At 72.1% G+C, this 56,277-nt stretch carries 55 protein-coding genes, 1 tRNA gene, 1 pseudogene and 1 riboswitch (1 of these 58 only partly in view); of the genes and pseudogenes, 14 read left to right on the top strand and 43 right to left on the bottom strand.

Annotated features, from left to right (window positions below):
- From folE to dacB, 9 genes are all read right to left on the bottom strand, one after another.
- Positions 1-428, bottom strand: partial view of a GTP cyclohydrolase I FolE gene (gene folE / locus D6B71_RS06150; protein WP_121253119.1) — the 5' portion only. It extends 226 nt beyond the left edge of the window; only the first 428 of its 654 coding nucleotides appear in the window; the start codon lies at positions 426-428; its stop codon lies off the left edge, out of view.
- A gap of 14 nt (positions 429-442) precedes the next feature.
- On the bottom strand, positions 443-2,524 hold the full coding sequence (gene ftsH / locus D6B71_RS06145; RefSeq protein WP_240641173.1) for an ATP-dependent zinc metalloprotease FtsH: 2,082 nt from the start codon (positions 2,522-2,524) through the stop codon (positions 443-445).
- Positions 2,525-2,796: 272 nt separating this feature from the next.
- Positions 2,797-3,348 carry a hypoxanthine phosphoribosyltransferase gene (gene hpt / locus D6B71_RS06140; RefSeq protein WP_121253115.1) on the bottom strand — a complete coding sequence of 184 codons (552 nt, stop codon included), beginning with the start codon at positions 3,346-3,348 and terminating at the stop codon, positions 2,797-2,799.
- Between the two features lie 56 nt (positions 3,349-3,404).
- A complete protein-coding gene (locus tag D6B71_RS06135; protein WP_121253113.1) occupies positions 3,405-4,184 on the bottom strand; it encodes an Ig-like domain-containing protein in 780 nt (259 codons plus the stop codon).
- Between the two features lie 187 nt (positions 4,185-4,371).
- The gene (locus tag D6B71_RS06130; protein WP_126688196.1) at positions 4,372-7,113 is read right to left on the bottom strand and encodes a hypothetical protein; all 2,742 of its coding nucleotides are present in this window, start codon (positions 7,111-7,113) and stop codon (positions 4,372-4,374) included.
- A gap of 386 nt (positions 7,114-7,499) precedes the next feature.
- Positions 7,500-8,504 carry a tRNA lysidine(34) synthetase TilS gene (gene tilS, locus D6B71_RS06120; protein ID WP_121253108.1) on the bottom strand — a complete coding sequence of 335 codons (1,005 nt, stop codon included), beginning with the start codon at positions 8,502-8,504 and terminating at the stop codon, positions 7,500-7,502.
- 57 nt (positions 8,505-8,561) lie between these two features.
- The gene (locus tag D6B71_RS06115; protein WP_240641172.1) at positions 8,562-9,608 is read right to left on the bottom strand and encodes a zinc-dependent metalloprotease; all 1,047 of its coding nucleotides are present in this window, start codon (positions 9,606-9,608) and stop codon (positions 8,562-8,564) included.
- 51 nt (positions 9,609-9,659) lie between these two features.
- The gene (locus tag D6B71_RS06110) at positions 9,660-10,196 is read right to left on the bottom strand and encodes a hypothetical protein (protein WP_121253106.1); all 537 of its coding nucleotides are present in this window, start codon (positions 10,194-10,196) and stop codon (positions 9,660-9,662) included.
- Positions 10,193-11,671 (bottom strand): D-alanyl-D-alanine carboxypeptidase/D-alanyl-D-alanine endopeptidase, encoded by a 1,479-nt coding sequence (gene dacB, locus D6B71_RS06105; RefSeq protein WP_164519558.1) that lies wholly within the window; start codon positions 11,669-11,671, stop codon positions 10,193-10,195. Before dacB ends, D6B71_RS06110 begins: the two co-directional genes overlap by 4 nt.
- 159 nt (positions 11,672-11,830) lie before the next feature.
- On the opposite strand from dacB, the gene D6B71_RS06100 reads away from it, so the two are divergent.
- The gene (locus D6B71_RS06100; RefSeq protein ID WP_121253102.1) at positions 11,831-12,322 is read left to right on the top strand and encodes an inorganic diphosphatase; all 492 of its coding nucleotides are present in this window, start codon (positions 11,831-11,833) and stop codon (positions 12,320-12,322) included.
- 468 nt (positions 12,323-12,790) lie between these two features.
- On the opposite strand, the gene D6B71_RS06095 is transcribed toward D6B71_RS06100, so the two are convergent.
- From D6B71_RS06095 to D6B71_RS06065, 7 genes are all read right to left on the bottom strand, one after another.
- Positions 12,791-13,969, bottom strand: coding sequence for a cysteine--tRNA ligase (locus D6B71_RS06095; protein WP_121253100.1), 1,179 nt, complete (start codon positions 13,967-13,969; stop codon positions 12,791-12,793).
- Between the two features lie 7 nt (positions 13,970-13,976).
- Positions 13,977-16,067 carry an acyl-CoA dehydrogenase family protein gene (locus D6B71_RS06090; protein ID WP_121253098.1) on the bottom strand — a complete coding sequence of 697 codons (2,091 nt, stop codon included), beginning with the start codon at positions 16,065-16,067 and terminating at the stop codon, positions 13,977-13,979.
- A 68-nt stretch (positions 16,068-16,135) separates the two neighbouring features.
- On the bottom strand, positions 16,136-17,470 hold the full coding sequence (locus tag D6B71_RS06085; protein ID WP_126688195.1) for a C40 family peptidase: 1,335 nt from the start codon (positions 17,468-17,470) through the stop codon (positions 16,136-16,138).
- 361 nt (positions 17,471-17,831) lie between these two features.
- The gene (locus D6B71_RS06080; protein ID WP_240641171.1) at positions 17,832-18,872 is read right to left on the bottom strand and encodes a phosphatase PAP2 family protein; all 1,041 of its coding nucleotides are present in this window, start codon (positions 18,870-18,872) and stop codon (positions 17,832-17,834) included.
- Between the two features lie 45 nt (positions 18,873-18,917).
- Positions 18,918-19,937: an ABC transporter ATP-binding protein gene (locus D6B71_RS06075; protein ID WP_121253094.1), complete on the bottom strand. Its 1,020-nt coding sequence runs from the start codon at positions 19,935-19,937 to the stop codon at positions 18,918-18,920.
- Between the two features lie 43 nt (positions 19,938-19,980).
- Positions 19,981-21,621, bottom strand: coding sequence for an ABC transporter permease (locus D6B71_RS06070; RefSeq protein ID WP_121253173.1), 1,641 nt, complete (start codon positions 21,619-21,621; stop codon positions 19,981-19,983).
- A 51-nt stretch (positions 21,622-21,672) separates the two neighbouring features.
- Entirely contained in the window at positions 21,673-22,776 is a 1,104-nt protein-coding gene (locus D6B71_RS06065; RefSeq protein WP_240641170.1) for a thiamine ABC transporter substrate-binding protein, read from the bottom strand.
- Positions 22,767-22,884, bottom strand: a riboswitch (TPP riboswitch). Its footprint overlaps the gene before it by 10 nt.
- 114 nt (positions 22,885-22,998) lie before the next feature.
- On the opposite strand from D6B71_RS06065, the gene D6B71_RS06060 reads away from it, so the two are divergent.
- The gene (locus D6B71_RS06060) at positions 22,999-23,493 is read left to right on the top strand and encodes a GNAT family N-acetyltransferase (RefSeq protein ID WP_121253092.1); all 495 of its coding nucleotides are present in this window, start codon (positions 22,999-23,001) and stop codon (positions 23,491-23,493) included.
- Here D6B71_RS06060 and D6B71_RS06055 read toward each other — a convergent pair.
- Genes D6B71_RS06055 through D6B71_RS06040 form a run of 4 tightly spaced genes read right to left on the bottom strand, consistent with a single transcriptional unit; the run spans position 23,483 to position 27,690 of the window.
- Positions 23,483-24,559, bottom strand: a complete 1,077-nt coding sequence (locus D6B71_RS06055; protein WP_121253090.1) for an MBL fold metallo-hydrolase — start codon at positions 24,557-24,559, stop codon at positions 23,483-23,485. The genes D6B71_RS06060 and D6B71_RS06055 overlap by 11 nt on opposite strands.
- A gap of 9 nt (positions 24,560-24,568) precedes the next feature.
- A complete protein-coding gene (locus tag D6B71_RS06050; RefSeq protein ID WP_121253088.1) occupies positions 24,569-25,384 on the bottom strand; it encodes an SDR family oxidoreductase in 816 nt (271 codons plus the stop codon).
- Positions 25,381-26,484: an NAD(P)H-dependent amine dehydrogenase family protein gene (locus tag D6B71_RS06045; RefSeq protein ID WP_121253086.1), complete on the bottom strand. Its 1,104-nt coding sequence runs from the start codon at positions 26,482-26,484 to the stop codon at positions 25,381-25,383. Before D6B71_RS06045 ends, D6B71_RS06050 begins: the two co-directional genes overlap by 4 nt.
- A 21-nt stretch (positions 26,485-26,505) precedes the next feature.
- Positions 26,506-27,690 carry an oxidoreductase gene (locus tag D6B71_RS06040; protein WP_121253084.1) on the bottom strand — a complete coding sequence of 395 codons (1,185 nt, stop codon included), beginning with the start codon at positions 27,688-27,690 and terminating at the stop codon, positions 26,506-26,508.
- A 77-nt stretch (positions 27,691-27,767) separates the two neighbouring features.
- Here D6B71_RS06040 and D6B71_RS06035 point away from each other — a divergent pair, with 77 nt between their 5' ends.
- Positions 27,768-28,571, top strand: a complete 804-nt coding sequence (locus tag D6B71_RS06035; RefSeq protein WP_121253082.1) for a putative protein N(5)-glutamine methyltransferase — start codon at positions 27,768-27,770, stop codon at positions 28,569-28,571.
- 9 nt (positions 28,572-28,580) lie between these two features.
- Positions 28,581-28,952, top strand: a complete 372-nt coding sequence (locus D6B71_RS06030) for a carboxymuconolactone decarboxylase family protein (RefSeq protein WP_121253080.1) — start codon at positions 28,581-28,583, stop codon at positions 28,950-28,952.
- A 69-nt stretch (positions 28,953-29,021) separates the two neighbouring features.
- Here the strand turns inward: D6B71_RS06030 and D6B71_RS06025 are convergent, their stop codons facing one another.
- The 12 genes from D6B71_RS06025 to D6B71_RS05970 form a co-directional block, all read right to left on the bottom strand.
- Positions 29,022-29,285 carry a metal-sensitive transcriptional regulator gene (locus tag D6B71_RS06025; protein WP_121253078.1) on the bottom strand — a complete coding sequence of 88 codons (264 nt, stop codon included), beginning with the start codon at positions 29,283-29,285 and terminating at the stop codon, positions 29,022-29,024.
- Positions 29,285-29,719 (bottom strand): DUF302 domain-containing protein, encoded by a 435-nt coding sequence (locus D6B71_RS06020; protein ID WP_121253076.1) that lies wholly within the window; start codon positions 29,717-29,719, stop codon positions 29,285-29,287. Before D6B71_RS06020 ends, D6B71_RS06025 begins: the two co-directional genes overlap by 1 nt.
- Positions 29,716-30,093: a thioredoxin gene (gene trxA / locus D6B71_RS06015; protein WP_121253075.1), complete on the bottom strand. Its 378-nt coding sequence runs from the start codon at positions 30,091-30,093 to the stop codon at positions 29,716-29,718. The genes D6B71_RS06020 and trxA overlap by 4 nt, the downstream gene beginning before the upstream one ends.
- Positions 30,094-30,266: 173 nt before the next feature.
- A complete protein-coding gene (locus D6B71_RS06010; RefSeq protein ID WP_121253073.1) occupies positions 30,267-31,052 on the bottom strand; it encodes a glucosamine-6-phosphate deaminase in 786 nt (261 codons plus the stop codon).
- Positions 31,052-32,185 (bottom strand): N-acetylglucosamine-6-phosphate deacetylase, encoded by a 1,134-nt coding sequence (gene nagA / locus D6B71_RS06005; RefSeq protein ID WP_121253072.1) that lies wholly within the window; start codon positions 32,183-32,185, stop codon positions 31,052-31,054. The genes D6B71_RS06010 and nagA overlap by 1 nt, the downstream gene beginning before the upstream one ends.
- Entirely contained in the window at positions 32,182-33,105 is a 924-nt protein-coding gene (locus tag D6B71_RS06000) for an ROK family protein (protein WP_206051596.1), read from the bottom strand. Before D6B71_RS06000 ends, nagA begins: the two co-directional genes overlap by 4 nt.
- 53 nt (positions 33,106-33,158) lie before the next feature.
- Complete coding sequence (locus D6B71_RS05995; protein ID WP_121253070.1) at positions 33,159-34,586, bottom strand: glycoside hydrolase family 3 protein; 1,428 nt, start codon at positions 34,584-34,586, stop codon at positions 33,159-33,161.
- Positions 34,583-35,428: a carbohydrate ABC transporter permease gene (locus D6B71_RS05990; protein ID WP_121253068.1), complete on the bottom strand. Its 846-nt coding sequence runs from the start codon at positions 35,426-35,428 to the stop codon at positions 34,583-34,585. Before D6B71_RS05990 ends, D6B71_RS05995 begins: the two co-directional genes overlap by 4 nt.
- Positions 35,425-36,336, bottom strand: a complete 912-nt coding sequence (locus tag D6B71_RS05985; RefSeq protein WP_206051595.1) for a carbohydrate ABC transporter permease — start codon at positions 36,334-36,336, stop codon at positions 35,425-35,427. The genes D6B71_RS05990 and D6B71_RS05985 overlap by 4 nt, the downstream gene beginning before the upstream one ends.
- A 159-nt stretch (positions 36,337-36,495) precedes the next feature.
- On the bottom strand, positions 36,496-37,776 hold the full coding sequence (locus D6B71_RS05980) for an extracellular solute-binding protein (protein ID WP_206051594.1): 1,281 nt from the start codon (positions 37,774-37,776) through the stop codon (positions 36,496-36,498).
- Positions 37,777-37,853: 77 nt separating this feature from the next.
- Positions 37,854-38,981 (bottom strand): ROK family transcriptional regulator, encoded by a 1,128-nt coding sequence (locus D6B71_RS05975; protein ID WP_121253066.1) that lies wholly within the window; start codon positions 38,979-38,981, stop codon positions 37,854-37,856.
- 128 nt (positions 38,982-39,109) lie between these two features.
- A complete protein-coding gene (locus D6B71_RS05970) occupies positions 39,110-39,868 on the bottom strand; it encodes an acyltransferase (RefSeq protein WP_240641169.1) in 759 nt (252 codons plus the stop codon).
- Between the two features lie 126 nt (positions 39,869-39,994).
- On the opposite strand from D6B71_RS05970, the gene D6B71_RS05965 reads away from it, so the two are divergent.
- Positions 39,995-40,960, top strand: coding sequence for an alpha/beta hydrolase (locus tag D6B71_RS05965; protein ID WP_206051593.1), 966 nt, complete (start codon positions 39,995-39,997; stop codon positions 40,958-40,960).
- A 1-nt stretch (position 40,961) separates the two neighbouring features.
- Entirely contained in the window at positions 40,962-42,200 is a 1,239-nt protein-coding gene (locus D6B71_RS05960; RefSeq protein ID WP_121253063.1) for an MFS transporter, read from the top strand.
- A gap of 6 nt (positions 42,201-42,206) precedes the next feature.
- Here the strand turns inward: D6B71_RS05960 and D6B71_RS05955 are convergent, their stop codons facing one another.
- On the bottom strand, positions 42,207-42,782 hold the full coding sequence (locus D6B71_RS05955) for a hypothetical protein (protein ID WP_121253061.1): 576 nt from the start codon (positions 42,780-42,782) through the stop codon (positions 42,207-42,209).
- Between the two features lie 259 nt (positions 42,783-43,041).
- On the opposite strand from D6B71_RS05955, the gene D6B71_RS05950 reads away from it, so the two are divergent.
- Entirely contained in the window at positions 43,042-43,257 is a 216-nt protein-coding gene (locus tag D6B71_RS05950) for a hypothetical protein (RefSeq protein ID WP_126688194.1), read from the top strand.
- 69 nt (positions 43,258-43,326) lie between these two features.
- Here D6B71_RS05950 and D6B71_RS22650 read toward each other — a convergent pair.
- A tRNA-OTHER gene (locus D6B71_RS22650) sits at positions 43,327-43,425 on the bottom strand.
- 179 nt (positions 43,426-43,604) lie between these two features.
- Here D6B71_RS22650 and D6B71_RS23745 point away from each other — a divergent pair.
- Positions 43,605-43,727 carry a hypothetical protein gene (locus D6B71_RS23745; RefSeq protein WP_276310988.1) on the top strand — a complete coding sequence of 41 codons (123 nt, stop codon included), beginning with the start codon at positions 43,605-43,607 and terminating at the stop codon, positions 43,725-43,727.
- 18 nt (positions 43,728-43,745) lie between these two features.
- Positions 43,746-44,330: a hypothetical protein gene (locus D6B71_RS05945; protein WP_121253057.1), complete on the top strand. Its 585-nt coding sequence runs from the start codon at positions 43,746-43,748 to the stop codon at positions 44,328-44,330.
- On the opposite strand, the pseudogene D6B71_RS05940 reads toward D6B71_RS05945, so the two are convergent.
- Positions 44,318-44,542 (bottom strand): annotated as a pseudogene (locus D6B71_RS05940) (integrase core domain-containing protein); the annotation flags it as partial. The gene D6B71_RS05945 and the pseudogene D6B71_RS05940 sit on opposite strands and share 13 nt — an antisense overlap.
- Before the next feature lie 158 nt (positions 44,543-44,700).
- Here D6B71_RS05940 and D6B71_RS05935 point away from each other — a divergent pair.
- From D6B71_RS05935 to D6B71_RS05925, 3 genes are all read left to right on the top strand, one after another.
- Entirely contained in the window at positions 44,701-45,873 is a 1,173-nt protein-coding gene (locus tag D6B71_RS05935; RefSeq protein ID WP_126688193.1) for a hypothetical protein, read from the top strand.
- Positions 45,874-45,977: 104 nt separating this feature from the next.
- The gene (locus D6B71_RS05930) at positions 45,978-46,499 is read left to right on the top strand and encodes a hypothetical protein (protein ID WP_121253053.1); all 522 of its coding nucleotides are present in this window, start codon (positions 45,978-45,980) and stop codon (positions 46,497-46,499) included.
- Between the two features lie 270 nt (positions 46,500-46,769).
- Positions 46,770-47,552 carry a collagen-like protein gene (locus D6B71_RS05925; RefSeq protein WP_121253051.1) on the top strand — a complete coding sequence of 261 codons (783 nt, stop codon included), beginning with the start codon at positions 46,770-46,772 and terminating at the stop codon, positions 47,550-47,552.
- A gap of 179 nt (positions 47,553-47,731) precedes the next feature.
- Here D6B71_RS05925 and D6B71_RS05920 read toward each other — a convergent pair whose 3' ends face one another.
- The 4 genes from D6B71_RS05920 to D6B71_RS05905 all read right to left on the bottom strand — a co-directional run bounded on the left by D6B71_RS05920 (position 47,732) and on the right by D6B71_RS05905 (position 50,736).
- Positions 47,732-48,382, bottom strand: a complete 651-nt coding sequence (locus tag D6B71_RS05920) for a Fic/DOC family protein (RefSeq protein WP_121253049.1) — start codon at positions 48,380-48,382, stop codon at positions 47,732-47,734.
- Complete coding sequence (locus tag D6B71_RS05915; RefSeq protein WP_121253047.1) at positions 48,369-48,554, bottom strand: antitoxin VbhA family protein; 186 nt, start codon at positions 48,552-48,554, stop codon at positions 48,369-48,371. Before D6B71_RS05915 ends, D6B71_RS05920 begins: the two co-directional genes overlap by 14 nt.
- A 269-nt stretch (positions 48,555-48,823) precedes the next feature.
- Positions 48,824-49,363: a hypothetical protein gene (locus tag D6B71_RS05910; RefSeq protein ID WP_121253045.1), complete on the bottom strand. Its 540-nt coding sequence runs from the start codon at positions 49,361-49,363 to the stop codon at positions 48,824-48,826.
- Between the two features lie 119 nt (positions 49,364-49,482).
- The gene (locus D6B71_RS05905) at positions 49,483-50,736 is read right to left on the bottom strand and encodes a hypothetical protein (protein ID WP_121253043.1); all 1,254 of its coding nucleotides are present in this window, start codon (positions 50,734-50,736) and stop codon (positions 49,483-49,485) included.
- Between the two features lie 1,012 nt (positions 50,737-51,748).
- On the opposite strand from D6B71_RS05905, the gene D6B71_RS05900 reads away from it, so the two are divergent.
- Together D6B71_RS05900 and D6B71_RS05895 are read left to right on the top strand one after the other, a co-directional pair.
- Positions 51,749-53,200, top strand: coding sequence for a hypothetical protein (locus tag D6B71_RS05900; RefSeq protein ID WP_121253041.1), 1,452 nt, complete (start codon positions 51,749-51,751; stop codon positions 53,198-53,200).
- A 548-nt stretch (positions 53,201-53,748) separates the two neighbouring features.
- Positions 53,749-54,066 carry a hypothetical protein gene (locus tag D6B71_RS05895; RefSeq protein WP_126688192.1) on the top strand — a complete coding sequence of 106 codons (318 nt, stop codon included), beginning with the start codon at positions 53,749-53,751 and terminating at the stop codon, positions 54,064-54,066.
- A gap of 574 nt (positions 54,067-54,640) precedes the next feature.
- Here D6B71_RS05895 and D6B71_RS05885 read toward each other — a convergent pair.
- From D6B71_RS05885 to D6B71_RS05875, 4 genes are all read right to left on the bottom strand, one after another.
- The gene (locus tag D6B71_RS05885) at positions 54,641-54,979 is read right to left on the bottom strand and encodes a hypothetical protein (protein ID WP_126688191.1); all 339 of its coding nucleotides are present in this window, start codon (positions 54,977-54,979) and stop codon (positions 54,641-54,643) included.
- A 19-nt stretch (positions 54,980-54,998) separates the two neighbouring features.
- Positions 54,999-55,121, bottom strand: coding sequence for a hypothetical protein (locus tag D6B71_RS23740; RefSeq protein WP_276310987.1), 123 nt, complete (start codon positions 55,119-55,121; stop codon positions 54,999-55,001).
- A 13-nt stretch (positions 55,122-55,134) separates the two neighbouring features.
- Positions 55,135-55,386, bottom strand: a complete 252-nt coding sequence (locus D6B71_RS05880) for a hypothetical protein (protein WP_126688190.1) — start codon at positions 55,384-55,386, stop codon at positions 55,135-55,137.
- A gap of 86 nt (positions 55,387-55,472) precedes the next feature.
- Positions 55,473-56,129, bottom strand: a complete 657-nt coding sequence (locus tag D6B71_RS05875; RefSeq protein ID WP_121253031.1) for a hypothetical protein — start codon at positions 56,127-56,129, stop codon at positions 55,473-55,475.
- Positions 56,130-56,277: the final 148 nt, after the last annotated feature.

Raw genomic sequence — 56,277 nt, 5'->3', positions numbered from 1 at the left:
TTGGCGTAGACGTCGACCAGCCGGGCCAGCTTGGACAGCCCGGTGATCTTGCCGCTCTCGGCCGGGATGTAGCCGACGTGCGCGACGCCGGTGAACGGCACCAGGTGGTGCTCGCACATCGACCACAGCTCGATGTCGCGGACCAGCACCATCTCGTCGTGGCCGATGTCGAAGGTGGTGGTCAGCACGTCCTCGGGGCGCATCCGCAGCCCCGCGGTGAGCTCGGCGTACGCCCTGGCCACCCGGGCCGGGGTGTCCTGCAGGCCCTCGCGGTCGGGGTCCTCGCCGATCGCGATCAACAGCTCGCGCACCGCGGCCTCGGCCCGGTCGTGGTCGTAGACCGGGGCCGGGTCGTCGTCGAGGCCGGGAAGCGGCTCGTGGACCCGGCCGGTGTCGGCGGGCACGGGCTGGTGCGGAGGCTGGCTCATCGGCTGGCTGGTCCTCAGTGCGGCGGGAGGCCGGTGCCGCCGGTGGAAGGGCCGCCCGGGGTCGGCGGTGTGCTGCCGCCACCCAGACCCGGGTCGTGGACGTCGCCGCCCGAGCCGGGCGGGGTGAGGATCGCGCCGGCCTCGCTGCCGGGCTCGTGGCCGTTGACCGCCGCCCGGTCGCGGATCTCCTGGGGGATCTCGACCGGGGGGATTTGTGAGGGGTGCCGCGTCGGGGAGCCGGTCCAGGCGGGCCGCTCGGGGCGCCGACGCAGCGGCTCGAAGATCTCGGCGACCTCGGCCTTGTCGAGGGTCTCCTTCTCGATCAGCTCGAGCACGAGGGAGTCCAGGACGTCGCGGTTCTCCTCGAGGATGTCGAAGGCCTCCTGGTGGGCCGCGGTGAGGAGCTTCTTGGTCTCCTCGTCGACCATCGCTGCGACGTCCTCGGAGTAGTTGCGCTGGTGGCCGATGTCGCGGCCCAGGAACGGCTCGGAGTTGGACTCGCCGAGCTTGATCGCGCCCAGCCGCTCGGTCATGCCGTACTGGGTGACCATGGCCCGGGCCAGGTTCGTGGCCTTCTCGATGTCGTTGCCGGCGCCGGTGGTCGGGTCGTGGAAGACCATCTCCTCGGCCGCGCGGCCGCCCAGCATGTAGGCGAGCTTGTCGAGCATCTCCGCCCGGGTCTGGGAGTACTTGTCCTCGTCGGGCAGCACCATCGTGTAGCCCAGGGCCCGGCCGCGCGGCAGGATCGTGATCTTGTGCACCGGGTCGGTGCCGGGCAGCGCCGCCGCGACCAGGGCGTGGCCGCCCTCGTGGTAGGCGGTGATCAGCTTCTCCTTCTCGCTCATCAGGCGGGTCCGCCGCTGCGGCCCGGCGATGACGCGGTCGATGGCCTCGTCGAGGCTCTCGTTGGAGATCAGCTTGCTGTTGCTCCGCGCGGTGAGCAGCGCCGCCTCGTTGAGCACGTTGGCCAGGTCGGCGCCGGTGAAGCCGGGGGTGCGCCGGGCGACCGAGAGCAGGTCGATGTCGGGGGCCATCGGCTTGCCGCGGGCGTGCACCTGGAGGATCTGCTGGCGGCCGGTGAGGTCGGGGGCGTCGACCTGGATCTGGCGGTCGAAGCGGCCCGGGCGCAGCAGCGCCGGGTCGAGCACGTCGGGCCGGTTGGTCGCGGCGATGAGGATCACGCCACCGCGGACGTCGAAGCCGTCCATCTCCACCAGCAACTGGTTGAGGGTCTGCTCGCGCTCGTCGTGGCCGCCGCCCATGCCGGCGCCGCGGTGCCGGCCGACGGCGTCGATCTCGTCGATGAACACGATCGCGGGCGCGTTCTCCTTGGCCTGCTCGAACAGGTCGCGCACCCGGGAGGCGCCGACGCCGACGAACATCTCGACGAAGTCGGAGCCGGAGATGGAGTAGAACGGGACGCCGGCCTCACCCGCGACGGCACGCGCGAGCAGCGTCTTGCCGGTGCCGGGCGGGCCGTAGAGCAGCACGCCCTTGGGGATCTTGGCGCCGACGGCCTGGAACTTCGCGGGCTCCTGCAGGAACTCCTTGATCTCGCCGAGCTCCTCGATGGCCTCCTCGCAGCCGGCCACGTCGGTGAACGTGGTCTTCGGCATGTCCTTGGAGATCAGCTTGGCCTTCGACTTGGCGAACTGCATGACGCCACGGCCGCCACCGCCCTGCACCTGGTTCATCAAGAACAGGAACAGCAAGATGATGAGCGCGAACGGGATCAGCGTGGAGAGGATCGAGCCGAGCAGCGAGGGCTGGGGGTTCTCGGAGTTCGACTCCTCGATCTCGCCCGCGGCGACCTGGTCGTCGACGGCGTTGATGATGTCTTCCTGCTGACCCTGCACGTAGTGGGTCATCACCTTGTCGCCGGCGTCGCGGACGTCCTCGTCGAGAGTCGCCTCGATCTGCTGGTCGCCGTCGATGAAGGTGATCTCCTTGACCTCGCCGTCGGCGATGTAGGACTCCATCTCCGAGGTCGCGATCTCGTCGTAGCCGCCCCCGGGGGCGAGGTACTGCAGGGCGAGGAGCACGCCGATCACCGCGACGACGATCCACAGCCAGGGACCCTTGAATATCCGCTTCACAGACTTCTCTCGCACTCGCCTGACGCGCCGGCGGCGGGGGCTCCGGCCGAGACGCGCATGTTGGAACTGCCGACGGTACCTTCCGGCGGCAACGACCATTGTGGCAGCCGGGACCCAGGCGGCGTACCTGCCGGGGTGGGGTGGGATGACCGGGGCTCGGCGGCGGGAGGATCGCCGGAGATCCGGCGATTCCCGCGCTTCACACGGGGTGCACCTCGTGAGAAGCACCAAGAGCGCGTGGGAAGTACGCCGTGCGGTCCGGGCGACAGGCGTCAGGAGTACACGTGCGGCGCCAGCGTGCCGATGTCGCGCAGGTTGCGGTAGCGCTCCTTGTAGTCCAGGCCGTAACCGACCACGAACTCGTTGGGGATGTCCCACCCGACGTACTTGACGTCGACGGGCATCTGGAGCGCCTCGGGCTTGCGCAGCAGCGTGCAGATCTCGACGCTCGCGGGATTGCGCGAGGAGAGGTTCGAGGTCAGCCAGGACAGCGTCAGCCCGGTGTCGATGATCTCGTCGACGACCACGACGTGCCGGCCGGAGATGTCGGTGTCGAGATCCTTGAGGATGCGCACGACGCCGCTGGACTTGGTGCCGGAGCCGTAGGACGACACCGCCATCCAGTCCATCTCGACGTGCCGGCTCAGCGAACGGGCGATGTCGGCCATCACCATGACCGCGCCGCGCAGCACGCCCACGATGAGCAGGTCCTCACCCTCGTAGTCACGCTCGATGTCGCGCGCGAGCTCCTTGAGCCGGGCCTGGATCTGCTCCTCGGTGAAGAGGACGTTGACGAGGTCGTTCTCCACGTGGGACGAGTCCATGGCGCACAGGGTAGGCGGTCACCGTCCGGCCGCGCGACGGAGGCTGCTGCTACGGGTCAGCGCTTACGCGGCGGAGCCTTGACGGTCAGCTTCAGCACCTCGGACTGACCGGCCGAGGTGTAGTCGTTGCCGGCGTAGGCGACGACCATCTTGTAGATGCCGGGGCGGAGCTTGGGCAGCTCGATCTCGGCCGATCCGCGGTCGGAGCGGACCAGCTCGGCCTCGCCGAAGACCTTGCGGCCCTTGGTGACCTCGACGTCGCCGGTGACCGGGTCGACGTCCGGGCTGGTGACCTGCAGGGTGACGGTGGCGCGCTTGTTGCTGCGCACCTGCTTGCTGGACAGCTCGGCGGCGACGGTGACCTTCGCCTTGCGCACGAGCGTCATGGTCTGAGTGTCCACCCGCCGCACGTCACGTCCGCCGACCTTGACCGTGCCGGCGGAGCGCACGGTGCGGAAGGGGTCGGGAGTCCCGGCCGGGCTGGAGTACTTCAGGACGTACTCGCCGGCGGGCACGACCAGGAAGAAGAAGCCGTCGACCTCGTTGCCGTGCCGGGTGGGGCCGGCGTAGGTGAGCGAGCTGGCGACCACGGCGGAGCTGCCGGGCTCGAACGCCTCGACCAACACGCCGAGCGGCGCGCGGCCCGCTCGGTCCTGCACGGTGCCCTGGATCCAGGCCTTGCCCTTCGCCGGCTCCGGCGCCTTCAGCACCACGCCCGCGGCGTCGGGGACGGCCGTCGTGGCGCCACTGGGCGACAGCGTCGCGACCGCGAGACCGCCGGCCAGGACGGTGGAGGCGGCAACCAGCAGGCGGCGGCTGCGGCGGGTGGTGGTCATGGCGGTACTCCTCGGCTCCCGGATGGTCATCAACAGAGTCGGCGCTGGGCCGGTTTCCCGGAGCGAACGTGACGAAAACCACCCGGATGGGTCAGGTGAACGAGGCGAAGACCACCCGGTCGACCCGTTGCCGAGAACGGGAGCGGGGCGGCCACCTCTCGGTGACCGCCCCGCCCTTTGGTGTGGGTCAGCCCCACAGCATCGCGAGCAACTCCTTGCTCGTGGGGATGTCGACGAGCTGGCCGCCGCCCTTGGGCCCGCCGTGCCGCTTCGCGGGACGCACCTTGAGCAGCACCCGGTCGGAGGTCGAGGACTCGACGCCCTCGCCGCCGGTGAACACCACCCGCACCTTGTGCACGCCGCGCTTGAGCTTCGGCAGCTTGACCCTCACCTGGCCGTCGGCGGCCTCGCGCACCTTGCGCTCGGCCACGACCTTGCCGTTCACCTTGACCGCGATCCGGCCGACAGCCGCTTCGCCGTCCTCCCGCACGACGCGCACCTTGACGACGCCGCGCTGCGGGAGCCGGACGACGCGGTCGACCAGGCTGACGGTCGTCGTGGTGGCCACGGGCTCCGGGTCGACCGGCGGCTCCTCGCCCTCGGGCACGTCGACCCCGTCGGAGGTCGCGGTGCCGTCGGCGTAGCCCGGCTTGCTGGCGGTGACGACCACCGTCAGCTCGCTGCCCCGGTCGGCCTCGACGACCTGGTACGTCGACGAGGTGGCACCGGCGATCGGCTCACCGTCGCGCTCCCACTGGAAGCCGAAGGTCAGCCCGGTCAGGTCCCAGGTGCCCTCGCTCGCGGTCAGCGTCTCCCCGACCTCCGGGTCGCCGGTGATCGCCGGCGGCGCCGACGCCACGGGGGCGTCGCCGGCCGCCACGGTCACTGCCGTCGAGTCGGCGGTGCCGTTCGGCAGACCGGTCTTGGAGGCGGTCACCCGCACCGACAGGCCGTGCGTGCTGTCCTCGGCCGTGGCGACGTACGTCGTCCCGGTGGCGCCGGCGATGGCCTCGCCGTCGCGCAGCCACTGGTAGCCGAAGGTCAGGCCCTCGGTGTTCCAGGTGCCCGGTGTCGCGGTCAGCGTCTCCCCGACCTTGGCGGTGCCGGTGATCGTCGGCTTCGCGGTGTTGACCGGGGCCGTGGCGGGTGTGCCGCCACCTCCGCCTCCGCCGCCCGGAGTCGGCGGCGGAATGACCGGGACAGGGACCAGAGCCAGGTCCAGATCGGTGACCGCGGAGGGCACGCCGACAACCGGGCTGACGAGATCGAGGTAACCGTCAGCACGGACGGTGACGTACCAGCAGCCTTTGGCCACGTCCCAGCCGTAGTAGCCCGAGGCGTTGGTCAGCTGAGGATTGACGTTTGGGTCGATCTCCGGGCTGGCCGCGCTAACGGGAACGCCGAGGTGGACCGGCGCGGGCTGGCCCCAGGGTGCGCCGGCGGCCTTCGACTCGTTGGTCTCACACGTGCCGGGCTCGAGCGTGCCCTCCTCGTTCGGGGTCCAGCCCGGCACCTTGTGCAACAGGACCTCCGCGCCCTTGACCGGCTCACCGGTCGCCGCGTCGGTGACGAACCCGCTGGGGTCGTAGAGCACGATCTGCCCCAAGGTGGTGACCAGGGTGGTCTGACCCACGCACTCGACCTGCGTCGAGATCACGCCGCCCGTAACGCTCGCGGCGATGGCCGTCTTCGGGATCGTGGCCTGGAACAAGCCGTCTCCGTCACCCAGGGCGGGGTATGGCACACCGTCGTAGAGGACCGTCACCTCGGGCTGGATGCTCTCGTCGGTGCAGACTGCCGGGAACGTCAGGGTGAGGTCGGAGGGTTCGGCGGTCGGGAAGGTGACGGTGAACTGGCCGGTCACCGGGTCTTGGTTGACACTGCCGGTGGCGGTGTCAGCCGAGACGTCGAGGTTCACAGGCGGGGCGGCGTCCTCAGCGGAGTCGAGGTAGGTCCAGAACCCGTACAGGTCGTCCTCTGTGCCGCCGGAGCGGACGACGAACCGCAGCGTCTCCCCGATGTGGGCAGAGGTGTCCACCGTCGCGGTCCGCCAACCGGAGGTCTTCAGATCGGTGCCCTCCGCCCACGCCCCCTGCGTGTAGGAGGCCAGCACCTCCCCGGAATCCGGCTCGATCACCGCGACGTCGAAGTGGAACTCGTCGAATCCGGTGTAGTCGTAGGTGAAGATGTTGAAGGAGAACGCCTCGTTGTCGCGGCTGGCCACGAAGTCCTGGCACAGCAGATTCGGACCCTCCGGCTGGTTCGTCGCATCAGAGTCGTAGGTGTGGCCAAGGCGAGCCATGTGGTCGCCTTCCCACGGCTGGGTGAACTCGTCGGCGCCGACGACCTCAACACCTTCACGAGCGAAACCTTGAGTCCAGCCCACGAGCTCATCCTCGAAGCCCATGTTCGTCAACGAGTCGTTCACCGTGGTCGGCGTGCAGGTCAGGTCGGGCTCCAGTCCGAGAGACAGTTCGAGGAAGCTGCCGCTGTAGGTCACGGTCTCTTCGGCCGCTATGTAGCCATCCTTGGACGCGACGACTGTGTACTCGCCCGCCCCAGCGAGTTCGTCAAAGTAGACGCGGCCATCTGAATCGAGGACGGCGGACTTGGAGAACCCTTCAGGACCTGCGAGGGCAACCTCCACTCCCTCCATCGAACCGGCGAACACAGAATCGAACACGCGGATCAGGATGCCCTGCCTGGCTGCTAGCTTCACCGCGCCCACGTCGTGCACCTGGTCCGCGACCACGATGACGGACGCGATCTCCGCATCGTGCATGTCGAAGCGACTGAACGTAAGGCGGTAGCTTCCCGGCGGAACGTGGAGTGCGAACCAGCCATGCTCCTGCTCCGGGCCGGCATAGGTGAACGCCGACGCCACCGGCTCCTCGTCCTCACCCTCGAGGAGCCATGCCTCGACCAACACGTCGTCGAGGAAACTGGAGTCGAGTTCACTCTGAACCACTCCATGCAGAAGGGCCTGACCCTCCGCGGGCGTCGGAAAGTCCGGAGGCTCGACCGGTTCATCGAGCGAGTTCGCCGCGAGCGAGACAGGCGCCCGGGCCGGCCCCAGTTGTGCCGCGGGTGAAGCAGCAGTCACCGGGGCCAAAGATCCGAGAGTGAGACCCAGGCTGGTGATGCCTAGAAGCAGGAAATGTCGAAGCGTCGACGACGGCATGGTTCCCCCCAATTGATGTCGTTGGGTGGAACCTAAGGTCAGGCGCCGTCCGGGATTGCCAAAACGCCTCGAGAAACCCGCCAGAATGCGAAGAAATGGTCCAGAAATTGCACCTGACTAGTCCGTCCTAACTATCACCCCAGCCTTGGAAACTCCCGCAGAACGATCGCGCCGTCCCGCCGCTCGCCCCGCACATGCCCAGGCAGGTCCACCCACTTCTGCCCCCGCCAGTCGGTGACCAGCGCATCGAGGGCGAGCACATGGGTGTGGAACAGCTCCGAGGCCGGCGACCTGGCGGCGAGCGCGGCCAGCCGCAGCACCCGGCGGCGCAGGGCGTCGGGCTGGGCGCCGAGCCCGGCGACCGGGAGGGAGCCGTCGGCCGCCACCAGCTCGGCGTACGCCGTGTCGGCAAGGTCGTCGAGGAGGTCCATGTCGGCGCGCAGCTGGTCGGCGGTGCGGGCCAGCGTGGCCGCGACGCCGGGGCCGAGCTCCTCCTCGAGCACCGGCAGCACCCGGCGCCGTGCCCGCACCCGGGCGAAGCCGTGGTCGTCGTTGTGCGGGTCGTCCCAGAACTCGATGCCCTGCACCTGGCAGGCGGTCACGGTGTCGTCACGCGAGACGTCGAGCAGCGGGCGGGCGAAGCAGTCGAAGGCCCGGCGCATGCCGGCCAGCGACCTGCCGCCCGACCCGCGGGCGAGCCCCAGCAGCACGGTCTCCGCCTGGTCGTCGCGAGTGTGGCCCAGCAGGACCGGCGCCGGACCCGCCTCGCCGCCGACGTGCGCGGAGACCTGCTCCAGCACGGCGTACCGCGCCCGCCGGGCGGCCGCCTCCGGTCCGAGCCCGCCGGCGTCCACCGACACCCGCGCCGACAGCGTCTCGTCGGCCCCGAGCTCGGCCATCTGCGCCACCACCCGGGCGGCCTGCTCGGCCGAGCCTTCCTGCAGGCCGTGGTCGACGGTCGCGCCGACCACCCGCAACCCGACCTTGTGCCCCTCGAAGACCGTGGCGGCCAGCAGCGCCAGCGAGTCCGCGCCACCCGAGCAGGCGACCACCACCGCGCGCCCCGGCCCGGGACCACCCGCAACCAGCCAGCGGCGTACGCCGATCCGCACCGCGGCGACCGCCGGGTGCAGGCTCACCTCGCCCTCCGGACCGCGCCCGCCGCGCCGCCCATGCCGTCCGTCACGGGGAGGCGGTCACAGCACCCGGGCAACCCAGGCCTCGTGGTCGGCGATCTCGTCCTTCGACGGCAGGTTGTCGGCGTGCTCCCAGACCGCGTTGAACTCGGCCATGCCGACCTTGTCGACCACGCCGCGCACGAACTTCGCCCCGTCGCGGTACTGCGCCATCTTCGCGTCCAGCCCGAGCAGCCGGCGCAGCACGCGGTCGAGGGTGCCGACACCCTGGCGGCGCCGGTCGAAGCCCGCCCGGATCTTCTTCACGCTCGGGATCACGCTCGGCCCGACGCCGTCCATGACGACGTCGGCGTGGCCCTCGAGCAGCGACATCATGCCGGTGACCCGGTCGAGGATCTCCCGCTGCTCGGGACTGCTGACCACGTCGAGCAGCCCCTGCTGGCCCAGCCCGCCGCGCAGCGCCTCCACGACCCGGGAGAGCCCGTCGTCGAGCAGCTTCGTGGGCTCGACGGTCTCGGCGAGCGCCTCGACCTGCGCGGAGAGGTGCTCCCGCATCCACGGCACGGCGGTGAACTGCACCCGGTGGGTCTCCTCGTGCAGGCACACCCACAGCCGGAAGTCGGTCGGGTCGGCACCGAGCTCGCGCTCGATGTGGACGATGTTCGGCGCCACCAGCAGCAGCCGCCCACCCGGCTCGTAGAACGGGTCGAACTGGCCGAGCACCTTGCCGGACAGGAACCCCAGCAGGCCGCCCACCTCGACGCCGGTGACCCGGGAGCCGACCGCCTTCGCCAGCCCCGTTGGCGGCTTCTTCTCCGTCAGCTTGTGCACCAGCGGCTCCATCACGGTGGCGAAGGAGTCGGCGTTCGCCTGCACCCAGCTCTGCCGGTCGACCACCAGCACCGGGGCGGTACCCGGCGGGGCGACCAGCCCGGTGAAGTCCTGCACCAGGCCGGTGGAGCGCTCCGCGTCCGCGCGCAGCCCGGCGACCACGGCGGCCGCCTCGGTGCGGGCGACCTCGGGTCCTTCACCGGCGATCCGGGAGCCGACCTTCACGGCGAGGTCCCAGTCGACCATCGAGCCGCTGCCCGGCTGCTGCTTCGTCATGCTGCGACGGTACCGGCGGCCAACCAACCCTCCACCCGCGGCCGGGCGGCGTCAGTCGTCCTCGTCGACGTAGAGGTCACCGGGGAACGGCCCTGGCGCCTCCGTGATCTCCAGCCCCGCCAGGTCGGAGGAGCGCAGCGCCCGGGAGACGTCGTCGTCCACCACGAGGCGGTGGGCCCTCCGGTCGCTGAAGTAGGAGTGCACCGGTGCGTCGACCGCGAACGGCTCGAGCACCCCGACATACCCGGAGACCCGCTCGCCGTTGCGCAGCCGGATGTCGAGGTCGGGGAAGGTGCGGAGGTCCGGGCAGTGCTGTCGCAGCACCTCGACCATGTCGGTCGAGACCAGCTTGAACCCGGACAGGTCGGTCTGCCAGAGCATGGCGGTCGGCCGCTTGCCGCGGGAGTCGCGCTGCTGGACCCAGTGCACCGCCACGTCCAACCCGGGTGGTCCTTCGGCGCGCAGCACCTTCAGCACGTCGCGGCCGGCGGGAGTGACCCACCGCCCACGGCCGGGCTTTCCGTCCCCGTGGACGTGCACCCACAGGTCACGCGACGCCCCGACCGGGCCGACCGACCACCAGGTCACGACCGGGCCCCGCCGGGCGCCGCGCAGCTGCAGGCTCCGAGCGCCGCCGCGGCCGCGTCGAGCGCATCCCGCGCGTCGAGGGTGTCTTCGAGCCGCACCTTGTCGGCCGCCAGCACGAACACCATGGGTACGCCGTCGAGGTCGGTGGCGATGCCGGCCAGCGAGCTGACCCCGCTCAGCGTGCCGGTCTTCGCCCGCACCCGGCCCCTGCCCGCAGCCGGCCCGTCGGCGAACCGCTCGCTCAGCGACCCGGTGAACGCGGCGACCGGGAGACCGGTGAGCACCGAGCGCAGCTCGGGGTGCTCGTCGGAGGCGGCCAGCCGGAGCACGTCGACCAGCAGCCGCCAGTGGATCCGGTTGCCGCGCGAGAGACCACTGCCGTCGTGCAGCAGGCTCCCGGCGAAGTCGACGCCGGCCCGGGTGAGCACCTGCTCGATCGCGGTGCGGCCGGCGGCGAACGACCCCTCGCCGGCCTCGGCCAGACCGACGTGGTGGGCGAGCACCTCGCTCGCCTCGTTGTCGCTGACCAGGATCACCTGCTCGACGATCTGCCACAGCGGCGCGCTCTCGACCACGGCGAGCTCGGCGCCGCCGGCCCGGGCGCTCGCCGGACCGGGCGCGCCGGTCACCCGGATGCCGGCGTCCGCCAGGGCCGCGGCAAACCGCTCCGCCGCCGCCGCCGACGGGTCGGCCACCCGGCCGTAGCCGGACGGGTCGCGACCCTCGTCGAGCCACAGCGCGGTGATCGGCGAGACGACGCCGTCGGGGACGTAGCCGGGCTCCCACTCCGGGCTCGCGGTCGGCCCGGTGAACAGGGTGTCGTCGTAGCCCACCCGCACCCGGCGCACGCCGTCGCCACGCAGCGCCCGGGCGGTCTCGCGCGCCAGCGTGGCGACGTCGGCTCGAGGCGGGTACGCCGCGGGCTCACCGCGCGGGGTGGGCGCGGCGGCCAGGAACGGGTCGCCGCCACCGACGAGCACCACCCCGTTGCGGCCCGCGCGCACGACGCGGGTCTCGAAGACGTGGTCGGGCCCGAGCGCCAGCAGGGCGGCGGTGGCCGTGACCAGCTTCGTGGTCGAGGCGGGCACCACGGTGTCGCCCCGAGTGAGCACCGGAGCGCCCTCGCCGAGCGGCGCGACCGCGGCCACGACGTGGCGGCCCAGGTCGGGGTCGTCGAGATAGGGCGCCAGCGCGCGGCGTACCCGTGCTCGCGACAGCGCGCCGGCCGTGTCGGGGTCCACCGGCGCCGCGACCGGGGCCGGCCGGGCCAGCCGGGGCAGCTCGAGACCGGGCGGTGGTGGGATCGCGGCCGGCCCTGCGGGGGGCTGCTCGCCGAACCAGCCGTCCCAGCGGTCGCGCCACCAGTCGGGCCAGACCACGACGGTGGCGGCGACCATCGCGAGCACCAGGACGACCGCGGCCAGACGGCGCCGCCACGCCGGCGACGACGTGTGGCGTAGGTCACTCCGTGCCACCTCGACCCCTTCCCGGCTGCGCATTCGGGCACATTGTGCGCGACACTGACGAAAACCCGCGCGCCGGGCAGCCCGTCGCGCACCCCGACCGAACGGCCGGGAGCCCTGCCGGGGCCGCCCGATGGCCTGCCGACGATATTGCATTCCGCGGAGGATGACGTGCTCGAGTTCGACGTGCTGGTGGAGATCCCGAAGGGCCAGCGCAACAAGTACGAGGTGGACCACGAGTCGGGCCGCATCCGGCTGGACCGGACCCTGTTCACCTCCACGCAGTATCCCGCGGACTACGGCTTCATCGAGGACACCCTCGGCCTCGACGGCGACCCGCTCGACGCGCTGGTGATCCTGCAGGAGCCCACCTTCCCCGGCTGCCTGATCAAGTGCCGCGCGATCGGCATGTTCCGGATGACCGACGAGGCCGGCGGCGACGACAAGGTGCTGTGCGTGCCCGCCCAGGACCCGCGCCTGGAGCACCTGCGCGACATCAACCACGTCTCGAAGTTCGACCGCCTCGAGATCCAGCACTTCTTCGAGGTCTACAAGGACCTCGAGCCCGGCAAGTCCGTCGAGGGCGCCGAGTGGGTCGGCCGCACCGAGGCCGAGGCCGAGGTGCACGCCTCCTTCGAGCGCGCCAAGACCAACGGTCACTGACGACCCTCGGCCCACGCCCCGCCTGTACGCCGACGGCGCCGGTCCCCCTCGCGGGCCGGCGCCGTCCGCCGTCTCCGGGGGTGGTCGGGTGGGCGCTGACCGGCCGCTCGTGGTCGACGTGAGGCCGCTGACCCGCCGCTCGTGGTCGACGTGAGGCCGCTGACCCGCCGCTCGTGGTCGACCTGGGACCGCTGACCCGCCGCTCGTGGTCGACCTGGCACCGCTGACCCGCGGCCGTCGACGAACGCTCGTACGCCGTCGGCCCGCCGCCCCGGCCGGCGAGCGGCAGTGGCAGGCGGTCATCGTCATGCGGCCCACGAACGACGGTTCACCCCGGTCCAGGGACGACGCGCGGCGGGTCACCCTCCTCGGGGGACAAGAACTGACGGGTCAGCACCCTGACACCCACCACGAGTGACAGGTCAGCGCCGTGACACCCACCACGAGTGACGGGTCGGCGGGGCCAGATCAGGCGTCGAGCTTGAGCACCCGCAGCAGGGCCCGGGCGGAGGCGCCACCCTGGTCGAGGGCCACCGCGACCGCGCCGGGCACGTCGAGGTCGTGGAGCAGCCGGTCGAGGACCGGTCCGGCGTCCGGGCGGCCCGCGCCGGGGCGGCCCGCGGCGGCGTACAGCTCGTCGAGCCGCCGCTCGGCGGCCTGGAGGTCCTCGGCCCGGTAGTCCCACGGCTCGGCCCAGGGCCGGTCGAGCAGCAGCAGCCGGACGGCGGCGGGGCGGTGCTCGGCGAGCAGGTCGGCGACGAGCACCAGGTTGCCGGTCGACTTGGCCATCTTGGCGCCGTCCAGGCGGACCTCGCCCCAATGCACCTGGCGCCGCGCGAACGGCGCGACGCCGGAGGCGGCCTCGACCATCGCCGCCTGGTAGGCGTGGTGCGGGAACGCCAGGTCGGCGCCGCCGGCGAGCACGTCGACGCTGGCGCCGCAGACCGACCAGGCCATCGCCGCGCACTCCGCGTGCCAGCCGGGACGCCCCCACCCCCACGGGCTCGGCCAGGCCGGCTGGTCCTCGGCCGACGGGCGCCAGACCGGCACGTCGCACGGGTCGTCGCGGCCGTCGTCGGCCCGGTCGCCGAACTCCTCGGCGAGCCGAGCCGCTTCGGACTCGCCCACGCCGCTGCCGGCGACCGCCGGAGCACCGCGGAAGAACACGTGGCCCTCGCGTTCGTACGCCGCGCCGGCGCGCAGCAGGGCCGCGGCCAGCTGCACGACGTGGCGCACGTGCGCGCGGGCGTGCGGCGCGTGAGTCGGTGCGGCCACGCGCAGCGCGGCCATGTCGCGGTCGAAGAGGAACTCCTGGGTGAGCGCGAACTCGTCGTAGGGCCAGCCGCGCCCGGTGGCCGCGTCGGTGAGCACGTCGTCGACGTCGGTCACGTTGCGGCACACGACCGGCGTGACGCCGGCCTCGCGGGCGACGGCGGCCAGCGCGTCGGCCCACACGAACGTCGCGGCGTGCCCCAGGTGCGTCACGTCGTACGGCGTGATCCCGCAGGTGTAGAGGTGCAGCGCCCCGGTCAGCGGCAGCGGCGCACCGGCCAGCACCAGCGCGCCGCTGCGCACCGGGTCGGAATCGACGGCGGGGACGCGGCCGGCCAGGCCGACGACACCGGAGGGGCTCAGCGGTGCGCTCACCCGCCGATCATGCCTCAGTCCCGAGCAGATCGGGTGCGCGCAGCATCTCCGGCGGCACCCCGAAGGCGTCGACCAGCTCTCCGGCGATCGGGCGGACCTGGCGGCACAGGCTGCCGATCTCGCGACTGATCGCCTTCGACCGGTTCACCGAGAGCCGGCCGTGCTCCATGAACCAGGCCCGGTCGGCCTCGATCGCCGACAGTGCGTGCAGGTCGCACAGCAGGCCCAGCGCCACCTTGGTGTCGCCGTCGGGCAGACCGCGCACCTTGTCGACGAACGCCTCGAGAGTCAGCCGCTCGACGTGGGCGTTGGCCGCGGCGACCACGTGGTCCTGCACCCGGCTGAACACCTCGCCGGGGTTCATCCCCTGGTCCATGCCCCGCTTGAGCCGGCGGGCCACCCCGGAGAGCATGTGCTCCTCCCGGAACCGCAGCATCGCCAGCTGGTAGTCGGAGTCGAGCAGGCCCGCCTCCTGGTCCCACTGGTCGCCGCCGGGCAGCACGTCGCGGATCCGCTCGAGCAGCTTGTGCACCGAGGTCTTCTCGATCACGGTCTCGACCGCGAGACTGGTGACGAAGCGGACCGTGCCGAGCTGGTCGAGGTCCTCGAAGTCGCTGGCGTAGTCGGTGAGCAGGCCCTTGGCCACCAGCTGCAGCAGCACGTGGTTGTCGCCCTCGAACGTGGTGAACACGTCGGTGTCGGCCTTGAGGGCCGCGAATCGGTTGACCGAGAGGTAGCCGGCGCCGCCGCAGGCCTCGCGGCACTCCTGGATGGTGCGGGTGGCGTGCCAGGTGCCGAGCGCCTTGGTGCCGGCGGCCCGCGACTCGAGCTCCCGGCGGGCGTGCTCGTCCTCGGCGCTGCCGTCGCCCGCCTCGGAGAGGACGTCGTGCAGCTGCCCGCGGACCACCTCCTGGGCGAAGTGCAGCGCATAGGTGCGGGCCAGCAGCGGGAGCAGCCGCCGCTGGTGCAGGCCGTAGTCGAGCAGCAGCTCCTCGGCGTCCTCGGAGGTGGCCTCGAACTGCCGTCGGCGCAGGGCGTACTTGACCGCGAGCGTGATCGCGACCTTCGCGGCATTGATGCCGGCGCCTCCCACCGAGACCCGGCCCTGGACCAGGGTGCCGAGCATCGTGAAGAACCGCTTGTTGGGGTTCTCGATCGGGCTGGAGTAGACCCCCGACGGCGAGACCTCCGCGAACCGGTTCAGCAGCGCCGAACGCGGCACCCGCACCCGGTCGAACCAGATCCGGCCGTTGTCGACGCCGTTGAGGCCCATCTTGAGGCCGTCGTCCTCGATCCGCACGCCGGGAGCCGGCTCGCCGTCCTGGCGGATCGGCACCACGAACGCGTGCACGCCGTGCGACTCCCCGCCGACGTGCAGCTGCGCGAAGACCACGGCCAGCTCGGCGTGCGCGGCGGCGTTGCCGATGTAGTCCTTGCGGGCCTGCTCGCTGGTGGTCTCGATGACGAACTCGCCGCTGGCCAGGTCGTACGTCGCGACCGTGCCGAGGGCCTGCACGTTCGACCCGTGCCCGCTCTCGGTCATCGCGAAGCAGCCCATCAACTTGCCGGTGATCAGGTCGCGCAGGTAGGCGTCGTGGTGCTCCCGGGTGCCGAGCTGGAGGATCGCGCCGCCGAACAGGCCGAACTGCACACCGACCTTGACCAGCACCGAGAGGTCGCCGAAGGCGAGGGTCTCGAACGCGGCGATCGAGGCGCCCAGGTCGCCGCCGCCGCCGTACTCCTCGGGGAAGCCCATCCCGGTCTGGCCGGTGGCGGCCATCTCGACGACGAGGTCGCGCACCCGCTCGCGGTAGTCGGCGCGCGAGAGCGTCTCGGCCTCCTCGAGGATCGAGGCGTAGTCGGCCAGGTTGCTGCGCACCAGCCCCCGCACCTCGGCGTACCGGCCGTCGAGGAGCCGGGCCAGCTCGGGGACGTCGACCGCGGGCGGTCGGCGCCCGGCCCGCTCGCCGGCCCCGAGGTCGGCGTCGACCTGTGGCGCGGCCGGCGGGGCGGTGCTCGGCAGCTCCTCGACCGGGGGAACGGTGGTGGCGCCGTGGTTCGCGTCGTCGGTCACGTGGGGGGTGGCCTCGCCAGTCATGCCCCTCGAATACCCATCCGCGGGTGCCGCCACGCCGGGGCCGCCGTGTGGTCTGGAGCGCTCCGCGGTCAGGGGCGGGCGTGGAAGTTCGGCGGGATCCAGTAGTACATCGACTCCTCGGTCACCGGGCGACCGGTGCGCGGGGCGTGGATGATCCGGCCGCCACCGACGTAGAGCGCCACGTGGTAGATCGAGGAGGGACTGCTCGAGGACCCCCAGAACACCAGGTCTCCGGGGCGCAGGTCGCCCGCGCCGATCGGCGTCGACTGCTCGTACTGCGCGACCGAGTAGTGCGGCAGGCCCTTGCCGCCGACGGCCCAGGCACCCATGGTCAGGCCGGAGCAGTCCCACGCCGCCGGGCCGGCGGCGGCCCAGCGGTAGGGCTCGCCGAGTTGGGCGCGGGCGAACGCGATCGCCGCCGGCGCACCGGCGCCGGGTGCGGGTGCCGGCTGCGGCTGGGGCTCCGGGGCGGGAGCCGGCTCGGGGGCCTGTGCCGGCTCCTGGGAGGGCTCCTGGGAGGGCTCGTTCTCGCTGTCCTGACCGTCTGGCTGCGCCTGCTGCTCGGGCTCGCTGTCCTGATCGTCTGGCTGCGCCTGCTGCTGCTCCGCCTCGGCCTGGGCGGCCGCCGCCGCGGCCTCGGCGGCCTGCGCCTCCAGCGCGCTCTGCCGCCGCTCGGCCAGGGCCACGCTGATGTCCTGCAGTTGGGCGAGCCGGGCGATCAGGGCGTCCTTCTCGGCGGCGACCACGCTCGCCTCACCGGCTGCCGCATCGGCCGCGGCCGCGGCGGCGTCGCGCGCCGCACGAGCCCGGCTCGCCGCCCGCTCGGCCTCCTCGCGGGCCTCCGCGGCCTGCTCGAGCGAGACCTCGGCGAGCACGGCGGCGGCCCGGAACTCGTCGTAGTTGCCGTCGAGGGCGTCCTCGGCGGTGCGCATCGTGGCCAGCCGCTCCAGAGCGTCGGAGATCCCGTCGGCGCGCGTCAGCGACGAGAGGCCGGCCAGGCCGGGCGAAGTCTGGTACGACGTGACGAGGGCGTCGGCGTACGCGTCCTGCTGGCGCTCGACGTCACCGGCGGCGGCGCCGGCGGCTCGCTCGGCGGCGGTCGCGGCCCGCCGCGCCTGGCGGGCCTCCCACCGGGCACCGTTGTAGGCCTCCGCGGCCTGGGCGGCGGCGATCGAGGCGGCCTGCAGCCGCTGGTTGGCCAGCACCAGCTGGGCCTGCACGGCCTCGACGTCGTCCGCGGCCGCCACGGCGTCGGCGCGGGCGTCGCGGACCTCGGCGCGGCTGGGAGCCGGGTCGTTCGACCCGGGGTCGGCGATCGCGCCGAACACCCCTGCCTGGACCGCCAGCCCGCCGGCGATGAGCCCGAGTGCCGTCACGCTCGCCGCACCCCGTCGCAGTCGCACGTCGTCGCCCTCTCCGCAGCCTCCGGCGACCCGTGCGGCCGCACACCGGCCCCGTGCGCACCACTGCGCTCCGGGGCCTCAGAAGTCACGTTAGTGATCATTCGTCACATTGGGAACAGATTCCCCAGATTTTCCGCAACTCATCGGCGTGTCGCCTTGACGAACTACATCATTGTAATTCTTCGACGTCGCCAGCTCGCGGCGTGGCGGCCAGCTGCAACGCGGTGTCCAGCCAACTTCTGCGGTGTCACAACGCCGCAGAAGTTGTCTGGACACCGCGTTACAAGCCGTCGCGGCCACCGGTTCGCCGGCCCGGCACCGCACCGCGTGGCTCACTGAGGCCGCTGACGCGCGTCCTGCGTCAGTCCCGGTCGACGGGGATCTTCGCGGTGGTGGTCGTCGGGTGCGAAGCCAGACCGTGCCGGTCGAACTTCTGGCCGGTGGCGAGGCCGCCGATGTAGAAGGCGAGCAGCGCGATGACGACGCCGGCGACGTCGTCGGCGATGTAGTGCCAGCCGAAGTACAAGGTGGCCACGATCGTGAGTGCGAAGTTGATCCACACCGCCCACCGGGCGATCCGGTTGCGGACGGTGAACTGCACCATCAGCGCGAGCAGCAGCGTGATGCCGGTGTGCAGGCTGGCGAACCCGGCGACGGTCTGCATCTCGCCGATCCCGAGCAGCACCTCCTGCCGGTCGGTGACCAGCGAGTTCATCAGGTCCGTGGTCGGGGTGTGGGCCAGGTCGACGTAGAGCGCGGGGTACTCCAGGCCGGGCCCGAGCGTCGGCAGCGCGTAGTAGGACAGCGTGCCCAGCGACCAGGCCAGGCACTGCGAGGTGACGAACCAGTAGCCGTAGGAGAGGTTGCGGGTCCAGACGATCCAGGCGGTGACGCCCAGCGGCACCATCGGGATGAACCACAGATAGATGTAGGACAGCGGCCACGCGATCACCTCGGTGCCGAGCAGCCCGTGCAGCACGGTGGCGGGGTCGTGGCCGAAGAAGAGCGCCCGGTCGAGCAGGTGCAGCTCGCGGTCGTACATCGTGTCGATGACCGACGGCAGGAACGACTTGAGGTTCCGGTAGCTCACGTAGGTGATGTAGAAGCAGATCACCCCGAGCCCGACCAGCGTCAGCCGGTCGCGGTTCCAGTGGGTGCGCAGCCGGCTCCGCACCACGGCCGGCATCGCCTTCGGGTGCAGCTTCGACTCCCACAGGGTGCGCGGCAACAGGTCGAGCAGCACCGCGCCGAGCAGCAGCAGCGGGAGGCGCAGCCAGGAGGGGCCGAGGAAGCTGCCTTCGGGGTCGATGAGCCACCGATCGAGCGAGGCGGCGGTGGCGACCGCCCAGGCCCCCATGACCACCGCCGTGCCGATCATGACGGTGTAGGCGCGGCGGTACACGCGGGCCAGTGTAGGGAAGAGCCGACCGGCCGGCCTCGCCGGGCGTCAGTCGCGCGGCAGCAGCGCGGTCCGGCTGCCGTCGACGGCGAGGTCCACCCGCTCGCCCGGACCGGGGTGGGCGGCGAGCGAGGCGACGGCGTCGAGCTCGCCGACACCGTCGACGTCGACCACCAGCCGCACCTGCTCCGGGGTGACCCGGGCGGCGCGCACCACCCCGGTCAGCCGGCCGGACAACCGGCCGGTCAGCGCCCCCGCGGCCCCAGGGGGCGCCACGGTCACCGCCGACCGGCGTACGGCGAGCGCGGGCGCGGCGGGCAGGCCGGCCGCCGCCAGCACCCGCTCGGCGGCGGCACCGCGCAGCACCCGGGCGTAGCCGAGGAACAGGGCCGTCTCCGGGTCGGCGGGGGAGCGCCACACCGTGGCGATGTCGCCGTGCTGGACCAACCGGCCGGCGCGCATCACCGCGAGCCGGTCGGCGACCGTGAACGCCTCCTCGTGGTCGTGGGTGACCATCAGCGCGGTGGTGCCAGCGGTCCGCAGGATCTCGCGCAGGTCGGTGGCGAGCCGCTCGCGCAGGCCCGCGTCGAGAGCCGAGAGCGGCTCGTCGAGCAGCAGCAGCCGCGGCTCGACGGCGAGCGCCCGGGCCAGCGCGACCCGCTGTCGTTCGCCCCCGGAGAGCGTGGCGGGCAGCCGGTCGGCGTAGCCGGGCAGCCCGACCAGCTCGAGCAGCTCCGCGACCCGGGCCTCGCGCCGGGGGGCCCGGCGCAGCCGCAGTGGGTAGCCGACGTTGCGGGCCACGGTGAGGTGGTTGAACAGCTGTCCGTCCTGGAACATCAGCGCGAAGCCACGCCGATGCGTGGGGACGCCGGCGACGTCGGCGCCGTCCCAGCTGATCCGCCCGGAGTCGGGGGTCTCGAGGCCGGCGACGGCCCGCAGCAGCGTGGACTTGCCGGAGCCGGACGGCCCGAGCACGGCCAGCACCTGGCCGTCGGGCAGGTCGAGGCTGACGTCGACGACCGCCGGGACCCCGTCGAACGCCACGCCCACCCGCTCCAGGCTCAGCACCCCACCTCACCTCCACTCACCGGGAGATCATCACGCCGCGACCTCACAGCGCACCCACCGAGGGCACCCGCAGCCGCTCGACCGCCAGCATCACCGCGGTGGTGGTCGCGGCCAGCACCACCGACGCCGCCAGCGCCATGCCGTAGTTCATCGCCCCCGGGTGCCCGATCAGCCGGAAGATCACCACCGGCAGCGTCGGCCGGTCGTCGCGGGCCAGGAACGCGGTCGCCCCGAACTCCCCCAGCGACGCGGCGAACGCGAAGCCGGCGGCCGCCAGCAGCGGACGCCAGGTCACCGGGAGGTCGACGGTGACGAGCGTGCGCAGCGGCCCCGCACCCAGCGAGGCCGCCGCCTGCCGCTGGCGGTCGTCGATGCCGGCGAGCACCGGCACCAGCGTGCGCACCACCAGCGGCAGCGCCACCAGCGCCTGCGCGATCGGCACCAGCAGGCCCGCGTCGCGCAGGTCCAGCGGCGGCCGGTCGAGCGTGATCAGGAAGCCGAAGCCCAAGGTCACCGCGGACACCCCGAGCGGCAGCATGAAGAAGCCGTCCAGGAGGCCGCGCAGCCGCCGCTCGGCGCGACCACGCGAGCGGCGGGTCACCACCAGCGCGACCAGGAGCCCCACCAGCAGCGCCATCGCGGTGGCGTCGACGGCGGTACGCAGCGACATCTCCAGGGCCTCCGTCACCGGCACCACGAGCGCGTCGCGGGAGCCTACGGAGCCGAGCGCCCGGTAGTTGCCGAGGCCCCAGGCGCCGTCGACGCGCAGCGAGCCGACCACCAGCGTCACGATCGGCGCGGACACCAGGACCAGCAGCAGCCCGGTGCCGGCCAGCTGCGGCCAGTCCCCGGCGCGGGGCCGCCGGGGACGGGGCGCCAGCCTGGCCACGGTCGGGTCGGGCACCGCGCGCAACCGGGCGGCCACGCTGAGCAGCGCCAGCACCGCGAAGAGCTGCACCAGCGACAGCGCGGCCGCGGCGGGCAGGTCGAGCAGGTTGGTGGTGAGCAGATAGATCTCGCTCTCGACCGAGGCGTAGCGCGGACCGCCGAGGATGAGCACCACCCCGAACGACGTCGCGCAGAACAGGAACACTACCGTGGCCGCCGAGACGATCGCCGGCCGCAGCGCGGGCAGGGTGACCGTGCGCAGCACCTGCCAGGGGGTGGCCCCCAGCGCGGCGGCGGCCTCGGCCGGCCGCGGGTCGAGCGTCTCCCAGGCGCCCCCGACGGTGCGGATCACCACCGAGACGTTGAAGAACACCAGCCCGGCCACGATCGCGACCGGGGTGCCGTCGAGCCCGAGGAAGCCCAGCGGCCCGGCCTCGCCGAGCAGTTGCCGGAACGCCACCCCGACCACCACGGTCGGCAGCACGAACGGCACGAGCAGCGCCGCCCGCAGCAGCCGCCGCAGCGGGAACTCCAGCCGGTGCAGGGCGTACGCCGCGGGCAGGCCGAGCAGCACCGCGCACACGGTCGCGACACTCGCCGACCAGACCGTGAACCACAGCACCCGTCCGGTCCGCGGCCGGGCGAGCACCTCGAGCACGGCGCCCGGGGCGAAGTCGCCGTCGGGCCAGACCCCCCGGGCCAGCATGCCGGCGACCGGCACCACGAAGAACACCCCGACCACCAGCACCGGCGCGGCGGCCAGCGCCAGCAGCGCCAGCAGCCGCCGGGCCGGCATGCTCAGCACCGGCTCGCTCCCCCGCTGCTGGATCGGCGCGTCATCGGCGGGTCATCGCGTGATCAGGTCGCTCCACTCGCGCAGCCACTCGTCGCGGCGCTCGGTGATCTCCTCGGGGTCGACCGTGGCCGGGTCGCTCGGCTGCTCGGCGAAGCGCGCCCAGTCCTCGGGCAGCTCCACGCCGGAGTCCACCGGGAAGACGTACATGCTGGTGGGCAGCGCGGCCTGCACGTCCTCGTCGAGCAGCCACTGCACCACCTGCTGGGCGCCGTCGGGGTTCTCCGCCCCGCTCAGCACCCCGGCGTACTCGACCTGGGCGAAGCAGGTGTCGAGCAGCGCGCTGGTGGTGGTCTGGTCGCCGTCGACGGTGAACGCCGGGGAGGAGTCGTAGGAGAGCACGATCGGCCGGTCGCCCTTGCCGCCGCCCTGGGTGAAGTCGACCTGGTAGGCGTCCGACCAGCCGTCGGTGATCTTCACCCCGTTCGCGAGCAGCCGCTCCCAGTAGTCGGGCCACTCCTCGCCGTACTCGGCGATCGTCGCCAGCAGGAAGGCCATGCCGGGCGAGCTGGTGGTCGCGCCCGGGGTCACGAACAGCCCTTCGTACGCCGGGTCGGCGAGGTCCTCGAGCGTCTCCGGCGGCGCCAGCCCCTCGCGCTCGAACCAGGTGTCGTCGACGTTGACGCACACGTTGGCCTGGTCGACGGGGGCGAGCACCGGGTCGCCGTCGTCGTTCGTGGCCCCGGGCAGCACGAACCGCTCGGCCCCGGAGGGCGGCTGCACGTCGAGGGCGGCGAAGACGTCGGCCTCGACGGCGCGGGAGGCGAAGGTGTTGTCGATCCCGAAGGCCACGTCGCCGGTGGGGTTGTCCTGGGTGAGCACCAGCTTGTTGGTCAGCGTGCCGGCGTCGCCGCTCGCGCGGACCTCCAGGGTCAGACCGTGCTCGGCCTCGAACGCCCGGATCAGCTTCTTGGGCAGCGCGAACGAGTCGTGGGTGACCAGCACCACCCGTTCGGGGGCCGGGCTCCCCTCGGGCGTCGTCTCGGGCGGGTCGTCCTCGCCCATCGTGGAGCAGGCTCCCAGGAGCGCCAGGCTCGCGGTGAGCGCGACCGCGGACAAGCGGCGGGTGGCGGCGACGGACGGGCGCATGCGCTGCATCGGTGACTCCCTTCGCCGGTGCTAACCGGATCAGGTTCGGAGGGTCTGCGGCGGTTCCGCACTCTCAGCACGCCCGGCCGGTGGCCACGTGCTCCCCTGTCTGTTCAGGCGCACCCTAGCGCGAGCGCCGTCGGCGGCCGGGGGGTGGGCGTGTGGGGGGGCCGGGGACAGGTGGTCCACCCGAGGCGCGGGCGGCGTGGCGTCTGGCGCTAGCGTTCCTGCGTGAGTGAGCTGAGGGTCTGCGGATTCGACGACCTCGACGCCCGCACGGCGTACGAGATCTGGCGGCTGCGGCAGGCGGTGTTCGTGGTGGAGCAGGCCTGCCCCTACCCCGACCTCGACGGCCGCGACCCCGAGCGCGGCACCCGGCACCTGCTGCTCACCGACGACGACACCGGCCAGGACACCGGCGACGACTCCGGCGAGGAGCGGCTGGTCGGCTACCTGCGGCTGCTCGACGACGGCACGCTCTGGCGGATCGGCCGGGTGCTGCTCGCCCCCAGCCACCGCGGCCGTGGCGTGGCCGACCGGCTGATGCACGCCGCCCTGGCCGAGTGCGCCCGGCTGGACCCGGCCCGCGACGTGGTGCTCGACGCGCAGAGCCCGCTGGCCCGCTGGTACGCCGGGTTCGGGTTCGAGCAGACCGGCCCGGAGTACCTCGAGGACGACATCCCGCACGTGCCGATGCGGAGGTCCACCGGCAGCCTCAGCCGCTGACCGCGGCGAACAGCACCCCGTCGGGGGTGACCTCACGCGCCGCCCGCCCCTGCGCCACGAGCAGCTCCAGGTGCGCCTTGGTCTCCATCGACGCCAGCGCCGCGTTGAACAGGTCGAGCGAGGAGAACGCGTGCGCGTGCCGCGTCCAGGGCAGCTCGCCGGCGACGTCGTACGCCGTGCGCGGGCCGTGGGCGAGCGCCTCCAGCGAGAGCCGCAGCCGCTCGTCGTGGTGCACCAGCAGCTGCTCGACGCGGGTGTGGCTGGACGGCGCGACCGGACCGTGGGCGGGCAGCAGGGTGAGGTCGGGCAGCGCCCGGACCTTGGCCAGCGAGCCGAGGAAGTCCCGCAGCGGCTGCTGCACCGGCGGGGTCTCGAAGCCGATCGACGGGGTGATCGTCGGCAGCACGTGGTCGCCGGAGAACAGCAGCGCCGCGGTCCGCTCGGCGAACACGTAGTGGCCCTGGGTGTGGCCGGGGGTGTGCACGGCGTCGAGGGTGCGCGACCCGACGGCGACCTCGTGGTCGCCCTCGAGCCAGGTGTCGGGGTAGCGCCAGTGCTCGCGATCGGGGAGCCGGCCGTCGTGCAGCTTGCTCCACTTCTCGGCGACGCGGCCGGCGCCGGCGGCGACCAGCGCGGCGACGGTGGGGTCGGCCGAGGCCAGGTCGACGGTGTTGAGGAAGTCGAGGGTCGGCTTCTCGCCGGCTCCGAGGCTGACCGTGGCGCCGACCTCGCGCCCGAGCACCGAGGCCAGTGTGTAGTGGTCGCGGTGCACGTGGGTGACCAGGAAGTGCCGGATGTCGCCGACCGTGAACCCGATCCGGCCGAGGCCCGCCTCGAGTGCCTGCCGGGCCTCGGTGATCGCCCAGCCGCCGTCGACCAGGGTCAGCCCGCTCTCGGTCTCGAGGGCATAGACGTTGACCGCCTTCAGCCCGTCCATGGGCAGGGGCAGCGGGATCCGGTGGATGCCGTCGGCGACCGGCCAGGCGCCGGGCTCGGCCCAGTGCGCCCCCGAGTCCGGGGAGATCGCGTGGGCGGTGTCGGCCGGGCCGGGTGGAGGGGAGGTCACCCCGCCACCCTAGGAGCCGGCACCGGGCTCCAGGTCGGGCAGCCCCAGCGACAGGTTCGGCTCCTGGATGCCACCGTCGACCTCGAGCATCTTGCCGGTGACGTACTGCCCGGCGCGCGAGCTGAGGTAGAGCGCGGCGGCGGCGATGTCCTCGGCCTCCCCGACCCGGCCGAGCGGGGTGTTGCCCTCGAGCTGGTCCATCATCTCGGGCACGCCGGCGACGAACTCGAGCGCACTGGTCATCACCGAGCCGACGAAGATGCCGTTGACCCGGATCCGCGGGGCGAGGTCGCGGGAGGCGAGCCGGGCCCAGTGCGCCAGCGCGGCCTTCGCGGTGCCGTAGGCCAGGTAGCCGCGGCCGGCGGCCCGGCCCATCATCGAGCTGACCACGACGATCGACTTCTCACCGGCCGGCGAGGCGAGCATCAGCGGCACCGCGGCCCGGCTCAGCGCGTGGGCGGTGCTGACGTTGAAGTGGAAGGACTCCTCCAGATAGGCCACGTCGGTGTCGAGGAAGGCGTTGGGGATGGTGCCGCCGACGTTGTTGACGACCGTGTCGAGCCGGCCGAACTCGTCGTACGCCGCCCGGGCCAGGCCGGCGACCGCGTCGGTGTCGCTGAGGTCGGCGGGGACGACGAGCGCGCGGCGGCCGGTCTCGGCGATCCGGGCCGCGACCTTCTCGAGCTGCTCGGCGGTGCGGGCCGAGATCACGACGTCGGCGCCGGCCTCGGCGAAGGCCACGGCGGTGGCGGCGCCGATGCCGCGGCCGGCGCCGGTGACGACCGCGACCTGGTCGGTGAGGGTGAACCGGTCGAGGATGCTCACGACACGAGCCCCCGGCCGGTGACCAGCGGCAGGTCGAGCGCGGTGACCAGGCCGGGCTCGGCGGCGACGACGGCGGGCACGGCGTTGACCAGGCGCTGGGCGGTGACGATCATGCCGGAGACGTTGTGGTCGCCGTGCTCGCCGTGGTGCACGAAGTCGCACTGCATCATCGGCTCGCCGGTGATCACCACCCGGTAGCAGCCGCCGCCCTCGGGCGGCGTCGCCCACTGCGGCGCCTGGTCGACCGCGGTGCGGGTGACGTGCTCGAGCACGACCTTCGGCACCCCGTCGACCTTGCCGATCACCTGGAACCGGACCGCGCCCATGGTGCCGGCCTCGACGAACACCGAGGCGGTGTCGAGGTCGCGGTCGGCGGGGATCCGCTCGACCTCCTCGGTCAGCGGCTCGTCGAGGGTGACGCCGAGCCCGGCGGCGATCTGGCGGACCACGCTGCCCCAGGCCATGCTCAGCACCCCCGGCTGCCAGAGGAAGGCCACCTCGTCCATCGGCTTGCCGAAGCCGAACAGGTCGCGCATCACGACCGGCTGGTAGTAGGTGGAGTAGTCGGCGATCTCCATGACGCGCACCTCGTCGATGCGCTGGGAGAGGCTGGTGAGCGAGAGCGGCAGCACGTCGTTGGCGAAGCCGGGGTCGATGCCGTTGACGTGCAGGCTGGCGCCGGTGGCCCGGCCGGCGGCGGCGATCCGCTCGAGGCTCTCGGGCGGCAGGATGTGCTCGGGCCACTGCAAGAGCACCGGTCCGCTGGAGACCACGTTGACGCCGGCCTCCAGGAAGCCGATGAGGTCCTCGATCGACTCGAAGACCCGGTCGTCGGTCATCGCGGTGTGCACGATGCAGTCGGGACGCAGCGCCAGCAGGGCGTCGCGGTCGGTGGTGGCGGTGACGCCGAGCTCGCGGTCGAGGTCGGCGAGCGCGCCCGCGTCCCGGCCGTCCTTGTCGGGGTTGGAGACCCACACCCCGACCAGCTCGAGGCCGGGGTGGCGGTCGATGCCGGCGATCGCGTGCCGGCCGACGGTGCCGGTGGACCAGACGACGACGCGCAGCGGGGTGTTCGCGGTGGTGGAGGAGCCGGTTGACATGCGGTCAACCTAGAACGCGTTCTACATCTTGGGAAGGGTGGCGGTCTCGGCCACCGGGCACACGGTGCGGGAGTAGATCGTCGGCATGCACCGGTTGCAGTGGATGCAGCTGCCCTCGCTCACGCGCTCCTCCTCCAGCCGGCGCACCAGGTCGGGCTCGCGGAGCAGCGCGCGCCCCATCGCGACGAAGTCGAAGCCCTCCGCCATCGCCTGCTCCATGGTGTCGCGGCGGTTGATGCCGCCGAGCAGCATCAGCGGCATCGCGAGCTCGGAGCGGAACCGCAGGGCCTTCTCGCGCAGGTAGGCCTCCTCGAACGGGTAGCTCTTGAGGAAGCTCTTGCCGACCGTGCGCATCCCCCACCGCACCTGCACCGGCATCGCGGCGGCGAACTCCTTCAGCGGCACGTCGCCGCGGAAGAGGTACATCGGGTTCATCAGCGAGCTGCCCGCGCTCAGCTGGAGGGCGTCGAGGTGTCCGTCCGCCTCCAGCAGGCGGGCGTACTCCAGGCCCTCGGCGGTCGTGACGCCCCCCTTGAACCCGTCGGACAGGCTGACCTTCGCCGTCACCGCGACCGCGTCGCCGACCTCCTCGCGCACGGCGCGCGCGACCTGCCGGCCCAGCCGGGCGCGGTTCTCCAGCGACCCGCCCCAGCGGTCCTTGCGCCGGTTGAGGCCGGGGGCCAGGAACGAGGAGATCAGGTAGCTGTGCGCCATGTGCAGCTCGAGCACGTCGAACCCGGCGCGCACCAGCGTGCGGGCGGCGGCGACGTACGCCCGCGTCACCCGGGTCAGGTCGGCCTCGGAGGCGGTGCGGATCATCTGCATCGACAGCGGGCTCGGCATCGAGCTGGCCGCGATCGCCTTGACCTTGTTGGAGCGGCCGTTGGCGACCGGGCCGGCGTGGCCCACCTGGCCGGCGATCGCCGCGCCCTCGCCGTGGACCGCGTCGGCGAGCCGGGTCAGCCCGGCGAGGGTGTCGTCGCCGACCACGATCACCTCGCGGTGGGTGCGACCCTCGGGGGCGACCGCCAGGTAGGCGACGGTGGTCAGCCCGACCCCGCCGCGGGCGGGCGCCAGGTGGTAGTCGATGAGGTCGTCGGTGACCTGGCCCTGCGGGCTGCGCCCCTCGAAGGTGGCGGCCTTGACCACGCGGTTGCGCAGGCGGACCGGGCCGAGGGTCGCGGGGGCGAAGACGTCGGGAGCCACCCGCGAACTGTAACGCGTTCTACCCCGACCCACGGCGCCGATCCCGGCGCCGGCGGGAGTGGCGGGATGATCTTGACGTGACGAGTCCGGACCCGGCACTGGTGGCGCGGCTGCGCGCCGCCGGCTGCGTCTTCGCCGAGGAGGAGGCCGCCCTGCTCGAGGAGGCCGCCGCGGCCGGCGCCACCCTCGAGCAGCTGGTCCGCGACCGGGTCGCCGGGGTTCCCCTGGAGCAGGTGCTCGGCTGGGCGGAGTTCGCGGGCCTGCGGATCGCGGTCCGCCCGGGGGTGTTCGTGCCGCGCCGCCGCAGCGAGCTGCTGGTCCGGCTGGCCGCACCGCTGCTCGGCGCGCACGGCATCGCGGTCGACGTGTGCTGCGGATCCGGCGCGCTCGGGGCGGCCCTGCTGGCGCGACGACCGGGCGCCGAGGTGCACGCCTGCGACGTCGACCCGGTCGCGGTCGCCTGCGCGCGCGAGAACCTCCCGGGCGAGCGGGTGCACGAGGGTGACCTGTACGCCGCCCTGCCGCACCGGCTGCGCGGCCGCGTCGACGTGCTGGTGGCGAACGCCCCCTACGTGCCGACCGGGTCGATCGCCACGATGCCCTCGGAGGCTCGCGACCACGAGCACCCGGTGGCCCTGGACGGCGGGGTCGACGGGCTGGCCGTGCAGGCGCGGGTGGCCGCCGGAGCGCCCGCGTGGCTGCGTCCGGGCGGCGCGCTGCTGGTCGAGACCAGCCGGGCGCAGGCGGCGGCCTCGGCCGCACTGTTGGCGAGGTCGGGTCTGGTGGCTACCGTCGAGCGCGACGACGACCTCGACGCCACCGTCGCGCTGGGACGTCTGCTTCACCACGTTCCCTCGATCCCCCCGGGGGGACGTGCCTAGGATCGGGACATGACCACACACGAACACGGCAAGGCTGTCCTCGACTCCCTGCGGCCGCTGCACCGCGACCTGCGGCAGGCGGTCCCGGACGTCTACAAGGGCTTCGGCGAGCTGCACAAGGCGGCGTTCGCGCCCGGCGAGCTCGACGTCGCGGTCAAGGAGCTGATCGCGGTCGCGATCGGCGTCGTGGAGGGCTGCGACGGCTGCATCGCCTCGCACGCGCAGGCCGCGGTGAAGGCCGGGGCCACGCGTCAGCAGGCCGCGGAGGCGATCGGGGTGACGTTCCTGATGAAGGGCGGCCCCGCGACGATCTACGGGCCGCGGGCCTACAACGCCTTCTGCGAGTTCGCGGACGCACAGGAGGGCAAGGCCGACCAGTAGTCGGCCCCGCCCTCCGGGAACGCGCGCGGGGCCGGCCGACGGCCGGCCCCGCGCCATGCTCGGCCTGGCTCAGGCGAGCGAGAGGAAGAGCTTCTCCATCTTCTTCACGTCGACGCTGTCCAGCCCGTCGCCCTCGGCCAGGCACTGCTGCAGACCGGTCGCCACCAGCGCGAAGCCGGTCTTGTCGAGGGCCCGGGAGACCGCGGCGAGCTGGGTCAGCACGTCCTCGCAGTCGTTGCCCTCCTCCATCATCCGGATCACCTTGGCCAGATGGCCGGCCGCGCGCTTGGTCCGGTTGATGATCGCGGTCATGTCGGACGGGTCGAGCTGCATCAGTTCTCCTCGGAGCGGGGGGTGAGCGCGGCCAGCGCGGCGGTGAGCCGCTCCTTGGCCTCGCGGGCCACGTCGCGGATCGCGTCCGCGGCCACGTCGTCCTGGGCCTCCGAGCCGGCCAGCACGACCATGGAGTCGGGGTCCACGGCCTCGACGAGGGTACGTCCCTCGCCGACCTCGCGGACCACGACGTTGCAGGGCAGCAGCGCCGCGATCGACGGCACCGCCGTCATCGCCTGGTGCGCCAGCTGCGGCCGGCACGCGCCGAGGATCACCTGCGGGGCGACGTCGACGTCGAGCTTGGTCTTCATCGTGGCCCGCACGTCGATCTCGGTGAGCACACCGAAGCCCTGCTCGGCCAGCCGCTCGCGCACCTGCGCGACGGTCTCGTCGTAGGGCGCCGCGACGCTCGCGGACATCGTGTAGGACGTCATCCGACACCCTCGCCCTGCTCGGCCTGGGCGGCCTCGGCCAGCGCCGCGTCGACGTCGAGGTCCTCGACGGCCTTGACCAGCTCCTCGAAGGCGGCGGCGGGCAGCGCACCGGGCTGGGAGAAGACCAGGTGGCCCTTCTTGAAGGCCATCAGCGTCGGGATCGAGGTGATCCGCGCGGCCGCGGCGAGCGACTGCTCGGCCTCGGTGTCGACCTTGCCGAAGACCAGGTCGGGGTGGCCCTCGGAGGACTTCTCGAAGACCGGCGCGAACTGGCGACACGGGCCGCACCAGGACGCCCAGAAGTCGACGAAGACGATCTCGTTGTCGTTGATGGTGCTCTCGAAGTTCTCGGCACCGAGCGTGACCGTGGCCATGGATCCTCCCTGAGTTGCTGCCGTTGGCGGCTGAACGAAGCGTATAACCCCCAGGGGGGTTATCTCATTCCCAGGCGGGAGAACTCTGCCGATCGCGCCGGGACCGACCACCGTACGTCGCGGCTCCGCACGCCCTCAGAGCCCGGCAGCGGCCGGAGTCGGGACGGCTACAGCTAGAGCCCCTGCCACGCCGGCTTGGCGGCGTAGACGGCCCGGTAGTGGTCGCGGGCACGCAGGGCCGAGGCGGCGTCCGGGTCGAGCAGCACGCTCACGTGGGGGTGCAGCTGCAGCACCGAGGCCGGGCAGGACGCGCCGAGCGGCCCCTCCAGGGCCGCCGCGACCGCGGCCGCCTTGGCCGCCCCGGTCGCCACGAGCAGCAGGTGGCGGGCCCGCAGGATCGTGCCGAGCCCCTGGGTCAGCACGTGGCGGGGCACCTCGTCGAGGTGGGCGAAGAACCGGGCGTTGGCCTCGCGGGTCTCCTCGGTCAGCGTCTTGATCCGGGTCAGCGACGCCAGTGAGGATCCCGGCTCGTTGAACGCCAGGTGGCCGTCGGAGCCGATGCCGAGCACCTGCAGGTCGACCCCGCCGGCGGCCCGCAGCGCCTCCTCGTAGCGCTGCCCCGCCCCCGGCAGCCGCTCCGGATCGGGGTCGGGGCCCGACACCTGGCCGTCGGGGATGCCCAACGGCCGGGTCGCCTCCCGCAGGATCGTCTCGCGGTAGGTCTGGGGGTGCCCCTCCGGCAGCCCGACGTACTCGTCGAGCAGGAACACGCGCACCCGGTCGTACGCCGGCGCGCTGCCGGCGGCCCGTCGGCGGGCGAGCTCGCGGTAGGCCGGCACCGGACTGGAGCCGGTCGCGAGGCCCAACACGGTGGCGGGCTCGGCCCGCACCCGGGCCTCCACGACATCGGCGGCCAGGCCGGCCACCTCGGCGACGGAGTCGAGCGGGACGACCTCCATCAGCCCCGCCTCCGGTCGTGCACGACCCGGCCACCGACCACGGTCGCGACCGGATCGAGCGCCGCGTCGACGAGCACCAGGTCACCGGCGGCGCCCGGATCCAGCCGGCCCAGGGACCGCTCGCCGACCAGCGCCGCCGGCGTGGTGGTGGCGCAGGCGACCGCCTCGGCGAGCGAGCACCCGGTCGTGTCGCGCAGCACCCGCACACAGTTGAGCAGCGACGCGACCGATCCCGCGAGCGTGCCGTCGGCCAGCCGGACCGTGCCGTCGGCGACGACGACGTGCTGGTCGCCGAGCCGGGCCGGCCCGTCCGGCAGGCCGAGTCCGGCGGTGGTGTCCGAGACCGCGAGCAGGCGGTCCGGCCCCAGGCAGCGCCAGAACAGTCGCAGGGTGGTCGGGTCGAGGTGGTGCCCGTCGGCGATGACCCCGGCCACCAGCCGGTCGTGGGCGAGCGCCGCGCCGACCGGACCGGGCTGGCGGGCTCCCATCGCCGGCATCGCGTTGCCCAGGTGGGTGAGCATCCTCGCCCCGGCGCGCGCGGCCGACTCGACCTGCGCGGCGCTCGCCTCGGTGTGGCCCACCGAGACCACCACGCCGCGTCGTGCCAGCTCCGCGACCACCTCGATGGCCCCCGGCAGCTCGGGCGCCACGGTCGCGATCGCGACCCCCGCGTCGCGGGTCCAGCCGTCGACCAGCGCGAGGTCGGGGTCGACCAGCCACTGCGGCGGGTGGGCGCCCTTGCGGGCCGGGGCGATCATCGGGCCCTCCAGGTGCAGGCCGAGCGGCCGGGCGCCGGTCCAGCCGGGCGGCGGGCCGGCCGCCAGCGTGGCCAGGGCGACAGCCCGGGTCCGCTCTCCCGCGGTCACGACCGTGGGACAGAACGCGGTGGTGCCGTGCGCCGGCAGCAGCGCGGCGACCTCCCACAGGCGCTCCGGCTCGGCGGTCAGGTCGATGCCGCCGGCCCCGTTGACCTGCAGGTCCACCAGGCCCGGCAGGACCGTCAGGCCGGCCGCGTCGAGCACCGGGGCGTCGCCCGGCAGCCGGTCGGGGCTGGTGAGCACCCCGGCCACGACGGCGAGCTCGACCGCAGACCCGGCGGCGTCCCTGGCGCCGCTCACGCGCAGCGCGCTCATCGCGCACCCCCTCCCCCGCGGGTCAGCAGCGCGGCCCCCACGGCCGCAACCGGGAAGCCGGACGGGAGCACCCGCACCCGCGCGGCCAGGTCGAGCGAGGCGAGGAACTCCGAGGACCGCGCCCGGTCGGCCAGCTCCCGCGCGACCGCGGCGCGCAACGGCTCGCCCAGACTGCTCACCCCGCCTCCGAGCACGACGACGCGGGGGTCCACGGTGAGCGCCAGCACCCGCACCGCGGCGGCCACCCCGGTCACGAACGCCGCCCGCACCGACACCGCCCGCGCGATGCCCGCGTCGGCGGCCGCGAACAGCGCGGAGGCCGGCGGCCGGTCGGTCGACGGCCAGGCCTCGGCGAGGGCGCCCCCGGAGGCGACGGTCTCGAGGCAGCCGCGCTGACCGCACCGGCACGCCCGGCCGGCCGGGTCGACGGGCACGTGCCCGACCTCGCCCGCCGCGCCGGCGACGCCGCGGCGTACCCGGCCGTCGAGCACCAGGCCGGCGGCGAGACCGGTGCCGATGCTCAGATAGGCCAGGTCGTCGGCGTCCAGGTGCGCTGCCGCTCCCAGGGTGGCCGCGTTGACGTCGTTCTCGACGAGCACCGGCGCGTCGAGGCGCTCACCGAGCAGCGCCGCGAGCGGCAGCACCTCGCCGGCCACCTCGAGGTTCACGGCGTGCCGCACCGTCCCGCGCTCGGGCTCCACCAGCCCGGGTACGCCGACGCCGACCGGCAGCCCGGCGGCCGACGGCTCGAGCTCGCACAGGCGCGCCACGACGCGGGCGGCGGTGTCGACGACGCCACGGGCGCCGGGCACGGTCGGCTCGAGCGCTTGCGCGCGCACCGTCGAGGCGCCCTCCAGCACCACCCCGAGGGTCTTCGTGGCCCCGATGTCGAGGCCGATCCGCAGGGCGGCCGGAGGCACGGCGACATCCTGGCTCTGGTCCCTGCTGCGTTCCCTGCTCTGGTCCCCGGCGCTCACCGGTCCCACCCCGCCTCTCTCAGCGTCTCGGTCACGGCCACCACCGCGGGGCGGGAGCTGCCGTAGGTGCACAGTCTCGGCTCCGGGCGGGTCCACGTGCCCGGCCACCCCCACTCGACCACGAGCACCGGGCGGTCGGGGCGGGCGCGCCGCAGGGCGTCGAGGACGGCGCCGACCTCGGGGTGCCGCGCCGCGTCGCGGGCCTGGACGACCACCGCCGTGCCGTCGTCGGGACCGGGCAGGTCGAGCGGGCCGCCCGGCACGACGACGTGGTCGGTCGGGAGCCCCCACACGGCCTCGCCGATCGCGATGTTCGCGGCGGTGGCCACGGTGACCACCCGCGCCCCGGCGAGGACCGGCAGCCGGCCCTCAAGCACGAGCGCCCGCCGCAGGAGCGGCACGACGTCGCTCGCGGGCCCGGCCGCTGCGGAGCCCGGCCGATCCTCGACGCGGAGGCGGCCGGCCCGGTCCGCGGCGTCGCGCAGCCGCTGCTCGGCCAGCCGCCCGGAGCGGACCGCGTCCACGATCGCGGCCTGGACCGCACGCACCAGGCCGGCGTCCTTGTCGGCGCCGAGGCACAGCAGGTCGGCGCCGGCGGCCAGGCTCTGCACCGCGGCCTCGGGGATGCCCCGGCCGGCGCTGGCACCGGCCATGTCGAGGGCGTCGGTGACGATCGCCCCCCCGAAGCTGAGCGAGTGGCGGAGCAGGCCCAGCACCACGGGGCTCAGCGTGGCGGGCCGGTCCGGGTCGAGCGCCGGCACCAGGATGTGGGAGGTCATCACCGCTCGTGCCCCGGCGGCCACCGCGGTCCGGAACGGCGCCAGCTCGCGGGCCTCGAGCGTCGTCGGGTCGGCCTCGACCCGGGGCAGCGCCAGGTGGCTGTCGGCGTCGGTGTCGCCGTGCCCCGGGAAGTGCTTGGCGCAGGCGGCGACTCCGGCCTCCTGCAGACCGTCGATCCAGGCGGCCACGTGGGCGGCGACCCGCTCGGGCTCGGCGCCGAAGCTGCGGGTGCCGATCACCGGGTTGTCGGGGTTGCTGTTCACGTCGGCCACCGGTGCGAGGTCCAGGTCGACGCCGAGCTCGGCCAGCTCCGCACCCACCGCGCGGCCCACGGCCCGGGTGGTCGCGAGGTCGTCGATGCGGCCGAGCGCGGCCGGCCCGGGCACCGGACTTCCGTCCGTGACGTGGAGGCGGGTGACGTCGCCGCCCTCCTCGTCGACGCTCACCAGCGCGGTGGGCGAGGCGGCGTGCACCGCGGCGGCGTACGCCGCGACCGCGTCGGGCCCGTCGGCGGTGTTGCTGCCGAACAGGCAGACCCCGCCGAGGCCCTCGGCCAGCAGGGTGCGGGCGTCGTCGTCGGGCGTCGTCCCGGGGAACGCGGCCAGCTGGACCCGCAGGGCCAGCTCTCGGAGCTGCCGGGTCATCCCTTCACCGCGCCTGCGGTCAGGCCGGCGACCATCCGGCCCTGGACGGCGAGGAAGAACAACACGACCGGGATCGCGATCAGCGTCGAGCCCGCCATCACCGCACCCCAGTCGGTGCCGCGGTTGGCGTCGGTGAAGATGCTCAGCCACAACGGCAGGGTCCGCTTGTCCTCCCGGGTCATCACGACGACCGCGAGCGTGAACTCGTTCCAGGCCTGGATGAACCCGAACACGCCGGTCGCCACCAGGCCTGGCGAGAGCAGCGGGAAGGTGACCCGCAGGAACGCCTGGAAGCGCGAGCAGCCGTCGACCATCGCGGCCTCCTCGAGCTCGTAGGGCACCCCGGCGACGAAGCCGCGCAGCGTCCACACAGTGAAGGGGAGCACGGTGGCGACGTAGACCAGCGTGAGACCGACCGCGGTGTTGAGCAGCTCCATGGTCTCGAGCATCTTGTACTGGGAGATGAACAGCCCCTCGACCGGGATCATCTGCACCAGCAGCAGCGTGACGATGAAGCTGCGTCGGCCGCGGAACCGGAAACGCGAGACGGCCAGCGCGGCGAGGAACGCGAAGGTCAGCGCGATCAGCACGGTGGCGAGCGTGACCAGGAGGCTGGTGCCGAGCGCGTCGAAGAACGCGCCGCCGGAGAACACCCGGCGGTAGTTGGCCAGCGTGCCCCCGAACGGGTGCCAGGTCGGGTCCGCGCTGCGGATCTCGTTGCGCGGCAGCAGCGAGGTGTTGACCATCCAGTAGACCGGGAACGCGCACACGGCGAACACGACGAGCCCGGCGAGGTCGGCCGCGACCTTCGGCAGCCGCCGGCGGGTGCTGGGGTGGCTCATGACTCGTCCTCCGCTGAGAGCATCATCCGCACGTACGGGGCGGTCAGCACCACGGTGAGCGCCAGCATGAAGATCGCCACCGCGGCCGCGGCGCCGAAGTCGCCGCCGCCGATGCCGAGCCGATAGATGTAGGTGCCGAGCAGGTTGGTGTCGCGAGTGACGCCGCCGGCCTGCTGGAGCACGTAGATCTGGGTGAAGACCCGCAGGTCCCAGATCACCTGGAGCAGCGCGACGACCAGCAGCACCGGGCGGGCCGCGGGCAGGTAGACCACCCGGAACCGCTGCCAGGCGCCCGCGCCGTCGAGCTGGGCGGCCTCGACCAGGTCGGCGGAGACCTGGGTCAGCGCCGCGTAGACGGTGAACGCCACGAACGGGACGCTCATCCACACCACCACGACGGTGGCGACGAAGAAGAACGACATCGGCTCGAGCAGCCAGGCGTGGCCCTCGTAGTCGGCGCCGAACCGGACCAGCAGCCAGTTGACCACGCCGTACTGGCTGTCGAAGAGCCACTGCCACACGGTCAGCGATGCCAGCACCGGCATCGCCCAGGCCAGCAGCAGCCCGCTCTGCACCAGCAGCCGCACCGGCGTCGACATCAGCCGCATCAGCAGCGCCACGGCGGTGCCGATCGCCATCGTGGCCGCGGCGTTGACCAGGCAGAAGGCCAGCGACCTGCCGATCACCAGCCACAGGTAGCGGTCGGTGACCAGGTCGCGGTAGTTCTCCAGCCCGACCCACTCCGGCGGGCGGCCGAACTGCTGCGCCAGCCCGAACTCCTGGAAGGAGAGCCCCACCTGCCGGGTCAGCGGGTAGCCGAGGGCGACGGTGAGCGCGACGACCGTCGGCAGCAGCAGCCCGAGCGGCAGCCAGCTACGCGGCGCCCGGGGGGCGCGAGGGGAGGTCACCGCGGACTCCTTCCGTGCGGAGTTCACCCGGGTCGGCCGAGGCGGCTGTCGGGTGGGAGGGTGCCGCACGGGTCTCCGGCCGGGCTGGGGACGACGGCCCAGCCCGGCCGGGAGGACCCGGGCGGTGGTGGTGTGGCCGGCCGACGGGCCGGCCTCGGATCAGCGGGCCAGCTCCTCGTCGAGCCGCTCGTCGGCGGCCGCCGCCAGCTCCGCGACGTCACCGCCCTTGGCGATGTCGACGAAGAGGTCCTCGAGCACCCGGGAGCCCTCGACCATCGCCCAGCCGGGGGCGGCCGGGGTCAGCTTCGCGTTGGACGCCGCGTCGATCGTGGCCTGCGCGAACTCGTCGTCGCCGAGCAGCGGGCTGAGCGACATCTTGGCCGGGGTGAGGCCGTTCTCGGCGAAGATCGTCTGGTACTCGTCGCTGAGCATCAGCTCGACCACGTCCATCGCGTGCTCGGGGTGCTCGGACTTCGCCGAGACGGCGATGTCGGAGCCGCCCAGGAGCACCGGGGCCGGCTCACCGTCGCTGCCCGGCAGCGCGAACACGCCGACGTTCTCCATCATGTCGGGGCAGCCGGTCTCGGGGTCCTCGATCAGGCCGCGGACCCAGCCCGGGGCCGACATCATGCCCACCTCGTTGTTGCAGAACGGCGTCTGCGGGTCGGCCTCGTTGCCGTCCTTGGCGGCCCCGGAGGCCTCCTGGAACAGCCTCTGGACCGTCTCCAGCCCCTCGATCGACTCCGGGGTGGACAGTGCGCCCTGCCAGGCCCCGTCCTGCTCGACGGCGAGGTCGCCGCCGGCGTCCCAGATGAAGCTGACGCCGTTGCGCCAGTCCTGGCCGGGCAGCCAGAACCCGGAGAAGCTCGCGGGCTCGGGGTTGGCCTCCTTCAGCGCGATCGCGGTCTCGACGAACTCGTCCATGGTGGTGGGGACGCTCAGACCCGCATCCTCGAAGAGGTCCTTGCGGTAGAAGACGTACTTCGAGCCGGCGTAGTAGGGCACGGCGTAGACCTGCCCGTCGACGGTGGCGCCCTCGACGAAGCCGGGCAGCAGGTCCTCGCCGCCCAGCTCGTCGAGCCGGTCGGTGAGGTCGGCGAACGCGCCGGCCGCGGTGAACGTCGGAGCCTGGGTGTTGCCGACCTCGACGACATCGGGGGTCTCGGACTCGCTGGACAGGGCCGTGGTGAGACGCTCGACCAGGCCGTCCCACTGCTGCTCCTCGATCACCAGCGTCGAGCCGTCGTGCTGCTCCTCGAAGGTCTCCTTGAGCCAATCCCGGGCGGCCTGCGGGGTGTCGGGGCCGTTGATCCACACGCGGATCTCGGCGCTCTCGGTGGCGCCTCCGCTGGTGGGCTCGTCGTCTCCGTCGTCACCTCCGCATGCGCTGAGGGCCAGCATGGCCATGGTGGCGATCGCCACGGTTGTCTTGATGCGCACCGGTCGTGTTCCTTCCGTTGGGTTCCCTGATGTGACGCGACTCGGGTGAGTCACCGGAGATCGGGGGCGGCGCCTGCTCACGAGACGCCCAGCTCGCCGGCGAGCACGAGCACGGCGGCCCCGACGATGACCACGTCGTCGCCGAGCGTGGAGGTGCGGACGACGAGCTCCTCGCCGGACACCGGCATCGTGCGGGCGCGGATCGTGCGGTCCGCGGCCTCGCGGAGGGGCCCGTCGAGCAGGTCGGTGGGGCCGCTGAGCACCAGCTCGTGCAGGTTGAGGGTGCCGACCACGGGGGCCAGCGCCACCCCGAGCCGTTCGCCGACCTCGGCGAGCACCGTGGCGGCGTCCTCGGTCTCGAGCCGGCGGCGCAGCCGGGGCTCGGCGAGCACGGTCTCGAGACAGCCGCGCCGGCCACAGCCGCACTCGGCACCGTCGGGGTCGATGACCACGTGCCCGAGCTCGCCGGCCGCGGCCCGGTGACCGTGCAGCAGGGTGCCCTCCAGGACCAGCCCGGCGCCGACACCGGTGCCGACGCGCAGCAGCATCAGGCCGCCCTCGAGGGCCTCGCCGAAGGTGTGCTCGCCGAGGACGGCGGTGTTGGCGTCGTTGGCGACGAAGACGGGCAGGCCGAAGGCGGCGGCCAGGTCTTTGGCCAGCGGGGTGTCGTGCCAGCCCAGGTTGGGCGCGTCCACGACGGTGCCGACGGCGTCGACGACGCCCGGGCTGCCGACGCCGATGCCCAGCACCGGCCGGTCGGTGGCCGCGACGAGCTCGGCGACCAGCTCGTGCACGAGCAGCTGGGCCTCGCGCCCGCGGCGTCCGTCGAGGTCGCGCTGGCGGCGCTCGACGACGCTGCCGAGGAGCGTGACGACGGCGCCGGCGACCCGGCCGTCGGTGGAGAGGTCGACGGTGACGATGTGCCGGGAGTCGGCCGCGAGCCCGACCAGGGTCGGCGGCTTGCCGACCCGGGTCCCCACGGGGGCCCCGAGCTCCTCGAGCAGGCCCTCCCCGACGAGCTCCCCGACCAGGTCCGAGACCGTGACCCGGGTCAGCCCGACGGCCCGGGCCAGGTCGGCACGGCTGGCCGGCCCGTCGCGGAACAGCTGCTGGATCAGCAGCGAGCGGTGGTGACGGCGGGCGTCCTCCTGCCGCAGCTTGCCGCGCGGGCGGAGCGGACGGCCGAGGGTCGTCGGTGTGGACACATTGGTTAGTTGACCTTACTTACATACTCGGCGTCAACGGAGGTCCAGACCACGGCGCTGGCGCCGACACGTCTGATGTGGACTTCGCTGTCAGCCGGTGACAGCGAAGTCCACATCAAGCCGGTCGGTCAGTGAGCGAGTGCCGGCCGATCGTCGTCGTCGCTGCCCTGCTGCGCGCCCTGCTCGATCTCCCGCTCCAACGCCTCCAGGGCCTCGAGAGCCTCGAGCTGCTCCATGCCGCGCAGGATCGGCCGCACGTGGCCGCGCTCGCTCACCCAGCCGACCTCCGGCTCGAACCGCCGCAGCGGCCGCGCCGGCGAGCCGCCGACCACCGCGTTGTCGGGAACCTCGCCGCGGACGACGGAGCCGGCCGCGACCACCACGTTGCGGCCGAGCCGGGTGCCGGGCAGCACGATCGCCCCGTGGCCCAGCCACGAGCCGGAGCCGATCTCGACCGGCTGGTGCTCGCCGAGCTGGCAGCCGATCGGCACCTCGGGGTCCTGGTAGCCGTGGCTCGAGTCGCACACGAACACGTCCTGGCCGAACCAGACGTCGTCGCCGAGCACGATCGACCGGTGCGCGGTGAGGCTGGAGCGGGCGCCGATGATGCACCGGTCACCGATCACCAGCCCACGCTCGGGGAGGTTCGGGGCGCCGGGGCCGTAGCCGACCGACAGGGTGACGTGGCGGCCGATCAGCGCCCCGGATCCGACGTGGATCGACCCGGGGTTCATCAGCGTCGCCATCGGGAACCCGATCGCGCTGCCCTCCCCGAGGCTGCCGAACCGGTCGCCGGCATGGGTGCCGGGCACGATCTCGCCCCGGCGCTCCGCCCAGCGCCAGGCCGCGACCAGGCCGCGGTTGATCCATCGGTTCGCCAGGCTCACGACATGGGAGGGTAGGCGATCCTCGCGCCGATCGGGCGGTGGTCCATCCCGGGCCGACGACGAGATCGCGAGGGTCCTGCCACGATGCTCACGTCGCCGACCCATCCCCCGAGAGGCCGCTCACGGATGCCGCAGCCACCGCCGTACGACGAGGAGTGCGCAGCCGCGCTCGAGCCGCTGGCCGAGCTGTTGGCACTGCCGGTCACCCTCGAGGTGATCCCGTGGCTGCGCTCGCACCTGCTCACCAGCGGCGACGACGAGCTGCGGCTCGGGGGCGCCTACGAGGTGACCGAGCACGCGGTCCCCGCCCTGAGTGGCGCACCGGATGTGCCGCTCCTGGCCTGCCTGCCGACCGACGCCGATGGTCCGGTGGCGGCGATCTACACCATCCACGGCGGCGGGATGGTCTCCGGCGACGTCAGGTCGGGCGTGCTCGACGTGCAGACCTCGTGGGGCCGACCGCTGGGGGCGGCGGTGGTGTCGGTGGGCTACCGACTGGCCCCGGAGACCCGCCACCCCGGACCGGTCGAGGACTGCTACGCCGGACTCTGCTGGCTGGCCGACCACGCGGGCGAGCTGGGCATCGACCCTGGTCGCATCGTCGTCACCGGCGGCAGCGCGGGCGGCGGCCTCGCCGCCGCGGTGGCCCTGATGGCCCGCGACCTCGGCGGCCCGCGACTCGCCGGACAGGTGCTGATGTCGCCGATGCTCGACGACCGCAACGACACCCTCTCGTCGCGCCAGTTCTCAGGCCCCGGCCCGTGGAACCGCACCGCGAACGAGACCGGCTGGACCGCGCTGCTCGGCGAGGGGCGCGGCGGGCCGGATGTCTCGGCGTACGCCGCGCCGGCGCGGGCCGCGGACCTCTCGCGGCTGCCGCCGGCCTTCGTCGACGCCGGGTCGGCCGAGGTCTTCCGCGACGAGGCGGTCGGCTACGCGTCGCGGATCTGGGCGGCTGGCGGCGTCGCCGAGCTGCACGTGTGGCCGGGCGGCTTCCACGGGTTCGACACGCTCGCGCCGCACTGCCGGATCGCCCGGGAGGCCCGGGAGGCCCGGCTGCAGTGGCTGCGACGGCTGCTGTCGCCGGCGTGACATGACAGCGCCCGGCCGTCGTGCGGCCGGCTCCCCGGACCCGGCGACCCTCGGCTGGGTGCTGGTCGCGCTCTGTGTGAGCGTCACCGCCAGCTACGGCGTCCTCTACTACGCCTTCACGGTGCTGGCGCCGGCGATCTCGGCCGACACCGGCTGGTCGGCCACCCAGGTCACCACCGCCTTCTCGGTGGGCAGCCTGACCGGCGCGCTGGCGGGCATCTGGGCCGGCCGGCTGCTGCAGCGCCGCGGCCCCAGGCTGGTGATGACCGGCGGCAGCCTGCTCGGCGCGGTCGGGGCGGCGGGGGTGGGGCTGGCGCCGTCGTACCCGGTGTTCGTCGCCGCCTGGCTGCTGGTCGGGATCGCCAGCGCCGGCACGTTCTATCCGCCGGCGTTCGCGGCGCTGACCCAGTGGTACGGCGTCCGCCGGGTGCGCGCCATCACCGTGCTCACGCTGGTCGCCGGGTTCGCCTCCACCATCTTCGCGCCGCTGACCGCCGCGCTGGGCGAGGGGCTGGGCTGGCGCGACACCTACCTGGTCTTCGCGGGCCTGCTGCTCGCGATCACGGTGCCCGCGCACGCGTTCGCGCTGCGCCTGCCGTGGCACTCCGGCGACGACGGGGCCCACGTCCGCCCGGACCGGGAGGTGCTGACCAGCCGCCCCTTCCTGCTCCTCGCGGCGTCCGGCACCCTGGCGTCGCTGGCGATGTACGCCTCGATCGTCCACCTGGTCCCGCTCCTGCTCGCCCTCGGAGTCGACCTCCAGCTGGCCGCGTGGGCGCTGGGCCTGAGCGGCGCCGGCCAGGTCGCCGGGCGGCTGGTCTACCCGGCCCTGGACCGGAGGACGGGACCGAACGCCCGCGCTGCCGGCACCACCGCACTCATGGGCCTGACCTTGGCCGGCCTGGCCCTGGCCCCCGGGCCCGTGGTGCTGCTCATCGCCATAGCCGTGGTCAGCGGAGCCGCCCGCGGTCTCTTCACGCTGGTCGGGGCGACGATCGTCAGCGACCATTGGGGCCCGCAACGGTACGCCGCGCTGAACGGCGTCTTCCAGGCGCCGATGGGGGTCGCCGGCGCGCTCGCGCCGGCGTTCGGTGCGGGCGTGGCGGCGGCCACCGGCAGCTACGCGGCGCTGTTCGGGGTGCTGGCGGTCCTCGCGCTCGTGGGCGCGGCGCTCGTGCCGCTCGCCGGGCGGCCGGCCGATGTCAGGGCCGCCGCGGGGAGACCCGACGAGCACGCGTGATCCCCGTCAGCGGACCTTCACGGCGACGGTCATGCCGGTCGCCTCGCTCCCGCGCTGCCACAGGTGACGCCAGTCGCGGGTGTAGTCGAGGTGGACCCCGTCGACGATGACCCGGCCGGGCTGCTGCGGGTCGACGGTCAGCACGACCCGCAGGTCCTTGTCGGTGAGGTCGAGGCGGCCTTCGACGGACTCGGTGTAGGTGCAGAGGTCATCGAGCGGCCTGCGGGTCAGCACGAACCAGTCCACCTCGGTCCGGCGGCACAGGGACAGCCGGATCTCGGCGTCCGCGGTGTTCGTGACGACGACCGGGTCCGCGTCGCGCACGGTCACCACCTCGCTCGACCGGAGCGGCAGCACCTCGAAGTGCATCGGTCGCCCGCCGAGGCGGTGCGGCGTGCCGACCGCGCCTCCGCCCGGCCCGAAGACCTGCGGCTCGGACCAGGGCCGGTAGCCGATGACGGCGGTCACGCTCAGCGGCACGACCACCAGCGCGAAGAGGATCAACCTCCGGTAGCGGGCCGGCTCGTCGTCGTCGGGCGACGGCGAGACGGGGTGCGCGTCAGCGGGGTCCGAGACGGTCACGGCCCGAGTCTGGCAGCGGGCGAGGAGCCTGGCGAGGTGCCCGTTGCCCGGCTGGTCACCAGGCGAGTCAGGACCGTCGCGAGTGACCGGTCCGTCGGTCGCTCGTTGAGCAGACGTCGGTTCCTCGTTCTCGGGAAGGTGGCCCGTGTCTGCGCATGGACAGCGTGTCGGTCGGCGACGCGACCTGAAGGTGTTCCGGATCAGGCTCGACCGCTCCGGGCCTCACGTCCCGGGCACGCTGCCGAGGCCCCGGTGCGTCGTGGCGTCACCGACCCGTGCCGACGCGGTCCGGGCCTTCCAGGCGCTCGCGCCCACGATCGACGACGCCTTCGTGCGCCGGCGCGGCACGGTCAGCGAAGACCCCGCCGAGGTTCGGGTCGCGAGCCGGGAGCCGGGCACCGTGTTCGTCGCGGTCGTCGAGGAGGCGCATGCGCCCGAGCACTTCGAGCCGCTGCGGCCCTACGGCGGCTGGTGAGGCCGACGCCGAGCGGCCGGTCGTGATGCAGAGGAACCCTGACCCGCGCCCAGGTCAGGGGCTGTTGCGTGGAGCCGCCTGTCGGAATCGAACCGACGACCTATTCTTGTCGCGTAGGGGATCTGGACTCCCGTGCAGAAGACCCGAAAGTACGCCCCTGACCTGGGCATATGAGGCGCTTCTCGATCCCGAAGCCTCCCGATAGAACCCGCTCCTCACCGCGAATCCACGTCGAATTCGTTGCGTATTCGTTGTCGCCTGATCCCGGAATCGCCCGAAAGATCCCGAGGGGCAAAGGGGGCGGACTCAGGCCGTCTCAGGTGGCTTGAGAGCCATAGGATCCGAGCATGAGCGGCACCGGGTTTCTGAACGTGCAGGAGGACGCGCTCGCGTTCACCTACCGGCCGACGACCCGCGTCGTCGCCGAGCGACTGGTGCCCAGCACGACCGCGCGGACGCTGCGGGGCTGAGCCGCGTACCTACCAATCATGAGCGCACACAGATTCCCTCAGCCGCTGGTCGAGTGGATGGCAACGATCGGCCTGCCGCCGACCGACCCTGCCCGTACCCGCGCTGAGGAGGCCCTCGCCGAGTACTGGGTGACCTGCCTCTGGGAGGTGCCGCTGTGGGCGGCGCACGCGGGCGAGCATCTCGTGGAGGCGCTGCCGCCATCCGACCCGTGGCGCAACCTCCGCGTCACCGCGGACCTCGCAGACGAGGACAGCAGCACCTGGCGGATGCAGTACCTCGACACCGAGGGGCTGCCGCGCGGCGCGTACCTCCCTGCCGGGATCCGCCTCGGCGGGCCACACGACACTCCCCCGCCCGGGGTGGCGTCCGCCTCGCTCGACCCGCTCGCGTCCGCGCTGATCGGCGTCCACGCCGTCAGCATCTACGACACACTCGACCTCGCCGGGGCCATCGGCTGGCAGGCGACCTGGCAAACCGTCCTCGCGCCCGCCATCGACTGGCTGATCCACCACCACCTCGCCTACGAGGACACCGACGTAGCCGAGGTCCAGGCGCTCGGGACTGCTGCACAATCGGGTGACAGGTTGGGTCACGCAGCCTGAGTGGCTGGCGTGGTGTCGTGCGTGGTCATGATGGTCTCGTACTCGATGGGGGTCAACCGGCCGAGAGCGTCCTGGCGACGGCGTCGGTGGTAGGTCCGCTCGATCCACCTGACGATCGCGATCCGAAGCTCCTCGCGGGTGGCCCAGGTGCGGCGGTCCAGGACGTTCTTCTGCAGCAGCGCGAAGAAGGACTCCATGGCGGCGTTGTCGCCAGCTTATCCGGCCAATTTCGTTCGTGGGCCGTTCGAGGATGCCGTACGACGAGGCGGCGATCCCAACCTTGACAGGACGCAGCAGCGGTCCTTAACTGTCGCCCACATCGGTCGTTCTGTCTGTCTCGGGGGGAATCGACGTGGTACTACGCATTTCCATGGCAGCCGGACTGGGCGGCCTGCTTGCTGCTTCAGTCTCGGGCTTGGGCTCGTCGGGTGCTTCGGCAACGGCAGAGCCATCGCCGCCGGTCGCCATCTCCGTTGACTTCCCTGCCTCGGTCGAGGAGGTCAAGGTTCTCGCCCGTCCCGACTTCGCAAGCATGCGGCCCGGAGAGATCCGTGAGCCAGTCGAGCTCTCGGGAGCGACCGCTGACGTGGTCGACGGCCGGGTCACAGTGCGCATCGATCCTCGTGACGTGCCAAGCACCCATGTCTCAGACGAGGGTGTCGTCTCGTTCAGCATTCACGGCTCGTCAGCGGAGGGCCCGGCCACCTGGTCCACCAGTGCTCCGGTCCGGGCCGTGGTTGACGATGGGGCGTTCGTGTGGATCGACCCGCTGGCCCACCCGGACGAAGTGTCTCGAGCCGTGGCTGCACGCCTGGTCTCGGGTCCGTTCGCTCGCCTGGACGCCGTGGAGGAAGACCGATACAAGGTCGCCGCGATTGCTCGCCGTGCGCAGCAGGCTCCCCAGTTGCCAGACTGCCCCGCCGCCTGGACAGGGAAGTTCAAGGACCGCGCCATGACCACATCGACGACGTATCCGGTCGGCCGCGACAAGGCCTGGGCTTCGAGCAGCATTATCAATGGCTCGAAGGCTGGAATTGGCATGAAGGCGGAGGGGGAATGGAAGCAGGCCGGGATCGAGTTCGCGGCGGGCAAGGAGTCTGATGATGCGACGAACACCGCGTTCAAGTGGCCCAAGAAGAGCATCGCACGCTCACACCGAGGAACCGTCCGCTACTACCGGTACAAGTTGATCTGTCCTCCGAGCAACAAGAAGTACCGGGCATGGATTCCCGTCGGGACGATCGCGGGGTTCAGCACCGGCAGGGACTTGACGCGCCCCTTGTGGAACGACGAGCGCATCAACTGTGTGCGGAACGACAGTGGGACCTTCTCTCGGGCAGACAGCACCGGCGACAACTACTCCTACGGCGCAGCCGTGAAGTTCGCAGGAGTCATCGGAATCGACATGTACGGCGAGAAGTCGTACTCGACGACCCATACCGTCAAGTACAAGTTTCGCGGAACCAGGTGGGTCTGTGGCGATGACGATGAACCGGGCACAGCGGGCAAGTTCGCACCCTACAAACGGCTTGCCCGAGGGTGAGGCACTCTTGTGGCTGGCGGAGAGCAGCACTGTCCTTTGCCTTGCTGAGTAGCGCCATCTTCACGGCTACCTCCTGTGATAACGACGCGGGCCGTGGGGATGACGTGGTTGAGCACGCCATCGATGAGGGACCCTTGAACGTGCGAGCCGCGCCCGAGGGATCGCTGTCGCTGGACGCTCCCGCAGGCAAGAAGCAATGGGATGCGACGTTCGGCTACCGAGTCCTCTGCCGCACCGGTGACGACGTCCCCGTGCTCGACGATGTCCTATACCAATACGCCGCCAGGCCTCTCGAGACCGTCACGAGCGTCCGGCATGTCGACATCGACGACCCCCGAGCCGAAATCACTGGGGCAAGAGTCCTCTCGCTCGAAGACGTGCGTGGGGGCGAGGTGAATCGGGACGTCTCAGGCGTGAGGGTGGAGATGAGGTGTCCCGATGATGGCCTGTCCGAGGACTTCTCAGAACTGCTCACGACCATGACCGTTGGACCGCAGGGCGGTGCCATCGAATCGAGCGAGATCGCCTATCACGTCGGCGAGGAGAAGTACCGACTGCGGGTCGACTGGGCTTTTGCCGCCTGTGGCGTGGAGATACCGGGGTGCGGTCGCCCGAAGGTGCGCTGATAGTCCCTCGCTTCCTCCGGGACTGGTCCCAGAGGAGGCGGTATCGGCGTGCTGCCGTCGGGGCGGCGCGTTTCGCCCTCACTGGGTGTCCTTATACCGGTGGGCTTACGGACAAGCGGCGAAGGCTCAGTACTTGTTGAGGGGCCCTGGGACTTCTCGCACCAAAGGGTCCGCCGACGAGTAGCGTGCGCACCGACACCGGGGGGAGTCCCCGCGCCCAGCAGGCGGGACTTATGGACAGCCTCCAACTCATCGAGAAGTGGAGGCAACATGCGCAGTCCTAGCGCGCGCAGCGCGGCACTTGTGGGAGGGCTCGCGTTGGTCGTCACGGCCAGCGCCGGATCGGGGGCCGTTGCGGCCCGGCTGATCACCGGCGACGACATCGCCAGGAACACGATCACCGCCCGCAACCTCGCCAAAGGCAGCGTCGGTCGTTCCGAGTTGCGCAACGGCATCGTCAAGGACGGCGTGGATGGCAAGGACGGGGTCGACGGTCAGGACGGGGCGACCGGTCCGGACGGGCCTGCTGGCGCCGACGGGGTCGACGGTCAGGACGGGGCAACTGGTCCTGCTGGTCCGCAAGGAGTGCCTGGCCCCCCAGGACCAGCCGGTGAGGGCGGAATCGACGAGTACGTCTCCTGGACGTACCAGCACAGGGCGGACAACCCTCAGTACCCGCAAGGCCCTTACCGTTCGGTGCGCTCAGCAACGGAGATTGCTGGGCCGGCAGCGCTGTACCCAGCGGACCTGAGTGTCAGCGATGCAGCTCTGACTTGGCTCCAGGAGAACTGCGCTGCCGCCTACCTGATGACGAACCTCGGTGGCGCGTACGCCGAGTGGTATTGGGAGCCGAATAGCGACGGGGTCACGACGGCCACACCGCGGACCACCGCAGACACTCTTGGCAGTCGCGAGGACGGGCACTTCACCGGGAACGTATCCTGCTACGCCCCCGTGACCGGAGAGGATGTCAGGCCGATCCCCGACTTTGACGCCACCATCACTGTGGGTATCGACTACCTCGACCCTGGGGACGTGCGCGCTGTCGAATAGTCACCGCATCAGGAGCGAAGAGGCACATCCCAGTCAAGGTGTACCGACTTGGTCATGCTCTCGGCTGCCTCATGCTGTCACCAGATGGTGCAGCAGACCCTTTCTTCATGCCCCACCTGTGTGCGCGGCGCCCCGATGACGCACCGCCCCGCACCGGCTGCGGCACCCGTCTAGGCCGCCTAGGACGTTGTCGGACGCGAGCGCTCCAGGTCTTTGGCCGCCAGTGCTAGCCGCGCCTCTCGGTCGGCCTCGGTTGTGATGACGGGTTCCAATAGCGATCGCAACCTGCTCGAAGATTGGGTGCTGAGTGAGTGGGCGCACGCGGAGTCGTTCTCGTCCCGACGAACGCGCTGCCACTCAATCACTCGGTCAGAGGCCCCGGCCACATCGTTGAGGAAGATGCGCTGCGTCCGGCCATTGCCTTCCCGGAATGGGTGCAAGTGGTTCAAGTCTCGGTAGAGATCTGCGATCTGCTGCGCGAAGATCTCGTCACCAAGCGGCCCCCGCAGGAGCGGTCCTGCGCGAAGCGCTCCAAGGACCTTGTCCGTCCGGGCGACGAGCAGTTCCCACGGCCAGAAACCGTCCGGGCCGCCCTTCGAGATGCCGACGGTGCGGTACTCACCGGCCCACTCGTAGACGTCCTGGAAGAGATGTCGGTGGATAGCGCACAGATGAGCCTGGTCGAACGTTCGCTCCTGCGGCCCGCTCCAGGTCAGGAAGCGGGCCTCGACCAGGTCCGTCTCCGCCTCGGCGAGTGCTGCTCGATCGCCGAGGCCGAGGAGGTTCCGTAGTACTCCGGATTCGTCGAGATAGCGGTCAGGCAAGGCCATAGCGCTTGCGGGTGCGCTCTACGACCTCTTCAGCCTCGATCTTCCCGTCCGCGTACTTCTTCGCGTCGGCGAGGAACTGAGGACTGGGATCGCGACCTTCGAGGCGGCCGGAGTGCACGGCGTCAGCGACCTTCTCGCGGCGCTCGACCTGCTGCCGTGCCTTCATAACCATGTCTCCATAGTAGTTGACTCGGCGCCGACGGTTTCGCTGACGCACTGTTGCCACACGCGAGGTGTGCGGCCGGGAGCGAACGCGTGCCTGGCTGCAACTCATGGTCGGTAGACGCGCTCGCTTCCAAGACGGATCGAGTGGTCCTGGTAACGCGGACGCACCTCTCGGCGAGGTCTCGGCCCGAGACGGCTCCGCGTCGGGGTTCTCGCCGCAGGTCAGCGACACCGAGCGCGAGGGCGGCAGCCGGGGCGAGCGCAGCAGCCCGCACCTCAGGCGGCGTTCTCGGTCTCGTCGCCGTGGACCATGAACGCGATCAGGCCGAGACCGGCGAGGCCGTGGAGGAACAGCAACTCGTCGTGCGGGTCGATCCACTTCACGTTCCCGCGCGGCGGGGTCCGCTCGGTGTAGGGGGCGTAGTCGATCGAGACCAGGATCAGCGGCACCGGGTGAGTCCACCGGTCGACGTCCTCGACCGGGTAGAGCCGGTCGTTGAGGAGGGTGTGCAGGGTGTCGTCGTCGGTCTCGACCGGCACGAACTCGCCCTCGGAGGCCATCCGTCCCGACCAGTAGGACTGCACCTGGTTCGCAGCCGAGACGGCCGCCTGGTAGCGGAACACCAGCGCCTGGTCGTCTCCGGCCGGGGTGCGCGGGATCTCGTCGTACTCGGGCATCAGCGCACCGAGGATCTCGGTGAGACTGTCGCTCAGGATCGTCGTCGTGCCGCGCTGCACCGCGTACGGCCACGGGTCGCCCGCGGGGTCGAGCGAATCCTGCTCCGTGACGGGCTCGGTGAGGATGATGCGTGCCATGGGCGGTTCGGTCCTTCGTCGGGCGGTTCGCGGGCTGTCGGGGGAAGTCTCTTGGATCTATGCACGGGCCCCCTGCGCGGTCGGGGTGCCTAGCGTGCACACCCCCGACCGTGCAGGGGTCAGGTCTGGCGCCGCGGTACGCGCCGCGGACGGTTCGGCCGCTGGGTGTCCGTCTGGGCGGCGGCGGCAGCCTGGGCAGCGGCCGCGACGATCGGGGCGATCTGCTCCTTCGCCCGCGCGGCCCGGGCCTGCTTGCGGCGAGCGATCTCGCGTGCGACCCGGCCCTGGGCCAGGTTCGTCTCCTTCGGGCCCTCGGGCACCTTCGGTGTCGCCAGCGTGTCCGGGCAGTGGTGGGGCACCTTCGCCGACCGGTACCGGCCGCACCGCTCGCACGCGCCGACGCCGTCGAAGGCCGGGTGGTTGCGCAGCAGGTGCGTGGCCACCGCCCCGGGCGCCTGGGCGGAGACGATCGCCTGGAAGTCCTCGATCGTGCCTTCGCGCCAGTACGTGTCGACGCCAGCCTTCGTCGGCTTCTTCGTCACGATCGCCACCCCACCGTCGGGGGTCGCGGTGACGCCCTTGACCCAGGTGGAGCGCACCGGGATGAGCGCGGAGCCGCGGGCAGTCGCCTCGGCCATCATCCGGGCCTTCGCGTCGGCGAGCAGGTTGCCGGTCTTGGCGTACCCGCCGAACGCCGGGCGACGTCCCTCCAGTTCGGAGTTGACCGCCTCGGCGACCCGGATCCCGGCGTCGCCGAGGTCCTTCTCCACCGGGGTGACCCGGTACCCGCCGGTGCCGAGCCGCTCGACGAGAACGTGACCAGCGCGCGTCTTGCCGTCGACGTCTTCCCACGAGACCGGAACGGTCACGACCGGGTCCTGCTCGGCGAGGTAGGCGCGCACCGAGGTCTTCGACGGCATCCGGAACGCGACACCGCCGATCTGGTAGCCCATCCGGTGTCCGCGCCGGTTCCCGTCCAGGGACCGGCCGCCGTGCGCGTGCCCGCGGCGCCGCGACGGGGTGTAGTCGTCGGGGAAGGCCGGGACGCCGGAGCCGTCCTCACGGTTCGGGGCGGCGAGGAACTCCTCCTCCCACCACTGGGCGACGTGCTCGACTCGCCGCGGGTCGATCCGCGACGGCAACGCCTGCGCAGGCACGTACCCCTGGGCGGTCAGAGCAGCGAGCCGCTCGGCGCGCGCGTCCAGGTCGTCGAGGCCAGCGGGGTCGTCCGGCACCGGCCCTCCGGCACCAGCAGGTGCGAGGAAGGCCCCAGCGCCAGGGACACCCTGCGTCTTCTCCTGGTACTCACCGACTGCGTTGCGGTTCTTCTGCTGCCGCAGCTGCGCCTCGGTCATGGGCTTCTTCTGCGTCATGCCCGGTCGGTACGCGGCTCGATCGCGAAGTGACACGCGCGTGCAGAGACCCTGTGCTGCGGCGGCCCTGCGAGGTGACGGTGCGGCCGCCTGGCCATGACGGCAACGGGCGCCGCCCAGAGGCTCTCCTCCCGGCGAGGGCTCCGGCTGACAAGGCGGTCCGGACGGCTGAACCGGCCGTTCAGAGGGCCCCTACTTGGCCGATTCGGGGCCTTTCTGGCCGATTCTGAGGGACTTGGCCGGGAACTTGGCCTGGCCGTGGGCGACGTTTCCGCAGGTCAGAGGCGGTGTCGGCGAGGTTCGAGGCCGAATCTGCCCAGTCTCCAAGTGGGGGAGAAGGGTCACGTATAGAGAGGGGGTATTGATTTGGGATCAGAGGGAGGGGGAATCAATAGGGGGAAGTCCCATGTGACTCTCTATCTATCTATCTAAAGAAGTCATCTCATCTCTTTCTACTACTACTACAGGGCCTCTGACCTGGGGAAACGACGTCTCGGGTCCAGGCCAAGTTCCTGGCCAAGTTGGTCCAGAACTTGGCCGATGGCCTGGTTTTGAGCGTGGGTTCCAGGCCAAGTCCCGAAAACGACTTGGCCTGGAACCCGGTCTCAGGTCCCCCCTGTCTGCCTCTTCAGGAAGCCGCGGACAGCAGCCCAGTCGACGGCGACACGAGTTCGGGTGCCTCGCATCGCCGGATGCAAAGGTGGGTTCGCGTCCGGGCGCAGGTCGGGGGTTGGCCGCGCACGCGGGCCTAGGCAGGTCGAGATTCCGAGCGAACGTGTGTCTGACGCGCAACCAATGCTCCGGTGGCACACTCGCCTGCCGGGTGGGTCGAGTGAGTCCTGGACCGCGTGGGCGCGTGGTTCGGCGATCGCCCGATGGGCTTGAGTGCGTCGTGGCTCACGGCTAGCGCGAACGGCGGGCGCTGACGACGCCGGTTGCATAGCGTGGTGACGCCGGCCACGGGGCAGCAGTGTGGCGTCCGAACCAGACGGGTCTGAGCAAGGAGCACACGATGACCACCACGACCACGAGCCCGGTCACACTACTGGCCGTCTCCCGCGCCCTCAGCCTCGCCGCCACCATCGCCGTCGGCGTCGCCGCCCTCGCTACCGTTCCGGCCGCCTCCGCGACTGCTGACCTGCCCCCGACGATGGTGGTCGAGCAGGACCCGTACTGGGGCGACCTCAACCCCGACGGGTACGCGCGGACCGCGCCGGTCGTCGATGCCTCGGACCCGTACTGGACGGCCCCGGCCGCTGGCGGCCCGGCGTACGGCTACCTGCATCTGGCCGACCTCGACTTCTGGGCCGATCAGGTCGACGACCTGCCCGCCACCGAGACGCTGCCGGTGCACGAGAAGGTGGACGAGCGGTTCCTGCGTTGGGCCGACCAAGGCGCGACCGCGAACGGCGCCTGGGCCGCTCGCGCCGTGGTTCGGATCGAGAACATCATGCTCGACAACCCGGTGCGGTCGATGGAGTGGCGGCGCGTCAACTTCGGAGCCTGGTGCACCACCTCGACCGAGGTGGTCGGCTGGAACCAGCACCTCGACACCTGGACGTGCCTGCCGAACCGCACCGCCCTGGAGGCGCAGCGACCCGGCTACGCGGTCGCCAAGGAAGCATGCGTGGCAGCGAACGCGAGTCGCGGCAGCAAGGCCACCGGCTACGAGCCGACCTGGACCGGCTCCACCTGGTCGGCCAGCGGCTGCACCGACAAGTACCTGGACCCCGCCACCGCCCCGGCCCCGCAAACCCAGACCCCGGCGCTCCTGAAGGACTACGGAGACCGCTGGGCCGGGCGATGCGCGCCCTGGGAGGACCTGCGGCGCTCGCCCACGACCTCCCTGCCGTACTGTGACTACCAGTTCTACTCCTGGATCAAGGGCCAGAACCACCCCGAGGGTGGCTTCTTCCCGCCCAACGGTGAGCCGTTCGCCGACCCGATCCCCGGTATGGCGACCGTCCACGCGAGCGCGCTCGGCAAGGCCAAGGTTCGCGACCAGGTGCTCGCCACCGCCACCCGGACCGCGACGGTGCGGCGCGACACCGTCAAGACGACCGTGCGCCGCACCATTCGGGGCACCCGGTACACCGCGACCGCGAAGGCCCCGGTCACCGTGTCGGCCACCGCTACGGCCGAGAAGGATTACGGCGCCCAGTACCTGGCTTCCGTCACGTGGAGCGCCCAGTGCTCCAAGCCCACCATGTCCGAGGCCCGGCGGTGCGCGGAGCAGGAGGCCCAGCGCCTCGCCGACGCCGAGGCTCAGCGACAGGTCGAAGAGGAGCGACGGCTCGGCCATGACGCGATGGTGTCCGCTGCTCAGGGCTATGCGGCGAGCCTGGCGCTCCACAAGGCCGAGCGGATCGCTGAGCGGGTCCGCGTCCCTGCCTCGGCGTATACCAAGGCGAAGGCGAAGGCGACCAGGAAGGCGCTGAAGAAGATCCGCGCCATGGCTCGCTGAGCCTGCCGCTCTCACTCCCGCGAGGGGCTGCCGAGCCGGTGACCCCTCGCGGGCTGCTCAGACCCGGTCCTGAGGACAGAGAGGTGCCCGTTGTCCGCTGTTGAGTTGTCGCGGGAGCCGTGAGGATCCGTCGGGTCTTCGGCGGGCCTCACGGACCGGTTACGACGCGTCTCCCGAGGCGTTCCGGAGCGGATCGACGATCCACTCAACGGGGCATCCAGTCGGCACCCGATCGGGGCCGTTCCCAGAGGAGTTCTTCATGCCCCACCTGTGTGCGCGGCGCCCCCGATGACGCACCACCACGCACCCGCCGCCCCACCCGTCTAGGCCGCCACGCTCGACTGTCCCCGGCCCGTGCCATAAGCCCCGGCAGCCGTCGGCGAGGCCGGGTGGCTTGGGCCAAGGTCGATCGGCGCTCCATGCGCCGCGGAAAAGGCGCTGGCGAGGTCCCTGAGGGTCAACTGTGATCGGCCTCCGGTGGCCCCTCTCCACGGCTTCGTCTCCAGGGCCCGGTGCGACAACAACGACCGGCCGCACACGGTCGCCCCATGACCACGAATCAGAGTCCTCGACCTTGGCGTGAGCAAGACTTCCGCGCGGCCACCGATCAGTCAGTTGGCCGGTGGACGCCCCCCGTCTCTGTCCGAGTGCGCTTCGCTGTCGACGACTTCGCCAATACGACCTCAGGGGACGCGCTGCCGTCGATCCAGATTCGGTCTGGCGCAACTGCCGATGGCACCGTCATATTCGACACAGCCGTCATGGGCATTACCCCATTGGAGGCGATTGAGGTGCTCCGCGTGATCGCGGCTGAGATCGAGTCCGCCGTTCAACGTGATGCTCTCCTCGATTGGATGACTGCCTGACCAGACGCGAGGCTTTGAGTTTGCCGGGGGCAGGTTTCATGGGCGAGGTCGGCCAGGACTACGCAGGAGATCCGGTCGCCGAACGCGAGTGAGTGTTCCGTCGTTGGTCCCGGTCCGCCGTCCGCAGGTGGTCATTGCCGCCCGGCCGGCGAGTCCGCGAGACATGCCCGACGCCTAGCGGGGTTCGCTCAGCCCGCTGAGCGCCGGCGAGTGAGGTGTCGAGCTCGGCACGGCAAACCATGAACCCGGACCCGCCACCTTCGCGTGCCGGGAAGGTCACCTCTTTCGACCGCACTCCTCCGCAGCCTCGCCACACCGGCCGCGTCGCGGACGTCATCTCGCTGGCAGCCCGTCGCACGACGTCGACTGCGGTCGTCGCCCGGTCTGCGGTCACGCACCTGGACGCGCACCGGCTCGCCGCGGTCGTCTCGTTCCCGTCCCGCCCCGCCGACCTGCTTCCCGAGCCCGCCTGACCTCGTCACACCCCGCCGTCACCTGCCGCCCGCCGAACATCCGGTGGGCGGCTTCGTGTTCCCCGGGCACCTCGCCCAGCGCTGCGCCGCCGAGCGCTGCGTCAGTCGGTGACGATGAGGACGCCTTCGTCGGGCAACCAGACGCCGGTGAAGATCTGACCGTCTTCGATCGGTGCGTCGGTGCGGTTGACCAGGTTCCCCGTGATCGTGTCGTCGTCGTCAAGTAGCGACGCGTCGTCGGGCACGAACGCAACCTGGTCACCGTCGGCGTTGACGACCGAGATCGTCCCGGTCACGTCGACGCTCTCGTCGTCGGCAACGGCGACCGTCGTCAGCGCGGTTCCGGCGACGCCGAGCAGCAGCCCGACGACCGCCGCGACGATCACCGGCAGATGCGACCCGGTGCGCGGCCGGTCGACCCCGACCTCGCCGACGCTCACGCCCACGCCCGTACCGTCCCTACGACGACGTCCACTGGCCGCCGACGTAGCCGAGCACGATCCCGACGATCGTGACGACGACCAAGAGCGCGACGAACCGTCCAGGGTTGCTGCGCCATGACCACCGCGTGCTGTCACTCATCTCGCTCCCACGCTCACACTTCCGGCGGCGCCGGGAGTCCCTTCTTCTCCGCCCACCGCTTGTACAACTGGTAGAACAACTCGCGCCCCTGGATGCGCAGCGGGCGCGGCATCTTCGCGAGCGTGTGCGCGGGCACGTAGTAGGACGCGGTGTCGCCGCGGATCACGATGCGCGGCTTCTCGCGGTCTTCGAAGTAGATGACGAAGTCGTACCGCTCGCGGTCGACGTGCTCGGTCGCCCATGCCGCCCACGCCGGGTCAGCCATCAGGTCCGCCCACGACCGGTGCAGTGTCGCCGACCCGTGCGACGGCGCATCGTCGGCCAACCACACGGCACTCGCTCCAGACAACATCACATGCACGTCGGCATCCCGGTCGGGCAATCCTTGAACCGCAACTTGTACTTGGTCGTGTGCGCGGCCTCGACCTTCCGCGCGTTATACCAGCCGTCGATGTCTTTGCGCACCCACGCGTAGTCGCAGTCGATACCCAGCCCCATTTCCTTCTTGCACTTCTTCAACTGCCGCTTCGGCCGGGCCGCGCCCCTCTTGGTGATCCCGTACTTGTACAGCCGCGACCCCTTGCCCGGAACGCTTACGTACAACTGATACACCCGGTACTGGTCCATGTCCGAGGCACGCTTGGCGTCCTTGCTCGGCCACGGCACCTTCTCCTTCTTCGCTACCTTCGCGATCTTCGGCATCGGCGCGGCCTTCACCTTCACCGTCGTCGCCTTGACGCGCAGGCCGTAGATCCGGTCCCACACCGACACGGTGCTCGTCGCCGTGGCCGTCCCCGCGGTGCCGATGCTCGTCCCCGAAGATCGTCCACCCAGACACACCAGCGAGATCTCCGCGCGGATGCCCGGCTCGTCGCGCCACATCCGGTCCACGCAATTCACCGGCTCCACGTCCGTCACCTCCGGCGGCGCCGACCACGTCCCCATCATCACCGCGAGCGCGACACCCGCGCCCAGCAGCACATGCAGCAGCCGTCGATACAAGATCATGCTTCACCCCCGAGAGAACGCCGGGCGCCGAGTCACCCGAACGAGCACACATGCTCAACCGCTGGCCCTCACCCGGTCAAGACCCGCGGCAGTGGAGTCCAGCAGAGTGGTGTACGACGGACCTGAGTGAGCGCGTGCCTCCAACGTA

It is taken from the genome of Nocardioides ferulae, from assembly GCF_003660455.1.
GTDB classification, from domain to species: domain Bacteria; phylum Actinomycetota; class Actinomycetes; order Propionibacteriales; family Nocardioidaceae; genus Nocardioides; species Nocardioides ferulae.
This window is presented reverse-complemented; position numbering and strand designations above follow the sequence as displayed.

What these genes read in the sequence shown, in the direction of transcription:
- D6B71_RS06020 (WP_121253076.1), bottom strand. Translation starts at nt 29,719, where the DNA reads ATGACGTCCTACACGATGTCCGCGAGCGTCGCGGCGCCCTACGACGAG.
- D6B71_RS05920 (WP_121253049.1), bottom strand. Translation starts at nt 48,382, where the DNA reads ATGGCCTTGCCTGACCGCTATCTCGACGAATCCGGAGTACTACGGAAC.
- D6B71_RS06090 (WP_121253098.1), bottom strand. Translation starts at nt 16,067, where the DNA reads ATGACTGGCGAGGCCACCCCCCACGTGACCGACGACGCGAACCACGGC.
- D6B71_RS06070 (WP_121253173.1), bottom strand. Translation starts at nt 21,621, where the DNA reads ATGCCGGCCCGGCGGCTGCTGGCGCTGCTGGCGCTGGCCGCCGCGCCG.
- D6B71_RS06030 (WP_121253080.1), top strand. Translation starts at nt 28,581, where the DNA reads ATGACCACACACGAACACGGCAAGGCTGTCCTCGACTCCCTGCGGCCG.
- trxA (WP_121253075.1), bottom strand. Translation starts at nt 30,093, where the DNA reads ATGGCCACGGTCACGCTCGGTGCCGAGAACTTCGAGAGCACCATCAAC.
- D6B71_RS06135 (WP_121253113.1), bottom strand. Translation starts at nt 4,184, where the DNA reads ATGACCACCACCCGCCGCAGCCGCCGCCTGCTGGTTGCCGCCTCCACC.
- hpt (WP_121253115.1), bottom strand. Translation starts at nt 3,348, where the DNA reads ATGGACTCGTCCCACGTGGAGAACGACCTCGTCAACGTCCTCTTCACC.
- D6B71_RS05910 (WP_121253045.1), bottom strand. Translation starts at nt 49,363, where the DNA reads ATGGCACGCATCATCCTCACCGAGCCCGTCACGGAGCAGGATTCGCTC.
- D6B71_RS05965 (WP_206051593.1), top strand. Translation starts at nt 39,995, where the DNA reads ATGCCGCAGCCACCGCCGTACGACGAGGAGTGCGCAGCCGCGCTCGAG.
- D6B71_RS05945 (WP_121253057.1), top strand. Translation starts at nt 43,746, where the DNA reads ATGAGCGCACACAGATTCCCTCAGCCGCTGGTCGAGTGGATGGCAACG.
- D6B71_RS06025 (WP_121253078.1), bottom strand. Translation starts at nt 29,285, where the DNA reads ATGCAGCTCGACCCGTCCGACATGACCGCGATCATCAACCGGACCAAG.
- D6B71_RS05905 (WP_121253043.1), bottom strand. Translation starts at nt 50,736, where the DNA reads ATGACGCAGAAGAAGCCCATGACCGAGGCGCAGCTGCGGCAGCAGAAG.
- D6B71_RS06010 (WP_121253073.1), bottom strand. Translation starts at nt 31,052, where the DNA reads ATGGAGGTCGTCCCGCTCGACTCCGTCGCCGAGGTGGCCGGCCTGGCC.
- D6B71_RS05990 (WP_121253068.1), bottom strand. Translation starts at nt 35,428, where the DNA reads ATGAGCCACCCCAGCACCCGCCGGCGGCTGCCGAAGGTCGCGGCCGAC.
- D6B71_RS05900 (WP_121253041.1), top strand. Translation starts at nt 51,749, where the DNA reads ATGACCACCACGACCACGAGCCCGGTCACACTACTGGCCGTCTCCCGC.
- D6B71_RS05925 (WP_121253051.1), top strand. Translation starts at nt 46,770, where the DNA reads ATGCGCAGTCCTAGCGCGCGCAGCGCGGCACTTGTGGGAGGGCTCGCG.
- nagA (WP_121253072.1), bottom strand. Translation starts at nt 32,185, where the DNA reads ATGAGCGCGCTGCGCGTGAGCGGCGCCAGGGACGCCGCCGGGTCTGCG.
- D6B71_RS23745 (WP_276310988.1), top strand. Translation starts at nt 43,605, where the DNA reads ATGAGCGGCACCGGGTTTCTGAACGTGCAGGAGGACGCGCTCGCGTTC.
- D6B71_RS05875 (WP_121253031.1), bottom strand. Translation starts at nt 56,129, where the DNA reads ATGATCTTGTATCGACGGCTGCTGCATGTGCTGCTGGGCGCGGGTGTC.
- D6B71_RS05995 (WP_121253070.1), bottom strand. Translation starts at nt 34,586, where the DNA reads ATGACCCGGCAGCTCCGAGAGCTGGCCCTGCGGGTCCAGCTGGCCGCG.
- D6B71_RS05915 (WP_121253047.1), bottom strand. Translation starts at nt 48,554, where the DNA reads ATGGTTATGAAGGCACGGCAGCAGGTCGAGCGCCGCGAGAAGGTCGCT.
- D6B71_RS06115 (WP_240641172.1), bottom strand. Translation starts at nt 9,608, where the DNA reads ATGACGAAGCAGCAGCCGGGCAGCGGCTCGATGGTCGACTGGGACCTC.
- D6B71_RS05880 (WP_126688190.1), bottom strand. Translation starts at nt 55,386, where the DNA reads ATGGCTGACCCGGCGTGGGCGGCATGGGCGACCGAGCACGTCGACCGC.
- D6B71_RS05960 (WP_121253063.1), top strand. Translation starts at nt 40,962, where the DNA reads ATGACAGCGCCCGGCCGTCGTGCGGCCGGCTCCCCGGACCCGGCGACC.
- D6B71_RS06065 (WP_240641170.1), bottom strand. Translation starts at nt 22,776, where the DNA reads ATGCAGCGCATGCGCCCGTCCGTCGCCGCCACCCGCCGCTTGTCCGCG.
- D6B71_RS23740 (WP_276310987.1), bottom strand. Translation starts at nt 55,121, where the DNA reads ATGAGTGACAGCACGCGGTGGTCATGGCGCAGCAACCCTGGACGGTTC.
- D6B71_RS06045 (WP_121253086.1), bottom strand. Translation starts at nt 26,484, where the DNA reads ATGTCAACCGGCTCCTCCACCACCGCGAACACCCCGCTGCGCGTCGTC.
- D6B71_RS05935 (WP_126688193.1), top strand. Translation starts at nt 44,701, where the DNA reads ATGGCAGCCGGACTGGGCGGCCTGCTTGCTGCTTCAGTCTCGGGCTTG.
- D6B71_RS05895 (WP_126688192.1), top strand. Translation starts at nt 53,749, where the DNA reads ATGACCACGAATCAGAGTCCTCGACCTTGGCGTGAGCAAGACTTCCGC.